We start from the raw sequence: 48,952 nt of genomic DNA, 5'->3' as shown, positions 1-48,952 counted from the left end.
TCGATTTTTCCGTCCATATCCTCCAGCATATCGGCCGCGCTGGTAGGGCTGGGGCGGCCGGAGGTGTTGCCCGAGATCCGTCGGACAGCGGCCCCGTTTGATCTCTTCCATTTACTTCAGGTTGAAGAACGCGTCCATCCCCAGGTACTGCGCCACGTCGCCCAGCTCCTCCTCGATGCGGAGCAGCTGGTTGTACTTGGCTACCCGGTCGGTGCGGCTGGGAGCGCCGGTCTTGATCTGCCCGGCGTTGACGGCCACGGCGATATCGGCGATGGTGGCGTCCTCCGTCTCGCCGGAACGGTGGGAGACGATGGCGGTATAGCCGGCCCGGTTGGCCATCTGGATGGCGTCCATCGTCTCGGTCAGAGTGCCGATCTGGTTGACCTTGATCAGGATGGCGTTGCCCACCTGCTTCTCAATGCCGGTCTTCAGGCGCTCGGTATTGGTGACGAACAGGTCGTCGCCCACCAGCTGGACCCGATCTCCGATAGCGCGGGTCAGCATGCTCCAGCCCTCCCAGTCGGTCTCAGCCATGCCGTCCTCCAGGGAGATAATGGGATAGGTATCGGCAAACTTCTTCCACATGTTGACCAGCTGCTGCTGGGTCATCTTCTTACCGGACTTGGGTTGGATATAGCACTTCTCCTCCTCGTTCCACCACTCGGAGGAGGCGGCGTCGATGGCGATCTTGAAGTCCTCGCCGGGCTTGTAGCCCGCCTTCTCGATGGCCGCCACGATGACCTTCAGGGCGTCCTCATCCTTTTTCAGGTTGGGCGCGTAGCCGCCCTCGTCGCCCACACCGGCGGCGGGGGTGCCGTTCTCCTTGAGGACGCTCTTCAGCGTGTGGAACACCTCGGCGCACATACGCAGCGCCTCGCGGAAGCAGCAGGCGCCCACAGGCATGATCATGAACTCCTGGATCTCCACATTGTTGGTGGCGTGGGCGCCGCCGTTGAGGATATTCATCATGGGAACGGGCAGCACCTTGGCGTTGGCTCCGCCGATATAGTTGTACAGAGAGGTACCCAGGCACTCGGCGGCTGCCTTGGCGCAGGCCAGGGAGGCGCCCAGGATGGCGTTGGCGCCCAGCTTGGTCTTGTTGGGCGTACCGTCCAGCTCGATCAGCGCCTTGTCGATTTCGGTCTGATCCAGTACGTTCATACCCACCAGGCACTCGGCGATCTCGGTATTCACGTTCTGTACGGCGGTGAGCACGCCTTTGCCCAGGTAACGGCTCTTGTCGCCGTCCCGCAGCTCGCAGGCCTCGTAGATCCCGGTGGAAGCCCCGGAGGGCACCGCAGCGCGGCCGACCGTACCATCCTCCAGATAGACCTCCACCTCAACCGTGGGGTTGCCGCGGCTGTCCAGGATCTCGCGGCCCAGTACGTCAACGATTTCGATGATCTGCTTCATGAAAAAAACTCCTTTCGTATTGGCGGCGGGGCACGCCCCGCCCTGCAGGGAGATGGTCTGCGGGGGACGGGCCGGAAGCCCGTCGAAGGCCTTGTGGCAGGGCGGGAGCGCGCTCCCGCCGGATCCCAGCCGCGGCTCAGACGATCAGCGTGCTCCCGTCCATCTCGGCGGGCTTTTCCAGGCCCATCAGGTCCAGCATGGTAGGCGCGATATCGGCCAGGCGGCCGGGGCGCAGCTTCACGTCGGCGCCCACGATGCAGAACGGCACCAGATTGGTGGTATGGGCGGTAAAGGGGGTCACGCCGTCCTCCTCCAGCATCCGTTCCGCATTGCCGTGATCGGCGGTGATCAGGCTCACGCCGCCCATTCTGGCGGTGGCCTCCACCACTTTGCCCACGCCCTCATCCACGGCCTCCACGGCCTTCACGGCAGCCTCATACACGCCGGTATGGCCCACCATATCGCAGTTGGCGAAGTTGAGAATGATCACGTCGTAGCTGCCGCTCTCGATGCGGCGCACCGCCTCGGCGGCTACCTCGGGGGCGCTCATCTGGGGTTGCAGATCGTATGTGGCCACCTTGGGGGAGGGGATCAGGCAGCGGTCCTCCCCGGGGAACACCTGCTCCGCGCCGCCGTTAAAGAAGAAGGTCACATGGGCATATTTCTCGGTCTCGGCGATCCGCAGCTGGGTATAGCCCTGTCGGGCGATATACTCCCCGAAAATATTCTCCAGCCTGTGGTGCGGGAACGCCACGGACACGTTGGGCATCGTGGCGTCATACTCGGTGGTGCACACATAGGTCACCGTCGGCATTCCGTTTTTCCGCTCCACATCGGTAAAGGCGGGGTCCACGAAACAGCGGGTGATCTCCCGGGCCCGATCCGGGCGGAAGTTGAGGAAGATGATCGAGTCCCCCTCCCGCACCCGGCCGGCCTTGTCGCAGACCACCGGCTCCACAAACTCGTCGGTAATCCCGGCGTCATAGGAGGCTTGTACCGCGTCCGCCGGATCGGGGTTCTGTATCCCCTCGCCCAGCGTCATGGCGTCATAAGCCCGCTGTACCCGGTCCCAGCGCTTATCCCGGTCCATGGCGTAATAGCGTCCCATAACGGTGGCGATCTTCCCCACGCCAAGCTCGGCGCACTTGTCCGCCAGTGCTTCTACGAAGCCCTTGCCGGAAGAAGGCGGCACATCCCGTCCATCCAGGAAACAGTGGACGTAGACCTTCTCCAGTCCCCGCTCCCCGGCCATCTTCAGCAGGGCGTACAGGTGGGTGTTATGGCTGTGGACGCCGCCGTCGGACAAAAGGCCCATCAGATGCAGGGCGCTTCCCCGCTCCCGGCAGTCGTCCATGGCCTCCAGGTAGGCCTCGTTCCGGAAGAAGGACCCGTCCTCAATGGCGCGGCTGATCCGGGGCAGGTCCTGAAATACCACCCGGCCCGCGCCGATATTGGTATGGCCCACCTCCGAGTTGCCCATCTGCCCCTCGGGCAGGCCCACATCCAGTCCGGAGGCGGACAGACGGCAGCAGGGGTTCTCTTGAAAGATTTTGTCCAGATGGGGTTTTTTTGCGTTGGCGATGGCGTTGCCCTGCTGCTGCTCACGCAGGCCGTAGCCATCCATGATGATCAGGGTCGTCGGTGTTTTACTCATAAAAAACCTCGAATCTATTGTTCAGAGCGGGGTACGTTTTCCGTCCGCCGCCGTGCGCCCCAACAAAGCTTCGCTTTACCGGGGGCCACGGCACAGCCTTCCCCGGACCAGGCGAATCGGTCCCGCGGCAAGGTTTGCTGCGCAAACGCTTGTGCGCGCCTTCCGGCTATGCGGGCAGGGGGACGGCTCAGGAGAGGCGTTTACTCCTGATTCGCTGCGTTCACGATCTCCACAAAATCAGGCGCCTTCAGCGCCGCGCCGCCAATCAAGCCGCCGTCCACGTCGGGCTGGGCAAGCAGTTCCGCGGCGTTTTTGGGGTTCATGGAGCCGCCGTACTGGATGGTAACGGAACGTGCCACACGGGCTCCGTAGAGCTTGCGGACGATGGTGCGGATGCCCTCGCACACCTCGCCGGCCTGCTCGGCGGTGGCGGTACGGCCGGTCCCGATGGCCCACAGGGGCTCATAGGCGATGACCACATGGCGCATCTTATCGGCGGGCACGCCTGCCAGGGCGGCCTTGACCTGATAGGCGATCAGGTCCATGGTCACGCCCAGCTCCCGCTGCTCCAGGCTCTCGCCCACGCAGACGATGGGGTACAATCCCGCCTCAAGGGCCGCGTGGACCTTCTTATTGACGGTGAAGTCGGTCTCGTTATAGTACTGGCGGCGTTCAGAGTGTCCAATGATGACATACTTGACGCCCACTTCCTTGAGCATCTCGGCGGACACCTCGCCGGTGTAGGCGCCATGGGACTCATAGTGGCAATTCTCCGCGCCGACGGACACGCGGCAATCCTTGAACAGGCGGACCGCGGAGGGGATGTTCACATAGGGCACGCACAGGACGACCTCGCACCACTTGGGCTTGCCCAGCAGATTCTTGAGCTCCTCGGCAAAGGCCTTCGTCTCGGAGAGGGTCTTATTCATCTTCCAGTTGCCGGCGATGATGGTCTTGCGATAGCGGCGGTTCATTTCAATGATTCAGTCCTTTCATTTCGATCCATAATGCGGGCGGCAAGCGGCCGCCGCGGCGTGCTTCTTATTGATCCAGCAGGCACGCCACGCCGGGCAGCTCCTTGCCCTCCAGGAACTCCAGGGAAGCGCCGCCGCCGGTGGAGATGTGGGTCATCTGGTCGGCGTAGCCCAGCTGGGCCACGGCCGCCGCAGAGTCGCCGCCGCCGACGATGGTGATGGCATGGGTGGCGGCCAGCGCCTTGGCGATGGCCCGGGTGCCCTCGGCAAAGGCGGGGAACTCGAACACGCCCATGGGGCCGTTCCAGATCACGGTGCCCGCGTCCTTCACCGCGTCGGAGAACTGCTGGATGGTCTTCGGTCCGATATCCATGCCCATGCGCCCGTCGGGGATCTTCATGGTGTCCACCAGTTCCGGCTTGGCGTCGGCGGAAAACGCGTCGGCACAGACGGTATCCACCGGGAGCAGGAGTTTGACTCCCTTCTCCTTTGCCTTGGCCATCATCTCCTTGCAGTAGTCCAGCCAGTCGTCCTCCAGCAGGGAGGTGCCCACCGTGCCGCCCATGGCCTTGATAAAGGTATAAGTCATGCCGCCGCCCACGATGATGGTGTCGGCAATGTCCAGCAGGTTGTTGATGACGCCGATCTTGGAGGAGACCTTGGCGCCGCCCAGAATGGCCACCAGGGGCCGCTTGGGATCGGCCAATGCGCCGCCCATGATCTCCAGTTCCTTGGCGATCAGGAACCCGGATACGGCGGGCAGATAAGCCGCCACACCGGCGGTGGAAGCGTGGGCGCGGTGCACGGAGCCAAACGCGTCGGAGACGTAGACCTGGGCCATATCGGCCAGTTTCCGGGCCAGCTCGGGGTCGTTTTTGGTCTCGCCCTTCTCAAAACGGGTGTTCTCCAGCAGCATAATCTCGCCGTTTTTCAGGGCGGCGGCCTTGGCGGCGGCGTCTGGGCCCACCACGTCGGCGGCCATGATGACCGGCTTGCCCAGCAGCTCGCTCAGGCGCTTGGCCACCGGGGCCAGGCTGAACTTGGGATCGGGCCCCTCCTTGGGTTTGCCCAGGTGGGAGCAGGCGATGACCGCCGCATTCTGCTCCAGCAGGTATTTTATGGTGGGCAGGGCGGCCACGATGCGCTTATCGTCGGTAATGGCGCCGGTGGTCTTGTCCTGGGGCACGTTAAAATCGCAGCGCAGCAGGACTTTTTTCCCCGCCACGTCGATATCCTTGACCGTTTTCTTGTGGTAATTCATCTCAAGAATCTCCTTTCATCTCCGCCCCGCAGAGCGCCGCCCTGCAGGGGCCCCACTGATTTGATCTGCCTCGGCTGAGTGCAGCTTGCGCCCCGCCGGCGGGGATTCAACGGCCCTCCCCCATCTCGCCGCGGCCCGTCAGCCCGGGGAAGTCCAACTGCCTCAGCGCTTCATACGCCAGAATCGCCGCTGAGTTCGAGAGGTTCAGACACCGGGCCTGCGCCCGGATGGGGATGCGGATACAGCGCTCCCGGTAGCGCTCTCGAAATTCCGGGGGCAGCCCGGCGGTCTCCTTGCCGAAGATCAGGTAGCACCCGTCCCGGAAGGCCGCCTGCGTGTAGGGCCGCGGGGCCTTGCTGCTGGCCAGCCAGATATCCTGGGCGCCGGTCTTTTGAAAAAAGTCCTCCAGGCCGTCGTACACGTGCAGGTCCACCAGATGCCAGTAATCCAGCCCCGCACGCTTGACCGCCTTATCGCTGATATCAAAGCCCAGCGGCCGGATCAGGTGAAGACGGATCCCGGTCACCGCACAGGTTCTTGCAATATTCCCCGTATTTTGTGGGATTTCCGGCTCAAAAAGCACAATATTGAGCATTTTCCCACCTCGCAGCCCTCTTCAAATGATCAGCGGGGCTTATTGTACTCCAAAACGGAGCGGATTTCAACCGTAAAACCGTTAAAATGTACTAAAACGCTCGGTTTTCTTTATGGAATCACTGAAATGACTGTTTTTTTACTTTTACACTTTATCGCGCTTATCATTTGTGATATGATAGGCATCTGGGAGCGTGATGCACGTGGAGCAAGGTCTTTTGCCCCGGCGTATCGTGGTCAAGGTGGGCACTTCCACTCTGACGCGGGACACCGGAAGTCTGAATTTACACAATATGGATCACCTGGCCCGGGTTCTGTCCGACCTGAAGGGCATGGGTCACGAAATCGTCCTGGTCTCCTCCGGCGCCATCGCCATCGGCACCCGGAAGCTGCGTCTGGAGCAGCGCCCGGACGAGCTGCGCGGGAAGCAGGCCGTGGCCGCTGTGGGCCAGTGCATGATGATGCACGTCTACGACAAGCTTTTTTCCGAGTATAACCGCACCGTGGCTCAGATCCTGCTGACCGGCGAGGATGTGGACGCCCCCGTCCGGTCGGCGCACCTGCACAATACGTTCGAAGCGCTGCTGGAGCTGGGCGTGATCCCCGTGGTCAACGAAAACGACTCGGTCTCTTCGGCGGAGATCGAGACCGGCAAGTGCAAGGTGCTGGGCGACAACGACACCCTGTCCGCCATCGTGGCCCGCCTGTGCGGGGCCGATCTGCTTATCCTGCTCTCCGACATCGACGGGCTGTACGACGCCGACCCCCGCACCCATCCGGACGCGCGGCTCATCCACCGGGTGGACGCCATCACACCTCAGCTGCGGGCCATGGCGGGCGGCACCGGCACCTGGCGTGGCACCGGCGGCATGGTCACCAAGCTCAACGCCGCCCAGGTGGCAATGGACGCCGGGATCGACATGGTCATTGCAAATGGGCAGAATATGGAAGCCATTTATGATATCGTATCCGGCAGGGACGTGGGTACGCGTTTTGCGGCCCCCGCCGGTGCAAAAGGAGGGAATTGACATGACCACACTGGAGACCCAGGGCCTGGCCGCCAAGAATGCCGAGCGGGTCCTGGCGGCCGCCGGCACCGCCAAAAAGAACGCGGCCTTGGAAGCCATCGCCCGGAGCCTTGCGGCCCGGCAGGAGGAAATCCTCTCCGCCAACGCGCTGGATCTGGCCGAGGCCCGGAACAGCGGCATGCGTCCGGCCCTTCAGGATCGGCTGGCCCTGGACGAAGGGCGCATCCGCGGCATCGTGGAAGGGGTGCGGCAGGTCTGCGCTCTGCCGGACCCCATCGGCACGGTGACAAAAATGGACCAGCGTCCCAACGGGCTCGTCATCGGCAAGCGCCGGGTGCCTCTGGGCGTCATCGGCATCATCTACGAGGCCCGGCCCAACGTCACGGTGGACGCCGCCGCCCTGTGTCTGAAGTCGGGCAATTCCGTCCTCCTCCGGGGCGGCAGGGAGGCCTTCCACTCCAACAAGGCCCTTATTTCCGTCATGCGGGACGCGCTGGAGCACGTCGGACTGCCCCGGGACTGCATCGCGCTGGTGGAGGACACCAGCCGGGACAGCGCCAACGAGCTGATGCATCTGACGGCGTATCTGGACGTGCTGATCCCCCGGGGCGGCGCGGGGCTCATCCGCAGCGTGGTGGAAAACGCCCGGGTGCCGGTGATCCAGACCGGCGTGGGAGTATGCCATGTATACGTGCACGCCCAGGCGGATCTGGACATGGCCGCCCGCATTCTTTATAACGCCAAGTGCTCCCGCCCCTCGGTGTGCAACGCCGCGGAATGCCTGCTGGTGGACCGGGCGGTGGCCCGGGACTTTCTGCCCATGGCCTGGCAGCTCCTGCAGAGCAGGAACGTGGCGATCCGCGGCTGCCCGCTGACCCGGGATATCCTGGGAGACTTTGTAACGCCCGCTTCCCCTGCGGACTGGGATACGGAATTCGGCGATTATATTCTGGCGGTGAAGGTGGTCTCCGGCTTTGAAGAGGCGGTGGACTTCATCAGCGCCCACGGCACCGGTCACTCCGAAGCCATCGTCACCCGCGACTACTTTGCCGCCCAGCGTTTTCTGGATACGGTGGACGCAGCGGCGGTATACGTCAACGCCTCCACCCGCTTCACCGACGGCTTTGAGTTCGGCCTGGGCGCCGAGATCGGCATTTCCACCCAAAAGATGCACGCGCGGGGCCCCATGGGGCTGGAGGAGCTGACCTCCAGCAAGTATATCATCTACGGCACCGGCCAGACCCGCTGAGCATAGGATGGTATGGCCCCCTCCCCTCGTGTTCCATTATTACATAGGGCAGGCCTTTCGGGGCCTGCCCTATGGACTTTTATGGGGGTGAGGCATATGCTGGAACGCCGGCTGGAGCTCAACGGCGGGCTGATGACCGCCGATTTGGGCGTGCTGCGGCCTGACGGCGGGGGGCAGATCCTGGAGTGCTCCCTCCGCCTGGAGGGTCTGCTTCCCGAGCGCCGGGTGGCGCTGGAGTTGGAGCTGCTGGAAGGGGACGCCTGCCGGGGCGTACGGATGATTACCCTGCCGCCCCACCACAGTCCGTTCCCCCGGGACCTGCTGTTGACAGGCATCCGGTTTTACCTGCCTGACGGACCGGGTCCGCGGGACCTGACGGTCCGGGCGGACGCCCACTATGTCGACCGCAATGAGCGCTGTCTTCTGGCGGACTGAGCGGCATGGCCACTTCTTCGCGTGCGCTGCATCCTACGGGCGCAGCCTCTGCGGAGCTTGTTCGGCAAAGCTGGGCCTCTCCCGTTTGGGAGAGGCCCAGCTTTGTCAAATCTTCTATCCTTTACCCGAACGTTTTAGAAAAGAGTGGCAAAACTGTGCATTGCGCCGCCAGCCTCTCGCCTTTATAATGCAATCAGCCCGCCGCAAGCCGGCGGGAAATCGGATTTTAAAGGAGATCGAGAAATGAAACAAGCAGTCACTCTGGCGCTGACCCTCACACTGGCCGCCGGCCTTTTGGCCGGATGCAGCGGCGAAACCGCCGGTGGAGGGGTCCAGCCGACTGGGGCGGCCCAAGCATCCCCTGTGGATGCCACACCAACTGCGTCGGCAGCGGCCGGCGCCTTTTCCGACGAGATGAAGATCCCCTACGCGGTCGACCTCTCCCCCGAGGACGGCGCCGACTCCGTGGAGCGGCTGGGCGACCACCCGGATTCCCCTTACTTTGCCCATCCGGACTACTACCATATGCAGTCCAGCGATACGCGCACCATCCTCACCGGCTTTGAGACCATGCAGCAGACCAGCGAATGGGCCTGCGGCGTCACCAGCGCCCTGATGGTGCTCAATTGGTACGACCGGCTGGACGGCTGGAACGAGGAGACGCTCTCCGCGCTGCGCCACTCTCTGGACGGCACCGCGCTGGAGGGATATCCCGGCACCACGCTGAAGCAGGCCATGGACCTGTTCGACGGCGTAGGCGGCTTTACATACACTACCACCCTGGATTACGCGGCCCCGGCGGAGGAGGTCTGGATGGATACCATTCAGGGCTGGCTGGCCGAGGGCAAGCCGGTCATGGTCTGCTGGAACGACTGGGGCGGACACTGGCAGGTCATCATCGGCTACGATACCATGGGCACCGAGACCGAGCAGGACGACGTGTTTATCGTGGCCGATCCCTATGACACCACCGACCACTGTCAGGACGGCTACGGCGTGCTCATGGCGGAACGTTTCCTGTACAACTTTTCCATGTACGGCGCCTTCCCCGCGGAAGAGGGCGGCAGCGACTGCCTCTTCCTGGTGGCCAGCCCCGAGACCTAAGCGCGAAAAGAAGGGCCCGGACGACTTGTCCGGGCCCTTCTTTTCGCGCCGTGCGCAGTTACATCTGAAACACGATACCCGCCGCAGCGGACAGGGCGATGAATACAATGGGATGGAGTTTCTTCAGCGGCTTGAGCTGCAGGCAGAGAAACACCGCCGCCGCCAGGAGGATGGCGGGCCAGTAGAACCCCTGAGCGGACGCACCCTGCTCCGGGCCGGTCGCCGGGTGGAACATGAGCGCGATGGAGCACACCTGGATCAGCGCGGCGGCGATGAGGGCGGTGGACGCGGGCCTCAGTCCGTAAAAGACCGCGTCCACTGCGCGGCTTTCCCGGAATTTTTTCAGGAAGCCTGCGATGAGGGCGATGATAGCGATCGCGGGGCAGACCAGTCCCAGCGTAGCGATCACACCGCCGGGCACGCCGCCCACGTGAAAGCCCACATAAGTGGCCATATTCACCCCCAGGGGACCGGGTGTGGACTCGGAAATGGCGATCATGTTGGCCAGATCGCCGGGGGTAAACCAGCCGGTGCGGCTGCCGATATCACTGAGGAAGGGGATGGTGGCCAGACCGCCCCCGACGGAAAAGAGGCCCACCTTGAAAAACTCGTAAAACAGGCGCAGATAGATCATGCGTTCAGCGCCCCCTTCGCCCCCCGGATGCACAGTCCGGCCACACCGGCGGCCACGACCAGGACCACCGGGGAGAGCAGGAAGTTGAGCAGCGCGCCCAAGGGCGTATTCCCGTCGAAGGCGATGAAATTCCCGATGACCGCCAGCACCAGAACCACTGCAAAGATAACGGCGGTAGGCCCGTCCACCAGGGAGCTCTTCCGCAGCTTGAGCACGCTGGAAAGGATCAGCGCACATACGCAGGCCCGTACTCCCGCAAAGGCATGGATCACCACAGGCAGGTCGGCGAAGCTCTGCAAAAAAGCCGCGATCACCAAAATGATCACGATGGAGGGGAACACCAGTCCCAGGGTCGCCACGATACCGCCGGGGATGCTTTTCTGCTTCTGCCCCACAAACGTGGCGGTATTGACGGCGATCACGCCGGGCGTACACTGACCGATGGCAAAGTAGTCGGTAAGCTCCGCCTCGGTGGCCCATTCTTTTTTCTCCACGATCTCCCGCTGGAGTATGGGCAGCATGGCGTAGCCGCCGCCAAACGTACACACGCCCACCCTGGCAAAGGTGAGGAACAAGTCCAGATAGAGATTCATTTTACCTCATCTCCTCTCCCGCTCCCCGGGTGTGTACGGGGGCCCCGCACAGCGGGGCGCGGCGCCGGCCGCGAAGTCAGGCGGAATTCACTTCCGCCTGACGCAAAATCTCCTGTCGGGGTCCCCCGGTGCGCACGGTGCGCACCGGGGATACACACGCCCACCCCGGCAAAGGTGAGGAACAAGTCCGGATGGAGGTTCATCAGGCCAGCTCCTCCAGGGCGTCCAACCACAGCGCGGCCGCCGCATCGCTGGGCATCCGCCAATCGCCCCGGGGGCTCAGCGTTACGGACCCCACCTTGGGGCCGTCGGGCAGGCAGGAACGCTTGAACTGCTGGGCAAAAAAGCGCCGGTAAAAGGTCTTGAGCCACTTGAGGATCGTGGCCCGGTCATAGCAGCGGCCAAAGGCATGCTCCGCCAGGCGCAGCACCTTGCGGGGCGGGAAGGCCCAGCGCACGGCGTAATAGAGGAAGAAATCATGCAGCTCGTAGGGGCCCACCAGGTCCTCAGTCTTCTGGCTGATCCTGCCCTCGATGGCGGGCAGCAGCTCCGGGGAGACGGGGGTGTCCAGGATATCCTCCAGCACATGGGAGAGCGCCTCATCCTCGGCGGCCTTGTCCCCGGCCACGAAAGCCACCAGGTGGCGCACCAGCGTCTTGGGAATGGAGGCGTTTACCCCGTACATGCTCATGTGGTCGCCGTTATAAGTGGCCCAGCCCAGGGCCAGTTCGCTGAGGTCTCCGGTACCCACCACGATGCCGCCGGTCTGGTTGGCGATGTCCATGAGCACCTGGGTGCGCTCCCGGGCCTGGCCGTTCTCAAAGGTCACGTCGTGATCCTCCATGGACTGGCCAATATCCCGGAAGTGGCTCTTCACGGAAGAGCCGATGTCGATGCGCCGCAGGGTAGCCCCCAGGCGCTGAGCCAGCTCCACGGCGTTGTCCCGGGTGCGGTCGGTGGTACCGAAACAGGGCATGGTGACGGCGATGATATCGCTGGCCGGACGCTCCAGCAGCCCCATGGCGATCCCGGTGATCAGGACCGCCAGGGTGCTGTCCAGCCCGCCGGAGAGTCCCACCACGGCGGTCTTGGCCCCGGTGTGCTCCAGCCGCTGCTTCAGCCCCAGTGCGGCGATGCGCAGGATCTCGCCGCAGCGGCCGGCCCGGTCACGGGCGTCCTCCGGGAGAAACGGCGTGGGGGAGATATAACGGGTCAGCGTTGTGGTGGCAGGCTCCAGCGCAAACCCGACGGACACGAACCTCCCCTCCCCCGCGCCGGGGAACGTGGTCATCCGCCGCCGCTCGCAGCAGAGCTTATCCACGTCGATCTCGCTGACCGTCAGGCCGGTGGTAAAGCGCCGCTCGTTCAGCAGCGCGCCGTTTTCCGCGATCAGATCATGCCCGGCGAAGACCAGGTCGGTGGAGGACTCGCCCTCCCCCGCGTCGGCATAGACATAGCCGCACACCAGCCGGGCGGACTGCCCGGTCACCAGGGAACGCCGGTAGGCGTCCTTTCCCACCGTCTCGTCGCTGGCGGACAGGTTCAGCAGCAGGGTGGCGCCCGCCCGCGCCAGTGCCTGGGAGGGCGGCTCAGGCGCCCACAGGTCCTCGCAGATCTCCACCCCCAGGACAAGCCCCGGCATGCTTTCACAGGGGAAGATCACATCGGCGCCGAAAAAGACCTCCTGACCGCAGAGGGAAAACAGCCGGTCCGAGGGCCCGCCGGGCTCAAACCAGCGTCTTTCGTAGAACTCTCCGTAGTTGGGCAGGTGCGTCTTGGGGACGACTGCCAGGATCTCGCCCCGGTGGATCACCGCGGCGCAGTTATAGAGCTTGCCCTGGTGCCGCACCGGCAGGCCCAGGGCTGTGACCATATCCAGGTTTTTGGTGGCCTCCAGAACGGTGGCCAGCCCCTCCTCCGCACCCCGCAGCAGGGTGTCCTGCAGGAACAGATCGGCGCAGGTATACCCCGTCAGGCACAGCTCGGGCAGCGCCAGCACCCGCACCCCCTGCCGGGCGGCCTCCCGCATCAGGGTAAAGACCTGCTCGGCGTTAAAACGGCAGTCGGCTACCCGAATTTTGGGCGTACCTGCCGCCACCTTAATAAATCCATCGCGCATCGTCAGCGCCTCCTTATTGAACGGATCCCAGCTTTTGCAACAGGACTATGATACCCCAAAACGCCGCGGATTGCAACGCCTCCCCCCTTGAAAAACGTTCCCGCCGCACCCGTGCCGCTCCGCAACCCCCGCAGAGGCGCGCCGTCTTCCTCCTGGGACAGGGCAGCCAGCCGCCCGCCCCGCAGGGGCTCCATCATCCAGATGGGGATCTGGCGCTGCCGGAGCAGTTCCCCCTTCGCTTTGGCGTCCTGAAAGGACCATAAGCTGTATCTGTCCGAACTCCATGCGCTGCCCATAGGCGTCCAAAAAACGCTCCATCGCCGCATAACTGCCGTGGGCGGAAAACCCCAGGTGCCCGGATGCGCCCGCGCTGCTTCTGCCGGAGCAGATAGTCCAGGATACCGTAGCGCCCGTCCAGATAGGGGCCGGTATTTTTTTCGGGAACTTCCCCTGACGGCACCGAAAAGCCCCGGCCTTCCGGCCGGGGCTTTTCGGGTGTGTGTTGTGTTTTTGCAAAGGTGTTGGAGAGGGATAAGAGAGGAATTGGTTTGGGAGGATGGTCTTTGTGATTCATTTCTGAATCTGTCTGTATCATACCTTGTAAATAAGGCCAATTCGTGTCTTCTTTGTGAATAAACTGTAAATATCGGGCCTGCGGCGGGGCTTGCCGGCCTCTCCCCTACAGCTCCTGCTCCCGCAGCCAGCAGAGAAAGTTTTTCGCCAGTTCCAGCCGCTTTCCGTCCAGTCCCCGCAGCAGTTCGGATACATCCCTCCAGGTTTCGTTCTCCTCGCTGCGGGCGGTCCCCACTAAAAATTCGTCCGGCGTGGCATCCAGCGCCGCGCAGATGCGCATGAAGACCTCCAGGCTGGGGATGGACCTGGCCCGCTCGATATTGGAAAGGTAATTGCTGTTGATATCGCACCGCTCGCATACCTGTGTCTGCCGCAGCCCCAGCGCCCTGCGCCGGACCGCGATCCGCTGTCCGATCTGCTGATAATCCAAGCCCATCCTTATCACCTCTTTTTTCTTATTTTAGTAGTCTCTTACGGTTCAAAGAATAATCCAAGAGTGTTTTTTACACTTGACATGGTATTTTATGCGCTTTTTAATACGATTATACACTTATATCTCTAAATTCGAGGAGTTTTACTATGCACGCCCCATCCTGCGATCTGTTGGATCATCTGGCCGTGCTGACGGGCGTCGCCTGCCTGTCCGATCTGCGCGACCCGTTGCTGGCTCCGGCGCTCCAAGACGCGCTTGTGCGGACTCCGGCCGGCGACTTCTCCGCGGCCATGTGGCAGGAAGCGCTGACCTATCTGTCCGGCCTGCGTGCGCCGGGGGCGGACGCCTCCGCCTGCCGCCGCTCCTTGCTGGACGCGATTGCCGCCGCCGCGCCCTCCCCCTCTTGACAACCGGCCCGGCGGGTGATATAGTAACTGCGCAAGCAAGGCTGTGATGGGGACAAGACCCTGTTCCGCCCGCCAGAGAGGAAGCGCCAAGGCTGAAAGCGTTTCCGGGACACGGACAGCGTTTAACCACCCCTGAGCCGCCCATGAACGGCCCGGCGCCTGCCCGAACGCAGGCTCTGCGCCAAGTAAATGGGCCGGGTGCGCCCGTTACAGCGGCAACGAAGCGGCGGCTGTCTTCAGCCGCAAGCAGGGTGGAACCGTGGAGTATTGGAATGCTTCACCCCTGAGGTCAGGGGTGAAGCATTTTTATTTGCCTGTGCCCCAATACGAGGAGGAATTATTATGGCAGAAGAAAACAACCAGTATACTTTTGAACATGAAACCTACCGCAAGACCTACTGGCACACCTGCTCTCACATTCTGGCCCAGGCCATGAAGCGCCTGCACCCTGATGTGAAGCTGGCCATCGGCCCGGCCATCGACAATGGTTTCTACTACGATTTTGATACCCCCGAACCCTTTTCCGAGTCCCAGCTGGAGGAGCTGGAGGCTGAAATGCGCAAGATCTGCAAGGAAAAACTGAAGCTGGAGCGCTTCGAGCTGCCCCGGGCGGACGCGCTGGCCTTTATGGAGGAGAAGGACGAGCCCTACAAGGTGGAGCTGATCCGCGACCTGCCTGAGGACGCGGTCATCTCCTTCTACAGGCAGGGCGATTTCACCGACCTGTGCGCCGGGCCCCACCTGGACTCCACCGGCCGCGTAAAGGGCAACGGCATCAAGCTCACCGCCTGCAACGCCGCCTACTGGCGGGGCGACTCCAGCCGCAAACAACTTCAGCGCATCTACGGCATCGCCTTCCCCAAGAAGGACGAGCTGGACGCCTGGGTGGCCAAGCGGGAAGAGGCTTTGAAACGGGACCACAACAAGCTGGGCCGTGAGTTGGAGTACTTCACCACTGTGGACGTGATCGGCCAGGGTCTGCCCGTCATGCTGCCGAAGGGTGCCCGGGTCATCCAGGTCCTGCAGCGCTGGGTGGAGGACGAGGAGCAGAAGCGGGGCTACCTGCTGACCAAGACCCCTTTGATGGCCAAGAGCGATCTCTATAAGATCTCCGGTCACTGGGATCACTATCTGGACGGCATGTTCGTCCTGGGCGACCCCCATGACGAGACCCGCGAGTGCTTTGCCCTGCGCCCCATGACCTGTCCCTTCCAGTACCAGGTCTACCTGAACCGCGCCCGCTCCTACCGCGACCTTCCCATGCGCCTGGGGGAGACCTCTACCCTTTTCCGTAACGAGGACTCGGGCGAGATGCACGGCCTGATCCGTGTGCGTCAGTTCACCATTTCCGAGGGCCATCTGGTCCTCCGCCCTGAGCAGCTGGAAGAGGAGTTCAAGGGCTGTCTGGACCTGGCCAAGTACTGCCTGGGCACCGTGGGCCTGCTGGACAAGTGTACCTTCCGCTTCTCCCAGTGGGACCCTGCTAACCCCAACAACAAGTACGAGGGCACCGCCGAGCAGTGGGAGCTGGCCCAGGCCACCATGGCGAAAATCCTGGACGATCTGGACGTGACGTACACCATCGGTATCGACGAGGCCGCCTTCTACGGTCCCAAGCTGGACATCCAGTACCGGAATGTCTACGGTAAGGAGGACACCCTGGTCACCATCCAGATCGACATGCTTCTGGCCAAGCAGTTCGGCATGGAGTACACCGACGCCGACGGCCAAAAGAAGACCCCTTATATCATTCACCGCACCAGCCTGGGCTGCTACGAACGCACCCTGGCCTATCTGATCGAGGAGTACGCCGGCGCTCTGCCCGCCTGGATGGCCCCCGAGCAGGTCCGTGTCCTGCCGGTCACCGACCGCGCCTGCGATTACGCCGCCGAGGTAGCCCGCCGCTTGGAGGGCGAGGGTCTCCGCGCAACGGCGGACTACCGCAACGAGAAGATCGGCAAAAAGATCCGCGAGGCCACCCTGGAGAAGGTCCCCTATATGCTGGTGGTGGGCGACCGGGACATGGAGCATCAGACCGTCTCGGTCCGGCACCGCTCCGGTGAGGATCTGGGCGCCATGAGCCAATCCGACTTTCTCGCCCTGCTCCAGGACGAAGTGGAGCGCAAGTGCATCAAGTGATGTCCTCCCGCTCGGCTCATGCGCTGCGTCTGCAGGATCTGATGCACAACCGCTTCGCCGGGGTGGACTTTCTCCGTGGAACCTGCTAAAATACAAGAGCCGGGCGGTGGACCCCACCGCCCGGCTCTTCAATTTCAATGGAAAAAGGATGAATGACATGGGCACCACGCTTGGCACCCTTCTGAATCTGGCGATCTATATCGGTCTGGTGGCGGTCGGCGCGGTCATCGGCTCCCGCAGGGCCGTCCGCAGCCGTCCCATGCCCTGGCTGGGCAAGCTGCAATTCCTGGCGCTGATGATCCTGATCGTCTCTCTGGGCGTGAAGCTGGGCGCCAACGACGAGGTCATCTCCTCCCTGGGACAGATCGGTCTGGCCGCCCTGCTCATCACCGTGCTGGCGATGGCAGGCTCCCTTCTGTGCCTGTACCTGCTGCGGCGCTTTGTGTTCCATCTGGACCGTTACGGCCTGCCCCAGGGCAGTGCGCAGGAGGCGGAAGAAACCGAAGGCTCCGGCGGAAAAGCGGACAACTCCCTGACCAAATGGATCGTCCTGGCCGTGGCCTTGGGCATGCTGGCGGGTTACTTCGTGATCCCGGACCGTATGGTGGCCTACTGCGGCAGGGTCATCGACTTCGGCCTGTACCTGCTGCTCTTTCTGGTCGGCATGGATATGGGCCGGCAGGGCACCATGCTGGCCGATATCAAAGCCGCCGGTCTCAAGGTGCTGCTGGTTCCGGTGGCTGTGGCGGCGGGCACGCTGGGCTGCGCCGCCCTGGCCGGGCTCTTCCTTCCCCTTGGGATAAAGGACGCCATGGCGGCCTCCGCCGGGTTCGGGTGGTATTCCCTGGCGCCCACCCTGCTGGCTCCCTATTCCCTGTCGGTCTCCGCCGTGGCCTTCCTGTCCAACGTCATGCGCGAGATCTTCTCCATCATTGCCATCCCCTTTGTGGCCAAGTACTTAGGCTATGTGGAATGCGCCGCGCTCCCCGGCGCGGCGGCCATGGACACGGTGCTGCCCGTGGTCGTGGGCGCCACTCATGAGCGCATCGCCATTTACTCCTTTACCTCCGGCGTTGTGCTCTCCCTGGCGGTACCCCTGCTGGTGCCCGCCATCGTGGCGCTGCCCTTTTAAGGGGGGAGCGCCATGGAGATCGAACGCCGCTGGCGGGTGCGGAGCTGGCCCTCCGGGACGCCCGCCGCTGTTCTGACGATGGAGCAGGGCTATTTTTCCACCCGCCCCGCGATCCGGATCCGCGCGGAGGCCTTCTCAGGGGGCGGTACGCGTTATGTGCTCTGCTTCAAGGGCAGGGGCGGCCTGTGCCGGGAGGAGATCGAGCTGGAGCTGGATGCAGAGCGTTACCGCCGCCTTCAGGGCATGCTGGAGCACCCTATGATCTGCAAGGAGCAGCGGCGCTACCCCCTCCCCGGCGGCCTGACCCTGGAGGTCAATCAGGTCGACCGGGATCGCGAAAGCGGTTTCTTTTATGCGGAAGTGGAGTTTTCCGATGTGCAGGCCGCCCGGGCCTGGATGCCGCCGGAGCCGCTGCGCGCCTACCTCGCCGATGAGGTCACTGGGCAGCCCGGGCAGAGCATGGCAGCCTATTGGGAGCGCACCCGTTCCTCCCTGCTATAACAAAGCGCCCTGCGGCATATGAACCGCCCCAGATTGTGCGGACAGCACAATCTGGGGTGGTTCAGTAGTACTTTCATTTTCCTACATTAGGGGGCGTTTTGTCTATTGTCCGTTTTTACTGGTTCGGTTCAATTGAGCCGGAGGGCGCTTTGTTTCAAGTCAGCGTCTGGAAGAGGGCGCAGGCCTTCTCCAGAAGGGCATCCGGGAAATCGAGCTCCCCGCTGTGGCGGGGCGGGTGGTCCGTCCCGCCCCCCAGCAGGAACAGCGCCCCCTCCGCCTGGCGGAGCGCCTGATCAGTCACGCTTTTTCTCCTGCTCAAAGGCGCCTTCCCCGGGAAGCACCACAACCTTGATTTCCAGCACCCGCCGGTGATCCACTTTGGTGACGGTCACATCCAGACCGTCGGCCACGAAATGGTCGCCCGCCTCGGGCACCCGGCCTACCTGCTCCATGACCCAGCCGGAGACGGTGTTGGCGTCGCACTCGTCCGAGATGGAAAAGAGGTCGAACAGGTCGGTCAGATCCGCGCTGCAGGAGATGAGGTAGCTGCCGTCCGCCTGCTTTTTGAATTCCTCGATCACCTCGTCGTGTTCATCCCAGATCTCTCCCACCAGTTCCTCCACGATGTCCTCCAGGGTCACCAGGCCCTCGGTCCCGCCGTATTCGTCCACCACGATGACCATATGGGCCTTTTCCCGCTGGAGGATACGCAGCAGATGTGAGATCTTGGTGTTCCCCGTGGTATAGAGCACCGGGCTGATGATTCCCTGCACGTCCTCCCGGCCATGGTAGCGCGCGGCATGGAAGTCTTTTTCATGGATGACGCCCACGATGTCGTCGATATCCTCGTGATACACCGGCAGACGGGAATACCCATTCTCCGCGAACGTCCTGGCGATCTCATCCATGGAATCGGTATCCTCCACGGCCACCACGTCCACCCGGGGGGTCAGGATCTCCTCCACCTCCAGGTCGTTGAACTCAATGGCAGCGCGGATGAGCTGGCTCTCATGCTGGTCCAGCCCGCCCTCGTCCTCGGCCTGATCCACCATGGTGATGAGCTCTTCCTCCGTGATGCCGTCTTCCGCCTTTTTGCGCAGCAGCTTCGTCAGCAGACGCTTCCACTGGGTGAAGAGGAAATTCACCGGCCGCAGCAGGGCGATAAACACCCGGAGAATGGGGGCGGAGAACATGGCGAAGTCCTCCGCATTCTCCTTGGCCAGGCTCTTCGGAGAAATTTCGCCGAAGATCAGGATGATCACGGTCAGCACCACGGTGGACACCGTGGGGCCGTATACCGGCAGCAGCTTGGTAAAGAGCACCGTGGAAACCGTGGTAGCAGTGATGTTTACGATGTTGTTGCCGATCAGGATGGTGGAGAGCAGCCGGTCATAATCCTCCTCCAGCTCGAGCGCCAGGGCGGCCCGCTGGTTTCCTCCGTCCGCCTTGCTTTTCATGCGGACGCGGTTGAGCGAGGAAAAGGCGGTCTCTGTGGCGGAGAAATAGGCTGACATCACCACCAAAAATACAAGAGCGGCAATCATAGTGATACTGGCACTGTCCATAGAGGAACTCATCAACTCCGATTTCTATTTCAAATTTTGCGCAGGAAAAGACAGCCCTATCCCTTTTTATGGATATGGCTGTCCATGCAATTGGACGCTATGTAGTTCTGACACGGCGGAGGTTCGTCCACGCGGGCTCACCGTCTCCTTATGATGGATTGTGTAGCAGTATACCACACCCCGCCTGTAAATGCAAGCCATTCCCGGTGCGTTCTCCGGCCCGACGTCTCTCCTGCGTCCCAAGGCGTAAACAAGCGGGGCCCGGCAGCGCCGGACCCCGCTTGTTCCATCCAAAGGGCAAGCGCCCTTGGAACGCTCCTTACACCAGCTGAACGATGGCCATCTCGGCCGCGTCGCCCCGGCGGGGCCCAATGCGGACCACACGGGTATAGCCGCCGTTACGATCGGCATACTTGGGGCCGATCTCATCGAACAGCTTCTTGGCCACGTCCTCCTTGGTCAGGTAGGACAGGGCCTGGCGGTAATTGGCCAGGTTGGCCTTCTTGGCCAGGGTAATCATCTTCTCCGCCATAGGGGCAACTTCCTTGGCACGGGAGACGGTGGTCTTGATCTGACCGTTCTCCAGCAGGTAGGTGGTCATGGCGCGCAGCATGGCGCGGCGCTGATCGCTGGTCTTGCCCAGCTTCCGATATCCGGACATGTGATTCCACTCCTATCGGAGCCTCGCCTCCCCGGCGGACTCCAGCTTAAATTCGTCCTGAGGGGTCTCCCCCCGAAGCGGGAGTACAGTGGATCCGGGAGGGGACGTTACATGCCCCCGGACCGCCCGCCTCTTCTTTAGTTGTTCTCGTCGTCCGCCAGGTGCAGGCCCATCATGGCCAGCTTGTTGATGACCTCTTCCAGGCTCTTGCGGCCCAGGTTGCGCACCTTCATCATCTCGTCCTCGGTCTTGGAGATCAGATCCTCCACCGTGTTGATGTTGGCACGCTTGAGGCAGTTGAAGGAACGGACCGACAGGTCCAGCTCCTCGATGGTCAGCTCCAGCACCTTATCCCGCTGAGCCTCCGCCTTCTCCACCACCGTGGACTTATTGCCCATGGTCTCGGAGAGATCGGTGAAGAGGACAAAGTGGTCGCAGAGGATGCGGGCGCCGAGGCTCACCGCGTCCCGGGCGGTGATGGTACCGTTGGTCCATACCTCCAGGGTCAGCTTGTCGAAGTCCGTCAGGTCCTTGACACGCGTGTTCTCCACCGTGTAATTGACCTTCCGCACCGGCGTGTAGATCGAGTCTACCGGGATGACCCCGATGATGGTCTGGGCGGGCTTGTTCCGGTCGGCGGGCACATAGCCGCGGCCGTGGGACAGGGTCAGTTCCATATTCAGGCTGGCGTCAGGGCCCAGGGTGGCGATGTGCAGCTCCGGATTCAGGATCTCCACTTCGCCGTCGGCCTTGATGTCGCCCGCAGTGACCTCGCCTTCCCCGCTGGCCTCGATATAGACCGTCTTCACGCCCTCGGAGTAAAGCTTGGCGATGATGCTCTTCACGTTGAGCACGATCTCCGTCACGTCCTCCTTCACACCGGGGATGGTGGAAAACTCATGCTGCACGCCGGCGATCTTGATGGACGTAACCGCCGTGCCGGGCAGGGACGAGAGCAGGATGCGGCGCAGGGAGTTGCCCAGGGTGGTGCCGTAGCCACGCTCCAGAGGCTCGACCACGTACTTGCCGTAGGAGCCATCGCCGGGGTTCTCCACACATTCGATGCGGGGCTTCTCGATTTCTACCATGTGTTACCCTCCTTTTCGCGGCGGCGGGCCAAGGCGCCCGCCGTCCTATACAGCTCACCAATAATCGAGGGTACGCTCTTATTTATTTGGAGTACAGCTCGACGATCAGGTGCTCGGCCACGTCGAAGTCAATGTCGTCGCGCACCGGCTTGGCAATGATCTTACCCTCGAAGGTGCCGGCCTTCTCGATCCACTTGGGCGTGGAGTGCACGGCGCTGCCCTCGTTGAGCATCTTAAAGCGGTTGGTGGACCGGCTCTTCTCGCAGACAGCGATGACCTCACCGGGCTTGACCAGGTAGGAGGGAATATCCACACGCTTGCCGTTGATGGTAAAGTGACCGTGGTTGACCAGCTGGCGGGCCTCACGGCGGGTGTTGGCAAAGCCCAGACGGAACACCACGTTATCCAGGCGGCGCTCCAGCATGGACAGCAGCTCCTCACCGGTGTTGCCGCTGGAACGGGCGGCCTTCAGGTAATACGCGTGGAACTGTTTCTCCAGCATGCCATAGACGAACTTGACCTTCTGCTTCTCGGCCAGCTGCATGGCATACTCGCTCTTCTTGCCGCGGCGCTGGGCGCCGGGGTTGCGGATGGATTCCCGCTTGCTGTTTTCGGTGTAACCCAGGACGGCGGGAGAAATGCCCAGAGCGCGGCAGCGCTTCACAATGGGCTGCATATTCTTAGCCATAGTTTGCTCTTCCTCCTTCTCAGATTACACGCGGCGGCGCTTGGGCGGACGGCAGCCGTTGTGGGGGATGGGGGTCACGTCCTTGATGAGGGTGACCTCCAGGCCCACGGCCTGCAGCGCGCGGATGGCGGCCTCGCGGCCGGCGCCGGGCCCCTTCACGTAGACCTCAACGGTCTTCAGGCCGTGCTCCATGGCCGCCTTGGCGGCGGTCTCGGCGGCGGTCTGCGCGGCGAAGGGGGTGGACTTGCGGGAGCCGCGGAAGCCCAGGCCGCCGGAGGAGGCCCAGGACAGGGCGTTGCCGCCCATATCGGTCACAGTGACCATGGTGTTGTTGAAGGAGGAGCGGATATGCACCTGGCCCTTTTCAACGTTCTTGCGCTCACGGCGCTTGCGGATAACCTTCTTACCCTTGGTAGCAGCGGTAGCCATGTGTTTCTCCCTCCCTTACTTCTTCTTATTGGCGACGGTGCGCTTGGGCCCCTTACGGGTGCGCGCGTTGGTCTTGCTGCGCTGTCCGCGCACCGGCAGACCCCTGCGGTGGCGCATACCACGGTAGCAGCCGATCTCGGTCAGGCGCTTGATGTCCATCGCCACGTCGCGGCGGAGGTCGCCCTCCACAGTATAGCTGTGGCCGATGATCTCACGCAGCTTGGCCTCGTCGGCCTCGGTCAGGTCCTTCACGCGGGTGTCGGGGTTGATGCCGGCCTCAGCCAGGATCTTATTGGCGCTGGTGCGCCCAATGCCGTAGATATAGGTCAGGCCGATTTCGACCCGCTTATCCTTCGGCAGGTCAATGCCTGCAATACGTGCCATACTCTTTCAAGCACCTCCTGTTAACCTTGTCTTTGTTTATGCTTGGGGTTTTCGCAAATTACCATGACCTTGCCCTTGCGCTTGATGATCTTGCACTTCTCGCACATGGGCTTCACGGACGGTCTCACTTTCATGTTACAAACCTCCTGTAAGCCTGATGGCCCCGCCGCGGCGGAGGCAAGGCCCCGCGATCCCGCGACGGTCGTTGATGGTCTTTTGGATCCGTTGACCGGTCACTTGCTTCTCCAGGTGATCCGGCCTCTTGTGACATCGTAGGGGGACATCTGGACCGTCACCTTGTCACCGGGCAGGATGCGGATAAAGTTCATCCGCAGCTTGCCGGAGATGTGCGCCAGAATGATATGGCCGTTTCCGATGTCCACATGGAACGTGGTGTTGGGAAGGGACTCGGTCACGACGCCCTCCACTTCGATCATGTCGTCTTTTGCCAAAGCGTCATACCCTCCTAGACTCGGCTCGGAAAGCGGCCAGCGCCCTCCGGATCTCGCTGTCAACTGCTTCCTCTCCTGCCCGGATACGCTCCAGGGCCGGGTGGTGAAATTCTCCCGCGCAAGCCACATGGACGGCCTTTTTGCGCTTGGGAGCGGCTGTTTTCCGCCGTTTCCCGTCGGCCAGGAGCAGATAGGGGCCCTCTGTATCCAAGATACAGAACACATCCCCCTTGTCGTGCCCGGCCAGGGAACGGACGATCTGGGCCTTTTCGTACGCCATGCTCACGCTCCTGTGACGGTAAGCACTTCCGGCTCCCCGTCGGTGATGAGAATGGTGTTCTCATAGTGGGCGGCCAGGCTCCCGTCCGCTGTGACCGTGGTCCAGCCGTCCTTGAGCACCTTGACCCGCCAGTCCCCGGCACACACCATGGGCTCCACCGCCAGGGTCATCCCCGGCTGGAGCCGGGGGCCGTGGCCTGCGGGGCCAAAATTGGGGACCTCGGGGGGTTCATGGAGCTTGGCACCTACGCCGTGACCCACAAAGTCCCGCACCACCGAGCAGCCGTTTTGCTCTACATACTGCTGCACAGCATGCGAGATGTCGAACACCCGGTTTCCGGAGCGGGCCAGCCGGACGCCCTCCCAAAAGCTCTGCTCGGTGACCTGGATGAGACGCAGGGCCTCATCGCTGACCTGCCCGCAGGGGAAGGTGGCCGCGCAGTCGCCATGGAAACCGTCCAGGCAGGCGCCTACGTCCACACTGACGATGTCGCCCTCCTCCAGCTTCCGGTGGTCCGGGATGCCGTGGATGACCACGTCGTTGACGGAAATGCAGGCAGAGCCGGGAAACCCGTTGTAATTGAGGAAAGACGGCCTGGCGCCGTGTCCCTCGATGAACTTTCGCACGGCGGCGTCGATCTCCAGGGTGGATACGCCGGGGCGCACCATGGAGCCGGCCAGGGCCCGGGCCTGGGCGGTCAGCCGCCCGGCCCGGCGCATCCGCTCGATCTCGCGCGGGGATTTCAGGGAGATCATTTCCATCCTCACGCTTCCAACGCCTTCATGACCAGCACGTTGGTCTCCTCGATGGTGGGCTGGTTCTCCACCGGCTTGAGGATGCCCCGCTGGGCATAGAAGTCCTTGAGGGGTTCGGTCTCCGCATGGTAGACCTCCAGGCGGTGCTGGACGGTCTCGGGCTTGTCGTCGTCGCGCAGCAGCAGCTCGCCGCCGCATTTGTCGCACTTGCCCTGCGCCTTGGGCGGCGCGGAGACCACGTGGTACGTGGCGCCGCAGTCGTGGCAGGCCCGGCGGCCGCCCATACGCTTGACGATCTCCCCGTCGGAGATCTCAATGGAGAGCACGACGTCGAACTTGACTCCGTCCTTCTCCAGGAATTCGGCCTGAGCGATCGTGCGGGGCACTCCATCCAGGATATAGCCGTTCTGGCAGTCGCTCTGGGCCAGGCGCTCTTCCACAATGCCCAGGATCACGTCGTCAGGAACCAGTTTGCCCGCATCCATGAAGGCCTTGGCCTTCCTGCCCACGGGGGTGCCGTTCTTCACGGCGGCACGCAGGATGTTACCGGTCGAGATGGTGGGGATGCCCAATTTCCGGCTGATGATCTCAGCCTGGGTACCCTTGCCGGCGCCAGGGGCGCCCAACAGGATGATCTTCATACCCTTCCCCTTCTTCCATTACTCCAGGAAACCCTTGTAGTGCCGCATGAGCATCTGGGCCTCCATGGCCTTGGTGGTCTCCAGCGCGACGCCCACCACGATGATGATGGAGGTGCCGCCGATGGCCAGGCTGCTGACGCCGATGATATTGCCGGTGATGATGGGCGCGATGGCGATGATGGCCAGATAGATGGCGCCGAACAGGGTGATCTTATTGAGCACCTTGTGGATGAAGTCGGCGGTAGGCTTGCCGGGACGGAAGCCGGGGATGAAGCCGCCGTTCTTCTTCAGATTATTGGCCACCTCCACGGGATTGAACTGCATGGTCGCGTAGAAGTAGCTGAAGCCCAGAATCAGCAGGAAGTACACCACGATATAGAAGATGCTGCCGGTATCAAAGATCTTCAGGAAGGTGTTCCAGCCGGAGCCCTCCACCTGGGCCGACGGCACGAACGCGCCGATGGTGGCCGGCAGGGAGGCGATGGCCTGGGCAAAGATGATGGGCATGACGCCGGACATGTTCACCTTCATGGGGATGTGGCTGGACTGACCGCCGTACATCTTCCGGCCCACCACACGCTTGGCGTACTGGACGGGGATGCGGCGCTCGGCGTTGGTGATGAACACGATGAGCACCACAATGGCCAGCATGCCGATGACGATCAGGATGGCGCCCCACCAGGGCAGGTTGAACACGTTATCCCCAGTGACACCATTGATATTGTTGCTGATTCCGGTGTACAGGGTGAGGATCATGCTGGGCACCCGGGAGAGGATACCGGCGAACAGGATGATGGAGATGCCGTTGCCGATGCCGAACTCGGTGATCTGCTCGCCCAGCCACATGACAAAGGCGGAACCTGCGGTGAAGCAGAGCACGATGACGATGGCGGCCCAAACGCCGGGGATGGACCCGGTATCCAGCAGAGCACCGGAGTTGGTGGTGCGGATGAGGGTGTAGTAGCCGAAGCCCTGGATCAGCGCGATGGCCACGGTGGTATAGCGGGTGATGGCCGCGATCTTCTTCCGGCCCTCCTCGCCGCCGTCCTTCTGGAGACGCTCCAGAGCAGGGATGGCGACGGTGAGCAGCTGGATGATGATGGAGCTGTTGATATAGGGCTGCACGCCCAGGGCGAAGACGGCCGCCATGGAGAAAGCGGTGCCGTTCATGGCGCCCAGCAGCGCGAAGATACCGCCCATACTATTCAGGGTGGAGCCCAGCAGGTCGCTGTTGATAAACGGCACGGGCACCACGGAGCCCAGCCGGAAGATGAGCAGCGCGAAGACGGTGAACAGGATCTTCTTGCGCAACTCAGGGATCTTCCATGCGTTGCGGATGGTCTCGATCACTTAGACCACCTCGTACTTTCCACCTGCCGCAACAATCTTCTCCTTGGCGGAGGCGGAGAACGCGGAGGCACGGACCGTCAGCTTCTTGGTCAGGTTGCCGTTGCCCAGCACCTTGTAGCCGTACTCGCACTTGGAGAGGATTCCCTTTTCCAGCAGGTCGCAGACGTTGACCGTAGCGCCGTCCTCGAACTTCTCGAGGGCGGAGACGTTGATTGCCTCCAGAGGCTTTGCAAAGATATTGTTGAAGCCGCGCTTCGGGATGCGGCGGACCAGAGGCATCTGGCCGCCCTCAAACCCGGTGCGGACGCCGCCGCCGGAACGGGCCCACTGGCCCTTGTGTCCGCGGCCGGCCGTTTTGCCGTTTCCGGAACCGTGGCCCCGGCCCTTGCGGTAGGCCTTGGGGTTGGAACCGGGCGCGGGAGAAAGTTCATGCAGATTCATTTCGCGCACCTCCTCACTTTTCCTCGGTGACCTGGAGCAGATAGCCGATGTGGCTGATCTTGCCGCGGGTCGCCTCGTTGTCGGGCTGGACGGTGGTGTCGCCGATCTTGCGCAGCCCCAGGGCCTCGGCGGTCGCCTTATGCTTGGCGATGCGGCCGTTCAGGCTCTTGACCAGCTTGATGTTCAAATTAGCCATTTTGACGGCCCTCCTTAACCTGTGATCTCTTCCACGCTCTTGCCGCGGGTACGGGCGATCTCCTCGGGGCCACGCAGGGACTTGAGTCCCTCGAAGGTGGCGGAGACCACGTTCTGCGGATTGTTGGAGCGCAGGCACTTGGCGCGGATATCACGGATGCCGGCGGCCTCCATGACGGCGCGCACCGGGCCGCCGGCGATGATGCCGGTACCGGGGGCGGCGGGCTTGAGCAGCACGCGGCCGGCGCCGAACTCACCGATGACCTCGTGGGGGATGGTGGTGCCGGAACGGGTAATGGTGCACATGTTCTTCTTGGCGTCCTCGATGCCCTTGCGGATGGCCTCGGGCACCTCGGCGGCCTTGCCGGTGCCGAAGCCCACGCGGCCCTTCTCGTCGCCCACCACCATCAGAGCGGCGAACTTCATCACGCGGCCGCCCTTGACGGTCTTGGAAACGCGGTTCAGAGAGACGAGCTTCTCGGTGAACTCGCTGGGTTCTCTTTCAAATCGAGCCATTTCTCTTTTCCTCCTCCCTTAGAACTGCAGGCCGCCCTCACGGGCGCCCTCGGCCAGGGCCTGTACGCGGCCGTGGTACACGTAGCCGCCGCGGTCGAACACGACGGTCTCGATGCCGGCGGCCTTAGCGCGCTCGGCGACCGCCTGGCCCACCTTCTTGGCGGCCTCGCAGTCGGAGCCCTTGCCCTCGAAGCCCTTCTCCAGGGAGGAAGCAGACGCCAGCGTCTTGCCGGTCACATCGTCGATGATCTGGGCATAGATGTTGGTGTTGCTGCGGAACACGTTCAGACGGGGTCTCTCGGGCGTGCCGGAGATCTTCCCGCGGACTCTCTTGTGACGGTGCAGACGCTGTGCGTTGGTATCGGGTCTCTTAATCATAGTGGCACACCTCCTTACTTCTTCTTGACGCCGGTCTTGCCTTCCTTGCGGCGGATGACCTCGTCAGTGTATTTGATCCCCTTGCCCTTGTAAGGCTCGGGCGGACGTTTCTCTCTCACTTCAGCGGCGAACTGGCCGACCTTCTGCTTGTCGAGGCCGCTGATGACGATCTTGTTGGCGCTGGGCACTTCGATGGTGATGCCGTCGGCCTCCTCCATGAACACCTGATGGGAGAAGCCCAGGTTCATGACCAGCTTGCTGCCCTCCTTGGCCACACGATAGCCGACGCCGTTCACGTCCAGCTCCTTCTTGAAGCCCTCGGTGACGCCCACCACCATGTTGTGCAGCAGGCTGCGGGTCAGGCCGTGCAGGCTGCGGTTCTCCTTCGCGTCGTTGGGACGGGTGACATGGAGCTCCGCGCCCTCCTGCTTGATGGTCATGGCCGGGCAGAGCTGCTGGGTCAGGGTACCCTTTGGCCCCTTCACGGTGACCAGGTTGCCCTCTTCGATCTTCACGTCCACACCGGCGGGGATGGAGATCGGCATTCTTCCGATACGAGACATATTCTACTCTCCCTCCTTACCAGACAAACGCAAGGACCTCGCCGCCGACGTGGTTGGCGCGAGCGGCCTTGTCGGTCATGACGCCCTTGGACGTGGACACGATAGCGATACCCAGGCCGCGCAGGACGCGGGGCAGCTCATCGGCGCCCGCATAGACGCGCAGGCCGGGCTTGGACACGCGGCGCAGGCCGGTGATGACCTTTTCCTTGCCGGGGTTGTACTTCAGGGTGATGCGGATCACGCCCTGAGTGCCGTCGTCGATCAGCTGGAAGTTCTTGATATAGCCTTCATCCAGCAGGATCTGCGCGATGGACTTCTTCATGTTGGACGCGGGGACGTCCACGGTGTCATGCTTGGCGTTGTTCGCGTTGCGGATGCGGGTGAGCATATCCGCAATGGGATCGGTGATATGCATGATGTTTCCCTCCTTATTAGAGTTACGGGCTTATGCCCGTATCAGCGGCAAGGTATCGGAGCTAGGTAACTCCGACCTGTTGTCCGCCGGCATCGTCGGAGCAAGGTCCGCTTCCTTCCGCCCGGTAAGAGCCGGACATCCGTTGCATCCCTGCTCCTTCTCTCCTTGCCGAACCCGCTGCGCAGCGGCCGGCGGCTTCGCCAAGGGGAATGGAGACTCTTTCAAAACCTCGGGGAGGCGGGCTGGTGCTTACCAGCTCGCCTTTTTCACCCCAGGGATCTGCCCTTTATACGCCAGCTCGCGGAAGCAGATACGGCAGATGCCGTAATCCCGCAGATAGGCGTGGGGACGGCCGCAGATCTTGCAGCGATTGTAGCGGCGGGTGGAGAACTTGGGCTCCGCCTGCTGCTTGAGGATCATAGATTTTTTCGCCATTTTGTTCTCCTCCTTTAGCGGGCGAAGGGAGCGCCGATCAAATTCAGCAGCTCCTTGGCCTCTTCGTCGGTCTTAGCGGTGGTGCAGATGACCACGTCCAGCCCGCGGATCTTGTCGATCTTGTCGTACTCGATCTCCGGGAAGATCAGCTGCTCCCTGATGCCCAGGGCGTAGTTGCCGCGGCCGTCAAAGGCATTGGGGTTGATGCCGCGGAAATCGCGCACACGGGGCAGGGCCACGTTGAACAGCCGGTCCAAAAACTCCCACATGCGGTCAGCGCGCAGCGTGACCTTCGCGCCGATGGGCATGCCCTCGCGCAGCTTGAAGTTGGCCACGGACTTCTTGGCCTTGGTGATGATGGCCTTCTGGCCGGTGATCTTGGTCAGGTCGCCCACGACGGCCTCCAGGACCTTGGCGTTGTCCCGGGCTTCGCCGCAGCCGCAGTTGACCACGATCTTTTCGATGCGGGGGATCTCCATGGAACTTTTGTAGCCGAACTTCTGCATCAGAGCAGGAGCGACCTCGGCCTGGTACTTCGCCTTCAGGTTGGGCATTTTCTTATCAGCCATTGTTATCGTTCCTCCTCTCTATCAGATTTCAGCGCCGCACTTTTTGCAGATGCGGACCTTCTTGCCGTCGGCCAGCACCTTGTGGGCGGGACGGGTGGGCTTGCTGCACTTGGGGCAGACGCGCTGCACCTTGCAGGTGTAGATGGGGGCTTCCTTCTTGATGATGCCGCCCTGCTCGCCCTGCTTGCGGGGCTTGGTGTGGCGGGAGACCACATTGATCTTCTCAACGACGACCTTGCCGTCCTTGGGCATCACTTCCAGAACCTTGCCCTGCTTGCCCTTGTCCTTGCCGGACAGGACGATGACGGTGTCGTCCTTACGAATGCTCATCTTCTTCATGTCTTCTCCTACCCCCTTACAGCACTTCGGGAGCCAAGGACAGGATCTTCATGTAATCCTTGTCGCGCAGCTCGCGGGCCACTGGCCCAAAGATACGGGTGCCGCGGGGATTCTTGTCGTCCTTGATGAGGACGGCGGCGTTGTCGTCAAAGCGGACGTAGCTGCCGTCGGCACGGCGGATGCCCTTGGCGGACCGGACGATGACGGCCTTGACCACCTCGCCCTTCTTTACGGTGCCGCCGGGCTGCGCCTTGCGCACGGAGGCGACGACCACATCGCCGATGTTGCCGAACTTGCGGCTGGAGCCGCCCAGCACGCGGATGGTCTTGATCTCTTTGGCGCCGGTGTTGTCGGCCACCTTCAAATAAGTTTCCTGCTGAATCATGACCGCACCTCCTTACTTCGCCTTCTCGATGATCTCGACGACGCGCCACCGCTTGTCCTTGGACAGGGGCCGGGTCTCCATGACCCGCACGCGGTCGCCGACACCACACTCGTTGTTCTCGTCATGCGCTTTGAGCTTATAGGTGCTCTTGACGATCTTCTTGTACAGGGGGTGGGCCACACGGTCGGCAATGGCAACCACCACGGTCTTATCCATCTTGTCGGAGACCACCAGGCCGACTCTGGTTTTCCGGGAAGAGGTTCTGTTTTCCATTGTTCGTTCCCTCCTTATCGGCCTGCGAGCTGCTGCTCACGGATGATGGTCTTCACGCGGGCGATGTCCCGCTTGACCTCGGCGATCTTGATGGGATTGTCCAGCTGATTGGTGGCGTGCTGAAGACGGAGCTGGAAGAGATCCTTCTTCAAATCGCCCAGCTTGCTCTCAAGCTCCGCGGCGCTCATCTTACGGATTTCAGTAGCCTTCATCTTCATTCACCACCATTCTCGGTCTCAGCGGCGTCTTCCTTCTTCACGATCTTGCTCTTGATGGGCAGCTTGTGAGAGGCCAGACGCAGGGCCTCACGGGCGACCTCTTCGGAGACGCCCGCAATCTCGAACATCACGCGGCCGGGCTTGACCACGGCCACCCAGTACTCGGGGGAGCCCTTACCGGAGCCCATGCGGGTCTCGGCAGGCTTCTCGGTGATGGGCTTGTCGGGGAAGATCTTGATCCAGACCTTACCGCCGCGCTTGGTGTAGCGGGTCATGGCGATACGGGCGGCCTCGATCTGATTGCTGGTGATCCAGGCGGGCTCGGTGGCCTGCAGGCCCCACTCACCATAGGTGACGGTGTTGCCCTTCAGGGCCTTGCCCTTCAGGCGGCCGCGGTGGACGCGGCGGTATTTCACTCTCTTCGGCAGCAGCATTAGTTGGAGCCTCCTTCCTTGGGAGCGGCAGGCGCGGCGGGACGTGCGCCGCCCTGGGGACGATTGAAGCCGCCCTGGGGACGGTTGTTATTGAAGCCGCCCTGACGGTTGTTATTGAAACCGCCCTGGCCGGCGGGACGGCCGCCGAAGCCGCCCTGACGGTTGTTGAAGCCACCCTGACGGTTGCGGTCGCCGCCCGGACGGCGGTCGTCGCGGCGGCGGGGCCGGTCGGAGCGCTCCTTGAAGTTCTTGGTGTCCAGGGTACGGGGGGTGGTGCGCAGGGCCTGAGACAGGATCTCGCCCTTGTAGATCCACACCTTCACGCCGATACGGCCGTAGGTGGTAGCGGCCTCCGCGAAGCCGTAGTCGATGTCGGCACGCAGGGTCTGCAGGGGAATCGTGCCGTCGTGATAATGCTCGGTGCGGGCGATCTCAGCGCCGCCGAGGCGGCCGGAGACCTGGGTCTTGATGCCCAGCGCGCCCATGCGCATGGCCCGGCCCATGGCGTTCTTCATGGCACGGCGGAACCCGATGCGCTTCTCCAGCTGCTGGGCGATGTTCTCGGCCACCAGCTGGGCGTTCATGTCGGGGCTCTTGACCTCAACAATGTTGAGGGCGACGCTCTTGCCCAGCATCTTCTCCAGCTTCAGACGCAGGGCCTCGATGGCCTCGCCGCCCTTGCCGATGACCACGCCGGGACGGGCGCAGTGCAGGTAGATGCGCACCTTGGCGTTGTCGCGCTCGATCTCGATCTTGGGGATCCCGGCGGAATACAGGGTCTTCTTCAGGTAATCCCGGATCTTCTTGTCCTCCACCAGCAGGTCGCCCACCTTCTCGTTGCGGGCGTACCAGCGGGAGTCCCAATCCTTAATGACACCCACGCGCAGGCCGTGGGGATTGACTTTCTGTCCCATATTCTTCCTCCTCCCTTAGCGCTCAGCCACGGCGATGGTGATGTGAGAAGTGCGCTTGTTGATCCGGTAGGCACGGCCCTGGGCCCGGGGCATCATCCGCTTGATGATGGGGCCGGGGCAGGCGAACACCTGGGAGACGTACAGCTTCTCGGGATCCATCTGGTGGTTGTTCTCCGCGTTGGCGGCGGCGCTCTTGAGGAGCTTGAGCAGCAGCTCGGAGGCCGCCTTGGGGGTGCCCATCAGGATGGCGTTGGCCTGGGCGACGCTCTTGCCGCGGATCAGGTCGCAGACGATCTGGACCTTACGGGGAGAGATACGGGCATATCTCAGATGTGCTTTGGCTTCCATGTTCTCTCCTCCTCCTTACTTACCAGTCTTGCTGCCGGCGTGGCCGCGGAAGGTGCGGGTGGGGGCGAATTCGCCCAGCTTGTGGCCCACCATGTCCTCGGTCACGTACACGGGCACGTGCTTGCGCCCGTCGTGCACGGCAAAGGTGTGTCCGACGAAGGAGGGGAAGATGGTGGAGGCACGGCTCCAGGTCTTCAGGACCTTCTTCTCGCCGGTCTGGTTCATTTCATCGACCCGCTTGAGCAGCTCGGGGGCGCAAAACGGGCCTTTCTTGATGCTTCTGGACATGTTTTACTACCTCCCTTACTTGCTGTTGCGGTGCTTGACGATGAACTGCTCCGTCTGGCTCTTCTTCTTACGGGTCTTGTAACCCATGGCCGGCTTGCCCCAGGGGGTGACCGGGCCGGGACGGCCCACAGGGCTCTTGCCCTCGCCGCCGCCGTGTGGGTGGTCGCAGGGGTTCATGACGGAGCCGCGGACGGTGGGCCGCCAGCCCATGTGGCGCTTGCGGCCGGCCTTGCCGATCTGGATGTTGCCGTGGTCGGTGTTGCCCACCTGGCCGATGGTGGCCTTGCACTCCTCGCGGACGTAGCGCACCTCGCCGGAGGGAAGGCGGACCTGGGCCATGCCGTTCTCCTTGGCCATCAGCTGCGCGGCCACACCGGCGGCGCGGACCAGCTGGGCCCCCTTGCCGGGGTAGAGCTCGATGCAGTGCAGCAGCTCGCCCACAGGGATCTTGCTGATGGGCAGACAGTTGCCGGGCAGGATGTCGGCGTCGGGGCCGGTCATGATGATGTGGCCGGCCTTCAGGCCAACGGGCGCCAGGATATAGCGGCGCTCGCCGTCCTCATACTCGATCAGGGCGATGTTGGCGGAGCGGTTGGGGTCGTACTGGAGGTTGATGACCGTGGCCTTGCCCTCTTTATCGCGCTTGAAGTCGATAATGCGGTATTTCTTCTTATTGCCGCCGCCGCGGTGACGCACGGTAATGCGGCCGTAGCTGTTGCGCCCGGCGTTCTTCTTCAGATTCTCAGTCAGGCTGCGCTCGGGCTTGGCCTTCTTGTCGATGCCCTCGAAGGCGCTCACCGTCATGTGGCGGCGGGAGGGCGTCGTGGGCTTATAAGTTTTAATAGCCATTGTTCGTTATCCTCCTTACACCATGCCTTCGAAGAACTCGATGGTCTTGGAATCCTCGGTGAGGGTGACCATGGCCTTCTTCCAGGAGGGCCGGCGGCCGGCGGGGTAACGGCCGGTGCGTTTCTCCTTGCCCTGCATGTTCAGGGTGTTGACCTTGGCGACCTTAACGCCGAAGATCTCCTCGACGGCCTTGGCGATCTCGATCTTGTTCGCGGACTTGGCCACCTCGAAGGTGTACTTCTTGCCCTCGGTCTCGGCCATGGACTGTTCGGTGATGATGGGGCGCTTAATGATATCATAAGCGGTGGTAGCCATTACGCAAACACCTCCTCGATGACGGCCAGAGCCGCCTTGTCAACGATGAACTGGTTGGCGTTGACGATGTCGTAAACGCTCAGGATCTTGGCGCTGGTGGTCACCACGCCGGGGATGTTCCGGGCGGACTTGACGACCTTGGGGCACTCGGTGACCACGACGGCCTTCTTGGACTGCACCGCGTTCAGGAAGCCCTGGAAGGTCTTGGTCTTGATCTCGTCCATACCCAGGCCGTCCACCACGATCACGTTGCCCTCCTGGGCCTTGGCGGACAGGGCGGACTTAAGCGCCAGGCGCTTGACCTTTTTGTTCAGGGTATAGCTGTAATCCCGGGGCTTGGGGGCGAAGACGATACCGCCGTGGGTCCACTGGGGCGCGCGGGTGCTGCCCTGGCGGGCGTGGCCGGTACCCTTCTGGCGCCAGGGCTTGCGGCCGCCGCCGGACACCTCGGCGCGGGTCAGGGCGGACTGAGTGCCCTGACGGCAGTTTGCCAGGTGGTTCTTGACCACGTCATGAACGACGGTCTGGTTGGGCTCGATCCCGAAGACGGCCTCGGAGAGCTCCACCTCGCCGACCTTCTTGCCGGTCATATCAACGACAGTTGCTTTAGGCATTTGGTTTCTCTCCTCTCTTACTTGTTACGGGCCGAAGCCTTCTGGGGATTGACGCGGGCGGAAGCCTTCTGCGGGTTGACGCTGGCAGCGGCCGCGGCGCCCTTCTCCTTCACGTTGATCACGCTGTTGCGCAGGTACACCAGGCCGCCCTTGGGGCCGGGAATGGCGCCCCGCACCGCGATGACGCCCAGCTCGGGGTCGACCTTGACCACGTCCAGGTTCAGAACGGTGACCTGTTCGTTGCCCATCTGACCGGCGCCGATCTTGCCCTTGAAGATGCGGGAGGGGTCGGTGCTGGAGCCCATGGAACCGGCGTGACGGTGCACGGGGCCGGTACCGTGGCTCTCCTTCAGGCGGTGAGCGCCCCAGCGCTTGATGACGCCCTGGTAGCCCTTACCCTTGCTGATGCCGGTCACGTCCACGCGGTCGCCCTCGGCGAATACGTCGGCCTTGACCTCGTCGCCCACGTTGAGCGCGTCGCAGTTGTTCAGCTTGAACTCTTTCAGCGTCTTCTTGCGCGCCTCGCCCGCTTTTTTCAAATGGCCCAGCTCAGGCTTGGTGAGCTTCTTCTCGGCCACGTCCTCGTAGCCCAGCTGCACGGCGTTGTAGCCGTCCTTTTCCGCGGTCTTCTTCTGCACCACGGTGCAGGGGCCCGCCTCGATGACGGTGACCGGGATGACCTTGCCGGCGTCGTCGAAGATCTGCGTCATGCCGACCTTCTTGCCGATAATGGCCTTTTCCATGTGTTTTCCTCCTTATAGTAAAGGTTATTGGTTGAAAAACGTGGGCATTGGCTCCCATTGGTTTTTCAACTTGACCCGTCCGCCTCAAAACGCGGCGGACTGCGGTACTCACTTCGTCACAAAGCCCGCTTCCTTCCGGTTTCCCCAGGCGCGGGGAAACCCTCACTGCGCTGCCTTGCTTCTCGTGTCCAAATCAAACCCGCTTCGCCGGGCTTTGATTCTGGTCGAGAAGATCCGTCAGGAAATCAGAGCTTGATCTCGATCTCCACGCCGGCGGGAAGGTCCAGGCTCATCAGGGCCTCCACGGTCTTGGGGGAGGGCTTGAGAATGTCGATCAGGCGCTTGTGGGTGCGGCGCTCGAACTGCTCGCGGGAGTCCTTATACTTATGGACGGCGCGCAGGATGGTCACGACCTCTTTCTTGGTGGGCAGGGGGATGGGGCCGGACACGGACGCGCCGGTGCGCTTGGCGGTCTCCACGATCTTCTCGGCGGACTGGTCGATCAGCTGATGATCATAGGCCTTCAGGCGGATACGGATCATTTCTTTTTGAGCTGCCATGGTTTGTTCCTCCTTAAAACATACGAAGTGGTGTGCGCTTTGCCGGGTCCACGCGGCGCGGCGCGGGGTGTCTTTCCTCGCTTCGTACGGTGAGAACTTCTGTACACGTTTCCGTGCGTATCACTCCGTGACATGAAGAAAACCGGCGCAAGCAGGCCGGTTTTATCCACGCGCGGCGATATACGCCGTGCACAGACTCTCAGCCGCCCGATTCTAGCTCGGACATACTCCGCGGAAGTTACCTCATTTCTGAGCAATCTCCCGCATCATCGCAGACTGCGCCCAAACAGGCGCTTGATTATGATATAGCAAAAAGCCCTTGGTGTCAAGGGCTTTTTGCTATTTATTCATGTTTTTTCGGACAAAACAGGAATCAGGCGTGCCCTCATGGCCGCCGCGTCGATCGGGACGCCGGTGAAGCGCTCCAGTGCGAGCACCGCCTGATGCACCAGCAGGCCCATGCCGTTCATGGTCCGGTGGCCCCGCTCCCGGGCCTGGCGGAGCAGTTCGGTCTCCGCCGGAGCGTAGATCAGGTCGCACACGGGCGTCTCCGGGGCCAGGGCGTCCAGGAAGGAGAGATCCTCAAACCTTCCTCCGGCGCCCGCCATGCCCAGGCTGGTGCAGTTGACCAGCAGAGCGCACTCCGCCGCCGCCCGATGCAGGGTATCCCGGTCAAAGCCCGCCGGGTGCAGCCGCTCCGGCATCCGGGCGCAGAGGGCGGCCGCCTTGTCCACCGTCCGGTTGCAGACCGTCACGTCCGCCCCCGCCTGGGCCAGCTTGAGGCACACCGCCCTGGCGGCGCCGCCGGCCCCCAGCACCAGAACCCTCCGTCCCTCCACGGTGATGTTCTCGTCCGCCAGCGCCCGCAGAAAGCCCGCGCCGTCCGTGTTGTAGCCATACGCCTTCCCATCCCGCAGGCAGACTGTGTTGACCGCCCCGATGAGGCGGGCGTCTTCATCCAGCTCGTCCATCAGCGGCAGAAGCTCCTCCTTGTGCGGCATGGTGGCATTGAAGCCGGCATATCCGGCAAACTTGGCGCACTCCAGCCACCGCCCGCACGTCCCCCGCGGTACCGGCTGGCACAGGTACACGTAATCCAGTCCCAGCGCGGCAAGCATGGCGTTCTGGATCCGGGGCGACTTGGAGTGTTCCACCGGATCGCCGATGACGCACAGTTTTTTTGTGGTGTTTTCCAGCTTCACTTCCATTGCTTCCGGTCCCTCCTCAGCGCTTTCCCGCCTGTGGTCGGGCAGCGCGGCGTTGACCAGGAAGGCCACGCCCACTCCCGCCACGGTCTCAAGGATACGGGCGGCGGCATAATAGTAGCGATCGGCGCCGGTGACCCCGGTCAAGAGGATGACACAGGGCACGATACAGGCCATCGGGCAGGCGGCGGGCCGTTTGATCAGCAGGCAGAACCACAGTCCCGCCAGGCAGATCACCGCCAGCACCGGCGCCAGGACCCAGGGCGACTCCAGCGCGCCGCCCAGCAGCAGCGTGGCCGCGCCCAGCACGCCGCCCACCGCCACGCCGATAAAGCGGGAGACCCCCTGCCGGAAGGTCTGCCCCAAGCTGCTCTGGGTGCAGACGATGCAGGCGATACAGGCATACAGGGGCCCCATGTGCCCCAGCATTCCGCCCAATTCCTCCCGGTATTCCAGTCCAAACAGGGCGAATACCCCGTAGGACAGCATGACGGCCACGGCGGTCTTGATCATACGCATGCCGATCCGGGGCAGCGCTGCTTTTTTCATGGCTTCCTCCCGTTCCAGACGTCTTACAAGGCAGGTCCGCTGTCCGGCGTTTCCCTGGAAAGGAAGTAGGACATGGCGCACTCGTAACCGAAAAGCCCCAGACCGCAGATCTGTCCCACACAGGCCGGGGCCGTGACTGAGGTATGCCGGAACGCCTCCCGCTGGTGGACGTTGGAGATATGCACCTCCATACAGGGCACGTTTACCGCCTTGAGGGCGTCCAGAATGGCATAGCTGTAATGGGTATAGGCCCCCGGGTTCATGACGATGGCGTCGTAGACCCCGTCGGCGGCATGGATGGCGTCGATCAGCGCCCCTTCATGGTTGGACTGGACGCAGTCGGCCGTGGACGCGTGGGCGGCGGCAAAGTCCCGCAGCCGCGCGCACAGGGCCTCATAGCTGTTCTGGCCGTAGATCCCCGGCTCCCGCCTGCCCAGCAGGTTCAGGTTGGGTCCGTTGAGGATGAGGAATTTCATAACTGCAACGCCTCCAGTACCGCCTGCGCCGTCTCCTGGGCGGTGGCGCGGCTTGGTATGATATGCTCCGCCCACTGCCGGTAGACCGGCTCCCGCTGGCGGCAGCGCTCCAAAAAGGCTTCCCGCCCCGCCTGTCCCAGGGGGCGGTGGTCCATGCTCACATGGTCGTAGATGTCTTCCCCGTCCCGGTCCAGGAAGATCACGGTACCGCTGTATTTGAGGGATGCGATGGCGTCCGGCCGGGTCGGCAGCCCGCCGCCGCAGGCGATCACCAGATTTTCCTTCCGGGCCAGCTCCTCGGCCACCCCCAGCTCCCAATCCCGGAAAAAGGCCTCCCCTTCCGTGGCGAAGATCTCTGGGATGGACCGGCCCAGGGCCGCCTCAATGCACTGGTCGGTGTCCGCAAAGCCCATACCCAGCCGCTGGGCCAGCACGCGGCCCACGGAGGATTTTCCGCAGCCCATCATACCGATCAAAACCACGTTTTTCATGGCCGGTACCCCCTGAAGTTGCCCAGCACCCGGAACTGGGAGGACAGCTGTCCCAGCTCCTGGAGCACCCCGTCCATGCCGGGGGCGGCCAGGTCGCCGGAGAATTCCAGAAAGAACAGGTACTCCCAGCCGCGGCCTGGGATGGGCCGGGATTCCAGCTTCTCCAGATTGAGCCCCTGAACGGAGAAGACCGTCAGGATTTCATGGAGGGAGCCGCTTTGGTGGGGCAGGCGGAACAGGGCGCTGATCGTATCCCGCCCCGCCCGCAGCTCCATCACCGGGGAGACCAGCACAAAGCGGGTATAGTTCTCGCGGTTGTAGTTGATCCCCTCGGCCAGGATCTCCAGCCCGTAGCGCCGCGCGGCCCGGCGGGAGCAAATGGCGGCGGCGGTGCGGTCTCCGGTCTCGGCCACCTGTTTGGCGGAACCGGCGGTGTCCAGGGCGGGCACTCGCTTCCAGTCCCGGTGGGTGTCCAAAAACGCCTCGCACTGCATCAGCCCCTGCTCGTGGGAATAGACCGTGCAAAGCTCCTCCAGCTTCACGCCGGGCAGGGCCGTCAGGCAGTGCTCCACCTTTACCTGCCACTCCCCCACAATGTAGTACTCATATTGGGCAAGCAGGTCGTACACCTGCCGGATGGAGCCGGTGGAGCTGTTTTCGATGGGCAGCACCGCATAATCCGCCCTGCCGTCCCGCAGGGCGAGGAACACCTCTTCAAACCAGGGCAGACCCATGCTGTCCACCTCCGGCCCGAACAGGCCTGCGGCGGCCTCCTCGCTGTAGCAGCCCGGCTCTCCCTGATAGGCTACCCGCGGGTGCTCCACCGGCTGCCGGGCACAGGCCATGGCTGCGGCGCAGGCCGTCACGCCCGGCGCCGCAGCCTCCCGCACCAGCTGGCGCTGCTGGCGGCGGGAACGGCCCATGATGGTCTCGTACAGGGCCGCCACATCCGCCCGGCGGGCCGTGTCGCCGATCTGCTCCGTCTTGCCTGCGATCACCCGCCTCTCCCGCTCCGCGTCCAGTACCGGCAGGCCCCGCTCCTGCTTATACCGTCCCACCGCGCCGGTCACCTCCATCCGGCGCAGGAACAGCTCTACCAGCTGGGCGTCGATCGCGTCGATCTGCCTGCGGTATCCTTCCAATTCGGTCATGTGCCTCTCTCCTCGTTCCCGTTTCAAAAACGCCCTTATAGCCCCAGCACCGCACAGGCCGCCAGGGCCGCCGCCGCCTCGATCACCGGCACCGCCCGCGGCACGATACAGGGGTCGTGACGCGCCCACGAAACGCAGGCGTTTCGCGGGTCCCCGATCCTTTTGCATCCTCGGCGGGAGTGAATCCCGCCTGCGGCAAGGTTTTGGCCCTGCCAAAACGCTTGTACGCCGCTTACGCGGCGGCTCGCTTGCGCATGCAGGCCGTCACGACCCGATCCCCAGCACCGCACAGGCCGCCAGGGCCGCCGCCGCCTCGATCACCGGCACCGCCCGCGGCACGATACAGGGGTCGTGACGGCCTTTGATCTTGAGTTCCACTTCCTCGCCGGTGCGCAGGTCCACGCTCTCCTGGGGCAGGGCGATGGACGGCGTAGGCCGCAGGGTGGCTTCAAAGACCACCGGCATGCCGTTTGTGATGCCGCCGTTGATCCCCCCGGCGTGGTTGGTTTTGGTGATCACCTTCCCGTCCTCCACGGCAAAGGGGTCGTTGGCCTGGCTGCCCCGCATCAGGGAAAAGGCCACCCCGGCGCCAAAGGCCACGCTCTTCACCGCGGGAACGGCAAAGAGGTATTGCGAAAAGATCCCCTCCACGTTGCAGCCGAAGTCCGGTCCCCCCAGCCCCGCGCTCAGGCCGGTCACGGCGCACTCGACGGCTCCGCCCACGGAGTCCTGCGCCTGCTTTGCCTCCAGAATGGCCTGCTGCATCTGCCTCCCCGCTGCGTCGTCCAGCACGGGGAAGTCTTTTTCCGCCACGCCCCGCAGCTGGCCGGCTTCCTCCAGCGCCGCGTCGCAGATTCCGTAAATGGAGCTGATATGGGCGCCCACCCATACGCCCTGCCGGGCCAGAAGCTGCTTGGCCACCGCCCCCGCCGCCACCAGCGGCGCGGTCAGGCGCCCGGAAAAGTGGCCGCCGCCCCGGTAATCCTGGCAGCCGCGGCTTTTCAAAAAGCCGGCGTAATCCCCATGGCCGGGCCGGGGGGTGTAGCGGATGGAGTCGTAATCCGACGAGTGCTGGTCGGCATTCCCGATGACCATCGCCAGCGGCGCGCCGGTGGTCTTGCCCTCGAACATGCCGGAGAGCACCCGGACCTGGTCGGCCTCCTTCCGGGCGGTGGACAGGGCGCTCCGGCCCGGCCTGCGCCGGTCCAGCTCCCGCTGCACCGCCTCCAGGTCCAGCGCCAGCCCGGCGGGCACGCCCTCCAGCACCACGCCGATGGCCTCGCCGTGGGATTCCCCGAAGATGGTGTGCTTCATGTGATGTCTCCTCCCAGGCTTTTGTAGTCCTTCCAGAAGTCGGGGTAGGACTTGGCCACACACTCCGCCCCGGCAATGGTCACGCTCCGCCGGCAGCGGGTGGCGGCGATGGCCGCCATCATGGCGATGCGGTGGTCGTTGTGGCTGTCCACCGTCACGCCGCCGCTCAGTTCCTCCCGGCCGAAGATGGTCAGGCTGTCCGCCGTCTCCGTCACCCGGGCGCCCAGGGCGGTGAGCACCTCCGTCACGGCGGAGAGCCGGTCGCTCTCCTTCATGCGCAGACGGGCGGCGTTTTTCAGGCACAGGTCGGTATTCCCCGCCAGCGCTCCCCAGGCCGCCATCGGCGGAACCAGATCAGGCGCGCAGGATACGTCGATCTCCACCCGGCTCCGTCCCCCCGCCTGTTCCGTCCGGACAGGCGTTTCCGGGGCCGTCCGCCCCAGGATCGGCACACACTCACCGCCGTTCAGCGGCTCGCCGCGGAGCATCCGCCCCCAGTCCAGAACCATCTTGTCCCCCTGGGCGGAGTCCAGATCCATGCCGGTTACTTCCACATCGCTGCCGATGCCCGAGGCGGCATACCAGAAGGCGGCCTGGGACCAGTCGGCCTCCACCGTCCTCTCGCAGGCCCGGTAGGCCTGCCCGCCCGGGACGCGCCAGCCCCGGGCCGAGGGCGTTGCTTCGATGCCAAAGCGCTTGAGCACGTCCACCGTCAGAGCGACATAGTCCCGGCTCTCCAGCGCGGTCGTAATGACGATCTCCGAATCCCCGTCCAGCAGGGGCAGGGCATAGAGCAGCCCGGTGATAAACTGGGAGGATACGTCCCCCCGCAGACGGCAGACGCCCGGGGCCAGCCGCCCGGAGAGGACCAGCGCGCCGTCCTGATATTCACAGGAGATCCCTTTCTCCCGGAACAGCTCGAAATAGGGCTCCTGGGGCCGCTCCATCAGCCGTCCCCGGCCGGTGAAGCGTCCGCCGCCCCGTACCGCCAGAGCCACGGGCATGAGAAAGCGCAGGGTGGAGCCGCTCTCTCCGCAGTCCAGCCGCGGCGCGGCCAGCCGCCGCAGGGGCGACCTGGGCCCGGCCCGCATCCCGGTGATGCGCAGCGTATCCCCCTGCCGTTCCAAGCCCGCCCCCAGCTCCGCCATACAGCGGATGGTTGCCGCAATGTCCTGGGAGCAGGCCACGTTGTGCAGAAGGCTCTCCCCCTCCCCCAGGGCGGCGGCGATGATCAGCCGGTGGGCCTGGGATTTGGACGGGGGCGGGGTAATTCTCCCCGCCAGACGCCGGGGGGTGATGGTCACGTTCATAGCGTCTCCTCCAAAAGGGCGGTCAATTCCGCCTTGGGCATCCGGCGGGGCACGGCCCGCCCGACGGCTTCCAGCAGGATCACCGAGATGTCGTCTCCAGCTCCCTTTTTATCCAGCCCCACGGCGGCGGCATAGTCCGCCGCCGTGCAGGGGATGTCCACCGGCAGAGCAAAGCAGCCCAGCAGCGCGGCAATGCGCGCCCCGGTTCCGGCGGGCGTGACCCCCAGCCGCTCCCCCAGCTCCGCCGCCTTCACCATGCCCGCCGCCACCGCCTGACCGTGGGTCCAGATCTCGTACCCTCCCGCCAGCTCATAGGCGTGACCCAGGGTATGGCCGAAGTTCAGGAGCATCCGCTTCCCGGTATCCCGCTCGTCTTCAATCACTACTTTTCGTTTTAAATCGCAGCAGGTATGCAATACGGATTCAATATCCCCCATGACCTGCCTCCTGGAAGGCCGCTGTTCCAGGAAGGAGTAAAAGTCCGCGTCAAAAATGCACCCGTACTTGATGACCTCCGCCATACCGTCGGCAAAGGTCCTCTCGTCCAGGGTGCCCAGCGTCTGGGGGTCCATCAGCACCAGCCGCGGCTGCCAGAACGCGCCCGCCAGGTTCTTGCCGTGCGTCAGGTCCACGGCCACCTTCCCCCCCACGGAGGAATCCACCTGAGCGAGCAGGGTGGTGGGGATCTGGACAAAGTCCACCCCCCGCAGGATGGTGGCGGCGGCAAAGCCCGCCAGATCCCCCACCACGCCGCCGCCCAGGGCGACCACCGCGTCCGTGCGGGTAAGTCCGAAGTCCATCATGCTCTCCCACAGCTCAGACAGCCGGGACGCACATTTGGAGCTCTCCCCGGCGGCGACGGTATGAAAGGCCGTCCGAAACCCGGCGGACGTCAGGCTTTTTTCCACCCGCCCCCGGTACAGGGGGCCTACGGTGGAGTCGGTGACCACAAAGAGACGGGCGGCCTGGGGGCAGGCCCCCCGGAGGTGCTCTCCGGCGGCATCCAGGAGCCCGGGGGCGATACGGATCTCATAGGCGCGGGCATCCAGGTCCACACGCAGCGTTTTCATTGGGAACACTTCCTTTTCCGCAGCAGCGGCGATCAATCAGTTTATTTTACCAAAGTCTTCCCCATCAGGTCAACCATCGCGCCCACTTTACCCATGAGCCGGCCGAAGTTTTCCGGCGTGAGGGACTGCTGGCCGTCGCATTTGGCGTGGGGGGGATCGTTATGGACCTCGATGATCAGGCCGTCCGCCCCGGCGGCGATGGCTGCCATGGCCAGCGGCTCCACCATCCAGTACATGCCCGCGGAGTGAGAGGGGTCTACGATAACGGGCAGGTGGCTCATTTTCTTGATGGCGGGGATGGCGGATACGTCCAGGGTGTTGCGGGTATAGGTCTCGAAGGTGCGGATGCCCCGCTCACAGAGGATGACGTTCTCGTTGCCGCCCGCCATGATGTATTCGGCGGACATGATCCACTCCTCGTAGCTGCTGGACAGGCCCCGCTTGAGCAGGACGGGCTTGGACATCTTGCCCACCTCTTTGAGCAGGTCGAAGTTCTGCATGTTCCGGGCGCCGATCTGCACCAGATCCACCTTTTCCTCGAACACCTCCACATAGCGTGGAGACATGATCTCGGTGACGATGGGCAGGCCGGTGGCCGCCTTGGCCTCCAGCAGAAGCTCCAGCCCCTCCAGTCCCATGCCCTGGAAGGAATAGGGCGAGGTGCGCGGCTTGAACGCCCCGCCCCGCAGCAGCGCCGCGCCGGAGCGTTTCACATCTTCGGCCACCGCGATGATCTGCGCCTGGCTCTCCACCGAGCAGGGCCCGGCGACGACCGAGAAGCTGCCGCCGCCGATCTTGGCCTTGCCTACGGCGACCACCGTATCCTCCGGGTGGAACTTGCGGTTGGCCTTCTTGTAGGGCTCCTGCACCCGCATGACCCGCTCCACATGGGGGTTGATGGAGATCTTGTCCATATCCACCGCAGTGGTATCCCCTACCAGGCCCAGAATCGTACAGCCCACGCCATTGGTGACCCCGACGTCCAGGTCCATCTCCTTGAATTTGGCCACCAGCGCCTCGATATCCCGCTGCTGGGTGCCCGGCTTCATAACGACTACCATACTGCAACATCCTTTCCAAAATAAAAAGGAGCCCATTGATGAAATCAATGAGCTCCCCCAAAAAATACGGAGATCCTATGGGCCCGCCTTGGCCCACCCATTCATTCCATCCTTCTCTTTTCCCCCATGCCAAAAAAGCCGGCGCCCGTAAATCGAGCCCAGCCAAAGAAGAAGCAGAAGGATGCAGTTGTGAGGGCGCAGCGCTTCATATATGAGACCTCACAAATTTGGGTTAGTGGCATTATACGCCTCTCCCGCGCAAAACGCAAGGAGAATTTTTCGCTTTACCTCCCTTTTACGCACTCTTTACCCCCCTCTGGTGGCGGCGCAGGCGGCGGGCGGGCTATTCTCTTTTTATCCGAATGAACGAGGAGGAGCATTACCATGAAACAGATCCCCAAGCGCGTTCTGGCCATAGGGCTGAGCGCCGCTCTGCTGGTCCCCGGCGGGGCCCTGGCCGCCGCCGGCGGCGACCCCGCTCTGTCCCGCAGCGCCTTTGCCCGGGTCCTCTGGGAGGAAGCGGGCCGCCCGTCCGCACCCGCGGGCGAGTTCTTTTCCGACGTGGCCCCCGGTGACGCCAACTACACCGCGATCCTCTGGTGCGCCCAGTCGGGCATCGCCGCAGGCAACGACAAGGGCCTGTTCCTGCCCCAGACGCCGGTCACCCGGGAACAGGCCGCCGTCATGCTGAACCATCTGGCCGTCCACAACGGGGACGGCATCATCGCCGCGGCCGACCTGAGCGGCTGTTCCGACGCCGGAACGGTCTCCGCCTGGGCGGAGGAGGATGTGCAATGGGCCGTGGCCAAAACCATCCTCCCCCTGGAAAACGGCCTGCTGGACCCCCAGGGCACCCTGACCGCCGCCGAGGCCCAGGCCATGGCGCAGCGCTACGCCGCCACCGCGCAGCACGCCCACACGCTGGGCCTCTCCGGCGTGGAAAACGCCCGTCAGCTGGGCGGATATGTCACCCGGGACGGCCGGGTGGTAAAAGACAACGTGCTGCTGCGCACCGGCAAACTCTCCGGCGCTACCGAGGCGGATCTCGCCCTTCTGGCCGGCCTGAACCTGACACAGATCGTTGATCTGCGTACCACCGCCGAGATCCGCGAGGGCCCAGACCCGGTGCTGGACGGCGTCGTCAACACGCAGATCAATATTCTCGGCGACGATTCTTCCGCCACTTCCGCCGTCACCGGCATTTATGGTTCCGACCCGGTCCAGGCCATCATCGCGATCGTCCAGAGCGGTCAATTCGGGAACGATATGTACCTCTCCTTCCTGGAAAGCGAAAACGGTCTGGCCGGATACCGCGCCTTTTTCCAGAAGCTGCTGGGCCAGAAGGAGGGAGAGGCGCTCCTCTGGCACTGCACCGGGGGCAAGGACCGCGCGGGCACCGCAGCGGTGCTGCTGCTCTCCGCCCTGGGCGTGGATCGTGAAACGGTGCTCCAGGACTTCATGCTTACCAACGACTTCAACGCCCAAAAGATCGCCTACATGGCTCAGGCCGCCCAGGCCAAGGGCGCCGACGCGGCCACCGTGGCGGGCGTCAAGAACCTGACCGGCGTAAATTATGACGCCATGGCCGCCATGCTGGACGCCATCGACTCCAAGTACGGCTCCATGCACGCCTTCCTCACGGCCGAGGACGGCATGGCCCTCACCGAAGCTCAGCTCGCCCAGCTCCAGGCGCTCTATCTGCAGTAAGGGCCGGGGAACCGATCTCCTCGCCCGGGTCAAAAAAGCACGGCATATGCGCGCAAAAGCGCGCATATGCCGTGCTTTTATCGTTTCCCCGCGGGCCGGACCGCTCGGATCCAGCGCCCGCTTAGTAGGCCACGCCCCAGTAGACCATATGCTTGGCCGGTTTCCCGCAGATGGCGCAGGTATCGCCCAGATGCTCCTGCTCAAAGGGGATACAGCGGGAGGACACTCCGGCCTCCTCCTTCATCCGCACCTCGCAGGCCTCGTCGCCGCACCACATGGTCTTGGCGAAGCCGCCCTGGGCGGCCATCTTCTCCTTGACCTCCTCCAGCGTGGCACAGGCGTAGGTGTTGTCCTCCAGGTTCTTCTTGGCCTTGGCGTACAGGCCGTCGTGAATGGCGTCCAGCATCTGCGCCACGGTCTGCTCGATGTTGTCCAGGGAGACAAAGCTCTTCTCGCCGCTGTCCCGGCGCACCAGGACGCACTGGTTTTTCTCCATGTCCTTGGGCCCCAGCTCCAGGCGCAGGGGCACGCCCTTCATCTCATACTCGGCAAATTTCCAGCCCGCAGACTGGTCGGAGTCGTCCAGCTTCACCCGGAAACCGGCGGACTTCAGCCGGTCCATAACGGCCCGGTTGGCCTCCAGTACGCCCTGCTTATGCTGGGCCACGGGGATGACGACCACCTGAATGGGGGCTACCCGGGGGGGCAGCACCAGGCCCCGGTTGTCGCCGTGGGTCATGATGACGCCGCCGATGGTGCGGGTGGTGAAGCCCCAGGAAGTCTCATAGGGATGGCACTGCTTGTTTTCCTTGTCGGTGAAGGTGATGTCGAAGGCGGTGGGGAAGCCGTTTCCGAAGTAGTGGCTGGTGCCGTTCTGCAGGGCCTTCTTGTCGTGCATCATGCACTCGATGGTGTACGTGCGCTCCGCCCCGGCGAACTTCTCCTTGTCGGTCTTCATGCCCATGACCACCGGCATGGCCAGCACGTTCTCGCAGATGTCGGCGTAGATGCGGTGCATCTGCTCGGTCTCGGCGATGGCCTCCTCGGCGGTGGCGTGGAGGGTGTGGCCCTCCTGCCACAGGAATTCCCGGTGGCGCAGGAAGGGGCGGGTGGTCTTCTCCCAGCGCAGCACGGAGCACCACTGGTTATACAGCAGCGGCAGGTCCCGCCAGGAGTGGACGATATGGCTCCAGTGTTCGCAAAACAGCGTCTCAGACGTGGGGCGCACGCACAGGCGCTCGTCCAGCTTCTCACTCCCGCCGTGGGTCACCCAGGCACACTCGGGGGCAAAGCCTTCCACGTGGTCCTTCTCCTTCTGGAGCAGGGATTCGGGGATGAGCAGGGGCATGGACACGTTTACGTGCCCGGTCTCCTTAAAGCGCCGGTCCATTTCCGCCTGGATATTCTCCCAGATGGCGTAGCCGTAGGGACGGAGGATAAACATGCCCTTTACGCTGGTATAGTCGATCAGGTCGGCCTTTCGGCACACATCGGTATACCACTGGGCAAAATCCACCTCCATATCGGTGATCTGCTCCACCTGCTTCTTGTCCTGTGCCATATCTATCTCAATCCTTTGCAGTTAGTTTGGTTCGTATTATTTTATGCATTCCTGCTGCAAAAGTCAAGCACGTTCCAGCGCCGGACGTCCCCGCTGTATAAAATTCCAGATTTTCCATACACTCTCGTCTATAAAGGTGGTGTGCGATGTGATCGAAGTGGGAATTTGGGAGCGGGACGAAGGGATTCTGGATGCGGTGGCCCGGCGCCTCCCGCCATCGGCGGCCCGGCTGCGGAGCGGCCGTCATCCGGCGGAGCTGGCGGAAGGCGTGCTGGATCTGCTGGTGGTCTCCCCCGGCGCGCTGGGCTGGGCGGGCGCGGGCGCCGTGGACTGCCGGACGGTGCTGCTGCCTGGTGGTGCAGGCCCGCTGGCCCGCGCATTGCGCACCGGCCAGGCGGTCAGCTACGGCACCTCCCCTCGGGACACCCTGACCTTTTCCAGTTTGGAAGGGGATCGGATCTGCCTGGCACTGCAGCGGGAGCTGGTGACGCTGCAGGGAACGGTGGTGGAGCAGCAGGAGATGGTGCTCCCCTTCCCGCCGGAAGCCTCCCCTCTGCCCTTCCTGGCCACAGCCGGAACCCTGCTGCTGTTGGGCATGCCCCCGGGTCAGGTAGAATAAGTTTCGCAAAAAGACAAAGAGACATGGTTTGCAGATGTCTGGTAGAATGAAGTTGCGACACCACCATTCGAAAGGAGACAGCAAACCATGTCCGAAAAGATTGTACAGCT

General features: G+C 63.2%; 62 protein-coding genes. 10 read left to right on the top strand and 52 right to left on the bottom strand.

Annotation, left to right across the window (positions count from 1 at the left end):
• Positions 1 to 111 precede the first annotated feature (111 nt).
• The 5 genes from eno to NE547_RS13810 form a co-directional block, all read right to left on the bottom strand.
• Positions 112 to 1,413, bottom strand: coding sequence for a phosphopyruvate hydratase (gene eno / locus NE547_RS13830; RefSeq protein WP_256176192.1), 1,302 nt, complete (start codon positions 1,411 to 1,413; stop codon positions 112 to 114).
• Between the two features lie 136 nt (positions 1,414 to 1,549).
• On the bottom strand, positions 1,550 to 3,067 hold the full coding sequence (gene gpmI / locus NE547_RS13825; RefSeq protein WP_186907569.1) for a 2,3-bisphosphoglycerate-independent phosphoglycerate mutase: 1,518 nt from the start codon (positions 3,065 to 3,067) through the stop codon (positions 1,550 to 1,552).
• A gap of 200 nt (positions 3,068 to 3,267) precedes the next feature.
• Entirely contained in the window at positions 3,268 to 4,041 is a 774-nt protein-coding gene (tpiA, locus tag NE547_RS13820; RefSeq protein ID WP_256176191.1) for a triose-phosphate isomerase, read from the bottom strand.
• Between the two features lie 67 nt (positions 4,042 to 4,108).
• Entirely contained in the window at positions 4,109 to 5,302 is a 1,194-nt protein-coding gene (gene pgk / locus NE547_RS13815) for a phosphoglycerate kinase (protein WP_186907567.1), read from the bottom strand.
• A 106-nt stretch (positions 5,303 to 5,408) separates the two neighbouring features.
• On the bottom strand, positions 5,409 to 5,897 hold the full coding sequence (locus NE547_RS13810) for a tRNA (cytidine(34)-2'-O)-methyltransferase (RefSeq protein WP_186907566.1): 489 nt from the start codon (positions 5,895 to 5,897) through the stop codon (positions 5,409 to 5,411).
• Between the two features lie 196 nt (positions 5,898 to 6,093).
• Between NE547_RS13810 and proB the strand changes: the two genes are divergently transcribed.
• The 4 genes from proB (at position 6,094) to NE547_RS13790 (ending at position 9,712) form a co-directional block, all read left to right on the top strand.
• Positions 6,094 to 6,924 (top strand): glutamate 5-kinase, encoded by an 831-nt coding sequence (gene proB, locus NE547_RS13805; RefSeq protein ID WP_186907565.1) that lies wholly within the window; start codon positions 6,094 to 6,096, stop codon positions 6,922 to 6,924.
• Position 6,925: 1 nt separating this feature from the next.
• The gene (locus tag NE547_RS13800; RefSeq protein ID WP_256176190.1) at positions 6,926 to 8,173 is read left to right on the top strand and encodes a glutamate-5-semialdehyde dehydrogenase; all 1,248 of its coding nucleotides are present in this window, start codon (positions 6,926 to 6,928) and stop codon (positions 8,171 to 8,173) included.
• Between the two features lie 96 nt (positions 8,174 to 8,269).
• On the top strand, positions 8,270 to 8,608 hold the full coding sequence (locus tag NE547_RS13795; RefSeq protein ID WP_186907563.1) for a hypothetical protein: 339 nt from the start codon (positions 8,270 to 8,272) through the stop codon (positions 8,606 to 8,608).
• A 243-nt stretch (positions 8,609 to 8,851) separates the two neighbouring features.
• On the top strand, positions 8,852 to 9,712 hold the full coding sequence (locus NE547_RS13790) for a papain-like cysteine protease family protein (protein WP_186907562.1): 861 nt from the start codon (positions 8,852 to 8,854) through the stop codon (positions 9,710 to 9,712).
• A 58-nt stretch (positions 9,713 to 9,770) separates the two neighbouring features.
• On the opposite strand, the gene NE547_RS13785 is transcribed toward NE547_RS13790, so the two are convergent.
• The 4 genes from NE547_RS13785 to NE547_RS13765 all read right to left on the bottom strand — a co-directional run bounded on the left by NE547_RS13785 (position 9,771) and on the right by NE547_RS13765 (position 14,067).
• Positions 9,771 to 10,346 carry a chromate transporter gene (locus NE547_RS13785; RefSeq protein ID WP_186907561.1) on the bottom strand — a complete coding sequence of 192 codons (576 nt, stop codon included), beginning with the start codon at positions 10,344 to 10,346 and terminating at the stop codon, positions 9,771 to 9,773.
• Positions 10,343 to 10,939: a chromate transporter gene (locus NE547_RS13780; RefSeq protein WP_256176189.1), complete on the bottom strand. Its 597-nt coding sequence runs from the start codon at positions 10,937 to 10,939 to the stop codon at positions 10,343 to 10,345. Before NE547_RS13780 ends, NE547_RS13785 begins: the two co-directional genes overlap by 4 nt.
• A gap of 202 nt (positions 10,940 to 11,141) precedes the next feature.
• Positions 11,142 to 13,058, bottom strand: a complete 1,917-nt coding sequence (locus NE547_RS13775; RefSeq protein WP_186907559.1) for an NAD(+) synthase — start codon at positions 13,056 to 13,058, stop codon at positions 11,142 to 11,144.
• Between the two features lie 679 nt (positions 13,059 to 13,737).
• On the bottom strand, positions 13,738 to 14,067 hold the full coding sequence (locus NE547_RS13765) for a helix-turn-helix domain-containing protein (RefSeq protein ID WP_186907558.1): 330 nt from the start codon (positions 14,065 to 14,067) through the stop codon (positions 13,738 to 13,740).
• 143 nt (positions 14,068 to 14,210) lie between these two features.
• Here NE547_RS13765 and NE547_RS13760 point away from each other — a divergent pair, with 143 nt between their 5' ends.
• The 4 genes from NE547_RS13760 to NE547_RS13745 all read left to right on the top strand — a co-directional run bounded on the left by NE547_RS13760 (position 14,211) and on the right by NE547_RS13745 (position 18,243).
• The gene (locus NE547_RS13760; protein ID WP_186907557.1) at positions 14,211 to 14,471 is read left to right on the top strand and encodes a hypothetical protein; all 261 of its coding nucleotides are present in this window, start codon (positions 14,211 to 14,213) and stop codon (positions 14,469 to 14,471) included.
• 342 nt (positions 14,472 to 14,813) lie between these two features.
• Positions 14,814 to 16,610: a threonine--tRNA ligase gene (thrS, locus tag NE547_RS13755; protein ID WP_186907556.1), complete on the top strand. Its 1,797-nt coding sequence runs from the start codon at positions 14,814 to 14,816 to the stop codon at positions 16,608 to 16,610.
• A 157-nt stretch (positions 16,611 to 16,767) separates the two neighbouring features.
• Entirely contained in the window at positions 16,768 to 17,742 is a 975-nt protein-coding gene (locus NE547_RS13750; RefSeq protein WP_256176188.1) for a lysine exporter LysO family protein, read from the top strand.
• A gap of 12 nt (positions 17,743 to 17,754) precedes the next feature.
• A complete protein-coding gene (locus NE547_RS13745; protein ID WP_256176187.1) occupies positions 17,755 to 18,243 on the top strand; it encodes a hypothetical protein in 489 nt (162 codons plus the stop codon).
• 154 nt (positions 18,244 to 18,397) lie between these two features.
• Here NE547_RS13745 and NE547_RS13740 read toward each other — a convergent pair whose 3' ends face one another.
• The 42 genes from NE547_RS13740 to aroF form a co-directional block, all read right to left on the bottom strand.
• Complete coding sequence (locus tag NE547_RS13740) at positions 18,398 to 18,544, bottom strand: hypothetical protein (RefSeq protein WP_186907553.1); 147 nt, start codon at positions 18,542 to 18,544, stop codon at positions 18,398 to 18,400.
• Positions 18,537 to 19,808 (bottom strand): HlyC/CorC family transporter, encoded by a 1,272-nt coding sequence (locus NE547_RS13735; RefSeq protein ID WP_186907552.1) that lies wholly within the window; start codon positions 19,806 to 19,808, stop codon positions 18,537 to 18,539. Before NE547_RS13735 ends, NE547_RS13740 begins: the two co-directional genes overlap by 8 nt.
• A gap of 319 nt (positions 19,809 to 20,127) precedes the next feature.
• On the bottom strand, positions 20,128 to 20,469 hold the full coding sequence (gene rplQ, locus NE547_RS13730) for a 50S ribosomal protein L17 (RefSeq protein WP_186907551.1): 342 nt from the start codon (positions 20,467 to 20,469) through the stop codon (positions 20,128 to 20,130).
• 137 nt (positions 20,470 to 20,606) lie between these two features.
• On the bottom strand, positions 20,607 to 21,557 hold the full coding sequence (locus NE547_RS13725) for a DNA-directed RNA polymerase subunit alpha (protein WP_186907550.1): 951 nt from the start codon (positions 21,555 to 21,557) through the stop codon (positions 20,607 to 20,609).
• Between the two features lie 82 nt (positions 21,558 to 21,639).
• Positions 21,640 to 22,245, bottom strand: a complete 606-nt coding sequence (gene rpsD / locus NE547_RS13720; protein WP_186907549.1) for a 30S ribosomal protein S4 — start codon at positions 22,243 to 22,245, stop codon at positions 21,640 to 21,642.
• Between the two features lie 24 nt (positions 22,246 to 22,269).
• Positions 22,270 to 22,674 (bottom strand): 30S ribosomal protein S11, encoded by a 405-nt coding sequence (rpsK, locus tag NE547_RS13715; protein ID WP_130869677.1) that lies wholly within the window; start codon positions 22,672 to 22,674, stop codon positions 22,270 to 22,272.
• 15 nt (positions 22,675 to 22,689) lie between these two features.
• The gene (gene rpsM / locus NE547_RS13710; RefSeq protein ID WP_186907548.1) at positions 22,690 to 23,058 is read right to left on the bottom strand and encodes a 30S ribosomal protein S13; all 369 of its coding nucleotides are present in this window, start codon (positions 23,056 to 23,058) and stop codon (positions 22,690 to 22,692) included.
• 20 nt (positions 23,059 to 23,078) lie between these two features.
• The gene (gene rpmJ, locus NE547_RS13705) at positions 23,079 to 23,192 is read right to left on the bottom strand and encodes a 50S ribosomal protein L36 (protein WP_006573428.1); all 114 of its coding nucleotides are present in this window, start codon (positions 23,190 to 23,192) and stop codon (positions 23,079 to 23,081) included.
• A gap of 99 nt (positions 23,193 to 23,291) precedes the next feature.
• Complete coding sequence (gene infA / locus NE547_RS13700; RefSeq protein ID WP_009258089.1) at positions 23,292 to 23,510, bottom strand: translation initiation factor IF-1; 219 nt, start codon at positions 23,508 to 23,510, stop codon at positions 23,292 to 23,294.
• 4 nt (positions 23,511 to 23,514) lie between these two features.
• Positions 23,515 to 23,790: a KOW domain-containing RNA-binding protein gene (locus NE547_RS13695; protein WP_186907547.1), complete on the bottom strand. Its 276-nt coding sequence runs from the start codon at positions 23,788 to 23,790 to the stop codon at positions 23,515 to 23,517.
• A gap of 2 nt (positions 23,791 to 23,792) precedes the next feature.
• On the bottom strand, positions 23,793 to 24,545 hold the full coding sequence (map, locus tag NE547_RS13690; protein ID WP_186907579.1) for a type I methionyl aminopeptidase: 753 nt from the start codon (positions 24,543 to 24,545) through the stop codon (positions 23,793 to 23,795).
• Positions 24,546 to 24,553: 8 nt separating this feature from the next.
• Positions 24,554 to 25,186, bottom strand: coding sequence for an adenylate kinase (locus NE547_RS13685; RefSeq protein ID WP_186907546.1), 633 nt, complete (start codon positions 25,184 to 25,186; stop codon positions 24,554 to 24,556).
• An 18-nt stretch (positions 25,187 to 25,204) separates the two neighbouring features.
• Positions 25,205 to 26,536: a preprotein translocase subunit SecY gene (gene secY / locus NE547_RS13680; protein ID WP_186907545.1), complete on the bottom strand. Its 1,332-nt coding sequence runs from the start codon at positions 26,534 to 26,536 to the stop codon at positions 25,205 to 25,207.
• Positions 26,537 to 26,977 carry a 50S ribosomal protein L15 gene (rplO, locus tag NE547_RS13675; protein ID WP_186907544.1) on the bottom strand — a complete coding sequence of 147 codons (441 nt, stop codon included), beginning with the start codon at positions 26,975 to 26,977 and terminating at the stop codon, positions 26,537 to 26,539.
• Positions 26,978 to 26,990: 13 nt separating this feature from the next.
• Entirely contained in the window at positions 26,991 to 27,173 is a 183-nt protein-coding gene (rpmD, locus tag NE547_RS13670) for a 50S ribosomal protein L30 (protein ID WP_186907543.1), read from the bottom strand.
• Between the two features lie 14 nt (positions 27,174 to 27,187).
• Positions 27,188 to 27,688 carry a 30S ribosomal protein S5 gene (gene rpsE, locus NE547_RS13665; RefSeq protein WP_186907542.1) on the bottom strand — a complete coding sequence of 167 codons (501 nt, stop codon included), beginning with the start codon at positions 27,686 to 27,688 and terminating at the stop codon, positions 27,188 to 27,190.
• Positions 27,689 to 27,706: 18 nt separating this feature from the next.
• On the bottom strand, positions 27,707 to 28,066 hold the full coding sequence (gene rplR / locus NE547_RS13660; RefSeq protein WP_186907541.1) for a 50S ribosomal protein L18: 360 nt from the start codon (positions 28,064 to 28,066) through the stop codon (positions 27,707 to 27,709).
• A 14-nt stretch (positions 28,067 to 28,080) separates the two neighbouring features.
• Entirely contained in the window at positions 28,081 to 28,629 is a 549-nt protein-coding gene (rplF, locus tag NE547_RS13655) for a 50S ribosomal protein L6 (RefSeq protein ID WP_186907540.1), read from the bottom strand.
• A gap of 16 nt (positions 28,630 to 28,645) precedes the next feature.
• Positions 28,646 to 29,044 carry a 30S ribosomal protein S8 gene (gene rpsH / locus NE547_RS13650; RefSeq protein ID WP_186907539.1) on the bottom strand — a complete coding sequence of 133 codons (399 nt, stop codon included), beginning with the start codon at positions 29,042 to 29,044 and terminating at the stop codon, positions 28,646 to 28,648.
• A gap of 249 nt (positions 29,045 to 29,293) precedes the next feature.
• Positions 29,294 to 29,479, bottom strand: coding sequence for a type Z 30S ribosomal protein S14 (locus NE547_RS13645; RefSeq protein WP_006573415.1), 186 nt, complete (start codon positions 29,477 to 29,479; stop codon positions 29,294 to 29,296).
• Positions 29,480 to 29,493: 14 nt separating this feature from the next.
• A complete protein-coding gene (rplE, locus tag NE547_RS13640) occupies positions 29,494 to 30,048 on the bottom strand; it encodes a 50S ribosomal protein L5 (RefSeq protein WP_305148526.1) in 555 nt (184 codons plus the stop codon).
• 21 nt (positions 30,049 to 30,069) lie between these two features.
• Complete coding sequence (gene rplX / locus NE547_RS13635) at positions 30,070 to 30,387, bottom strand: 50S ribosomal protein L24 (protein ID WP_243204742.1); 318 nt, start codon at positions 30,385 to 30,387, stop codon at positions 30,070 to 30,072.
• Positions 30,388 to 30,403: 16 nt separating this feature from the next.
• Positions 30,404 to 30,772 carry a 50S ribosomal protein L14 gene (gene rplN / locus NE547_RS13630; protein ID WP_186907538.1) on the bottom strand — a complete coding sequence of 123 codons (369 nt, stop codon included), beginning with the start codon at positions 30,770 to 30,772 and terminating at the stop codon, positions 30,404 to 30,406.
• 12 nt (positions 30,773 to 30,784) lie between these two features.
• The gene (rpsQ, locus tag NE547_RS13625; RefSeq protein WP_186907537.1) at positions 30,785 to 31,045 is read right to left on the bottom strand and encodes a 30S ribosomal protein S17; all 261 of its coding nucleotides are present in this window, start codon (positions 31,043 to 31,045) and stop codon (positions 30,785 to 30,787) included.
• Positions 31,046 to 31,059: 14 nt separating this feature from the next.
• Complete coding sequence (rpmC, locus tag NE547_RS13620; RefSeq protein WP_305148525.1) at positions 31,060 to 31,263, bottom strand: 50S ribosomal protein L29; 204 nt, start codon at positions 31,261 to 31,263, stop codon at positions 31,060 to 31,062.
• Positions 31,260 to 31,697 carry a 50S ribosomal protein L16 gene (gene rplP, locus NE547_RS13615; RefSeq protein WP_186907535.1) on the bottom strand — a complete coding sequence of 146 codons (438 nt, stop codon included), beginning with the start codon at positions 31,695 to 31,697 and terminating at the stop codon, positions 31,260 to 31,262. The genes rpmC and rplP overlap by 4 nt, the downstream gene beginning before the upstream one ends.
• Positions 31,697 to 32,611 carry a 30S ribosomal protein S3 gene (rpsC, locus tag NE547_RS13610; RefSeq protein WP_186907534.1) on the bottom strand — a complete coding sequence of 305 codons (915 nt, stop codon included), beginning with the start codon at positions 32,609 to 32,611 and terminating at the stop codon, positions 31,697 to 31,699. Before rpsC ends, rplP begins: the two co-directional genes overlap by 1 nt.
• 15 nt (positions 32,612 to 32,626) lie before the next feature.
• On the bottom strand, positions 32,627 to 32,959 hold the full coding sequence (gene rplV, locus NE547_RS13605) for a 50S ribosomal protein L22 (RefSeq protein ID WP_186907533.1): 333 nt from the start codon (positions 32,957 to 32,959) through the stop codon (positions 32,627 to 32,629).
• A 15-nt stretch (positions 32,960 to 32,974) separates the two neighbouring features.
• The gene (gene rpsS, locus NE547_RS13600; RefSeq protein WP_007494656.1) at positions 32,975 to 33,247 is read right to left on the bottom strand and encodes a 30S ribosomal protein S19; all 273 of its coding nucleotides are present in this window, start codon (positions 33,245 to 33,247) and stop codon (positions 32,975 to 32,977) included.
• Between the two features lie 15 nt (positions 33,248 to 33,262).
• The gene (rplB, locus tag NE547_RS13595; protein WP_186907532.1) at positions 33,263 to 34,096 is read right to left on the bottom strand and encodes a 50S ribosomal protein L2; all 834 of its coding nucleotides are present in this window, start codon (positions 34,094 to 34,096) and stop codon (positions 33,263 to 33,265) included.
• 15 nt (positions 34,097 to 34,111) lie between these two features.
• Positions 34,112 to 34,411: a 50S ribosomal protein L23 gene (gene rplW / locus NE547_RS13590; RefSeq protein WP_186907531.1), complete on the bottom strand. Its 300-nt coding sequence runs from the start codon at positions 34,409 to 34,411 to the stop codon at positions 34,112 to 34,114.
• On the bottom strand, positions 34,411 to 35,025 hold the full coding sequence (rplD, locus tag NE547_RS13585) for a 50S ribosomal protein L4 (protein WP_186907530.1): 615 nt from the start codon (positions 35,023 to 35,025) through the stop codon (positions 34,411 to 34,413). Before rplD ends, rplW begins: the two co-directional genes overlap by 1 nt.
• Positions 35,026 to 35,042: 17 nt before the next feature.
• Entirely contained in the window at positions 35,043 to 35,768 is a 726-nt protein-coding gene (rplC, locus tag NE547_RS13580) for a 50S ribosomal protein L3 (protein WP_256176186.1), read from the bottom strand.
• Between the two features lie 245 nt (positions 35,769 to 36,013).
• Positions 36,014 to 36,328 carry a 30S ribosomal protein S10 gene (gene rpsJ / locus NE547_RS13575; protein ID WP_186907528.1) on the bottom strand — a complete coding sequence of 105 codons (315 nt, stop codon included), beginning with the start codon at positions 36,326 to 36,328 and terminating at the stop codon, positions 36,014 to 36,016.
• Positions 36,329 to 36,675: 347 nt separating this feature from the next.
• The gene (gene aroE, locus NE547_RS13570) at positions 36,676 to 38,082 is read right to left on the bottom strand and encodes a shikimate dehydrogenase (RefSeq protein ID WP_256176185.1); all 1,407 of its coding nucleotides are present in this window, start codon (positions 38,080 to 38,082) and stop codon (positions 36,676 to 36,678) included.
• A 23-nt stretch (positions 38,083 to 38,105) separates the two neighbouring features.
• Complete coding sequence (gene aroQ, locus NE547_RS13565) at positions 38,106 to 38,558, bottom strand: type II 3-dehydroquinate dehydratase (RefSeq protein ID WP_256176184.1); 453 nt, start codon at positions 38,556 to 38,558, stop codon at positions 38,106 to 38,108.
• Positions 38,555 to 39,049 carry a shikimate kinase gene (locus NE547_RS13560; RefSeq protein ID WP_186907525.1) on the bottom strand — a complete coding sequence of 165 codons (495 nt, stop codon included), beginning with the start codon at positions 39,047 to 39,049 and terminating at the stop codon, positions 38,555 to 38,557. Before NE547_RS13560 ends, aroQ begins: the two co-directional genes overlap by 4 nt.
• The gene (locus NE547_RS13555) at positions 39,046 to 40,200 is read right to left on the bottom strand and encodes a bifunctional chorismate mutase/prephenate dehydratase (protein WP_186907524.1); all 1,155 of its coding nucleotides are present in this window, start codon (positions 40,198 to 40,200) and stop codon (positions 39,046 to 39,048) included. Before NE547_RS13555 ends, NE547_RS13560 begins: the two co-directional genes overlap by 4 nt.
• Before the next feature lie 264 nt (positions 40,201 to 40,464).
• On the bottom strand, positions 40,465 to 41,514 hold the full coding sequence (gene aroC, locus NE547_RS13550) for a chorismate synthase (RefSeq protein WP_186907522.1): 1,050 nt from the start codon (positions 41,512 to 41,514) through the stop codon (positions 40,465 to 40,467).
• Complete coding sequence (gene aroA, locus NE547_RS13545) at positions 41,511 to 42,824, bottom strand: 3-phosphoshikimate 1-carboxyvinyltransferase (RefSeq protein ID WP_256176183.1); 1,314 nt, start codon at positions 42,822 to 42,824, stop codon at positions 41,511 to 41,513. Before aroA ends, aroC begins: the two co-directional genes overlap by 4 nt.
• Positions 42,821 to 43,894 carry a 3-dehydroquinate synthase gene (gene aroB / locus NE547_RS13540; RefSeq protein ID WP_256176182.1) on the bottom strand — a complete coding sequence of 358 codons (1,074 nt, stop codon included), beginning with the start codon at positions 43,892 to 43,894 and terminating at the stop codon, positions 42,821 to 42,823. The genes aroA and aroB overlap by 4 nt, the downstream gene beginning before the upstream one ends.
• Before the next feature lie 41 nt (positions 43,895 to 43,935).
• The gene (aroF, locus tag NE547_RS13535) at positions 43,936 to 44,955 is read right to left on the bottom strand and encodes a 3-deoxy-7-phosphoheptulonate synthase (RefSeq protein ID WP_186907519.1); all 1,020 of its coding nucleotides are present in this window, start codon (positions 44,953 to 44,955) and stop codon (positions 43,936 to 43,938) included.
• Positions 44,956 to 45,339: 384 nt separating this feature from the next.
• On the opposite strand from aroF, the gene NE547_RS13530 reads away from it, so the two are divergent.
• Positions 45,340 to 46,662 (top strand): tyrosine-protein phosphatase, encoded by a 1,323-nt coding sequence (locus NE547_RS13530; protein WP_186907518.1) that lies wholly within the window; start codon positions 45,340 to 45,342, stop codon positions 46,660 to 46,662.
• 121 nt (positions 46,663 to 46,783) lie between these two features.
• On the opposite strand, the gene proS is transcribed toward NE547_RS13530, so the two are convergent.
• Positions 46,784 to 48,223 (bottom strand): proline--tRNA ligase, encoded by a 1,440-nt coding sequence (gene proS / locus NE547_RS13525; protein WP_186907517.1) that lies wholly within the window; start codon positions 48,221 to 48,223, stop codon positions 46,784 to 46,786.
• 148 nt (positions 48,224 to 48,371) lie between these two features.
• Between proS and NE547_RS13520 the strand changes: the two genes are divergently transcribed.
• The gene (locus NE547_RS13520) at positions 48,372 to 48,842 is read left to right on the top strand and encodes a hypothetical protein (protein WP_256176181.1); all 471 of its coding nucleotides are present in this window, start codon (positions 48,372 to 48,374) and stop codon (positions 48,840 to 48,842) included.
• Positions 48,843 to 48,952 lie beyond the last annotated feature (110 nt).

Origin of the sequence: Flavonifractor sp. DFI.6.63 (assembly GCF_024462255.1) — a bacterium.
Classification (GTDB): Bacteria; Bacillota; Clostridia; order Oscillospirales; family Oscillospiraceae; genus Lawsonibacter_A; species Lawsonibacter_A hominis.
The sequence above is the reverse complement of the archived record's forward strand: the minus strand, read 5'-3'. Positions and strand labels throughout refer to the sequence as shown.

Bases quoted from the DNA above. Each gene is read 5' to 3' on its own strand.
- rpsD (WP_186907549.1), bottom strand. From the start codon at position 22,245: ATGGCTAAGAATATGCAGCCCATTGTGAAGCGCTGCCGCGCTCTGGGC.
- proB (WP_186907565.1), top strand. From the start codon at position 6,094: ATGCACGTGGAGCAAGGTCTTTTGCCCCGGCGTATCGTGGTCAAGGTG.
- aroE (WP_256176185.1), bottom strand. From the start codon at position 38,082: ATGAAAAAAGCAGCGCTGCCCCGGATCGGCATGCGTATGATCAAGACC.
- rplO (WP_186907544.1), bottom strand. From the start codon at position 26,977: ATGAATCTGCATGAACTTTCTCCCGCGCCCGGTTCCAACCCCAAGGCC.
- gpmI (WP_186907569.1), bottom strand. From the start codon at position 3,067: ATGAGTAAAACACCGACGACCCTGATCATCATGGATGGCTACGGCCTG.
- rpsS (WP_007494656.1), bottom strand. From the start codon at position 33,247: ATGTCCAGAAGCATCAAGAAAGGCCCGTTTTGCGCCCCCGAGCTGCTC.
- rpsC (WP_186907534.1), bottom strand. From the start codon at position 32,611: ATGGGACAGAAAGTCAATCCCCACGGCCTGCGCGTGGGTGTCATTAAG.
- NE547_RS13800 (WP_256176190.1), top strand. From the start codon at position 6,926: ATGACCACACTGGAGACCCAGGGCCTGGCCGCCAAGAATGCCGAGCGG.
- rpsH (WP_186907539.1), bottom strand. From the start codon at position 29,044: ATGCATATCACCGATCCCATTGCGGATATGCTCACCCGCATCCGCAAC.
- NE547_RS13725 (WP_186907550.1), bottom strand. From the start codon at position 21,557: ATGGTAGAAATCGAGAAGCCCCGCATCGAATGTGTGGAGAACCCCGGC.
- NE547_RS13760 (WP_186907557.1), top strand. From the start codon at position 14,211: ATGCACGCCCCATCCTGCGATCTGTTGGATCATCTGGCCGTGCTGACG.
- rplV (WP_186907533.1), bottom strand. From the start codon at position 32,959: ATGGAAGCCAAAGCACATCTGAGATATGCCCGTATCTCTCCCCGTAAG.
- map (WP_186907579.1), bottom strand. From the start codon at position 24,545: ATGATCTCCCTGAAATCCCCGCGCGAGATCGAGCGGATGCGCCGGGCC.
- thrS (WP_186907556.1), top strand. From the start codon at position 14,814: ATGGCAGAAGAAAACAACCAGTATACTTTTGAACATGAAACCTACCGC.
- NE547_RS13795 (WP_186907563.1), top strand. From the start codon at position 8,270: ATGCTGGAACGCCGGCTGGAGCTCAACGGCGGGCTGATGACCGCCGAT.
- NE547_RS13790 (WP_186907562.1), top strand. From the start codon at position 8,852: ATGAAACAAGCAGTCACTCTGGCGCTGACCCTCACACTGGCCGCCGGC.
- rpsE (WP_186907542.1), bottom strand. From the start codon at position 27,688: ATGGCTCGATTTGAAAGAGAACCCAGCGAGTTCACCGAGAAGCTCGTC.
- tpiA (WP_256176191.1), bottom strand. From the start codon at position 4,041: ATGAACCGCCGCTATCGCAAGACCATCATCGCCGGCAACTGGAAGATG.
- rpsM (WP_186907548.1), bottom strand. From the start codon at position 23,058: ATGGCACGTATTGCAGGCATTGACCTGCCGAAGGATAAGCGGGTCGAA.
- NE547_RS13745 (WP_256176187.1), top strand. From the start codon at position 17,755: ATGGAGATCGAACGCCGCTGGCGGGTGCGGAGCTGGCCCTCCGGGACG.
- NE547_RS13750 (WP_256176188.1), top strand. From the start codon at position 16,768: ATGGGCACCACGCTTGGCACCCTTCTGAATCTGGCGATCTATATCGGT.
- rplD (WP_186907530.1), bottom strand. From the start codon at position 35,025: ATGCCTAAAGCAACTGTCGTTGATATGACCGGCAAGAAGGTCGGCGAG.
- rpmC (WP_305148525.1), bottom strand. From the start codon at position 31,263: ATGAAGATGAAGGCTACTGAAATCCGTAAGATGAGCGCCGCGGAGCTT.
- NE547_RS13735 (WP_186907552.1), bottom strand. From the start codon at position 19,808: ATGGACAGTGCCAGTATCACTATGATTGCCGCTCTTGTATTTTTGGTG.
- NE547_RS13780 (WP_256176189.1), bottom strand. From the start codon at position 10,939: ATGAATCTCTATCTGGACTTGTTCCTCACCTTTGCCAGGGTGGGCGTG.
- rpmJ (WP_006573428.1), bottom strand. From the start codon at position 23,192: ATGAAAGTGAGACCGTCCGTGAAGCCCATGTGCGAGAAGTGCAAGATC.
- rplC (WP_256176186.1), bottom strand. From the start codon at position 35,768: ATGGAAAAGGCCATTATCGGCAAGAAGGTCGGCATGACGCAGATCTTC.
- NE547_RS13560 (WP_186907525.1), bottom strand. From the start codon at position 39,049: ATGAAAAACGTGGTTTTGATCGGTATGATGGGCTGCGGAAAATCCTCC.
- rplX (WP_243204742.1), bottom strand. From the start codon at position 30,387: ATGAAGAAGATGAGCATTCGTAAGGACGACACCGTCATCGTCCTGTCC.
- NE547_RS13785 (WP_186907561.1), bottom strand. From the start codon at position 10,346: ATGATCTATCTGCGCCTGTTTTACGAGTTTTTCAAGGTGGGCCTCTTT.
- aroB (WP_256176182.1), bottom strand. From the start codon at position 43,894: ATGAAAACGCTGCGTGTGGACCTGGATGCCCGCGCCTATGAGATCCGT.
- rpsK (WP_130869677.1), bottom strand. From the start codon at position 22,674: ATGGCTACCGCTGCTACCAAGGGTAAGAAGGTTATCCGCAAGCGCCGT.
- NE547_RS13695 (WP_186907547.1), bottom strand. From the start codon at position 23,790: ATGGCGTACGAAAAGGCCCAGATCGTCCGTTCCCTGGCCGGGCACGAC.
- rplB (WP_186907532.1), bottom strand. From the start codon at position 34,096: ATGGCTATTAAAACTTATAAGCCCACGACGCCCTCCCGCCGCCACATG.
- aroC (WP_186907522.1), bottom strand. From the start codon at position 41,514: ATGAAGCACACCATCTTCGGGGAATCCCACGGCGAGGCCATCGGCGTG.
- rpmD (WP_186907543.1), bottom strand. From the start codon at position 27,173: ATGGCTAATTTGAACATCAAGCTGGTCAAGAGCCTGAACGGCCGCATC.
- aroF (WP_186907519.1), bottom strand. From the start codon at position 44,955: ATGGTAGTCGTTATGAAGCCGGGCACCCAGCAGCGGGATATCGAGGCG.
- proS (WP_186907517.1), bottom strand. From the start codon at position 48,223: ATGGCACAGGACAAGAAGCAGGTGGAGCAGATCACCGATATGGAGGTG.
- pgk (WP_186907567.1), bottom strand. From the start codon at position 5,302: ATGAATTACCACAAGAAAACGGTCAAGGATATCGACGTGGCGGGGAAA.
- NE547_RS13555 (WP_186907524.1), bottom strand. From the start codon at position 40,200: ATGACCGAATTGGAAGGATACCGCAGGCAGATCGACGCGATCGACGCC.
- NE547_RS13685 (WP_186907546.1), bottom strand. From the start codon at position 25,186: ATGAAGATCATCCTGTTGGGCGCCCCTGGCGCCGGCAAGGGTACCCAG.
- rplR (WP_186907541.1), bottom strand. From the start codon at position 28,066: ATGATTAAGAGACCCGATACCAACGCACAGCGTCTGCACCGTCACAAG.
- rplF (WP_186907540.1), bottom strand. From the start codon at position 28,629: ATGTCTCGTATCGGAAGAATGCCGATCTCCATCCCCGCCGGTGTGGAC.
- rpsJ (WP_186907528.1), bottom strand. From the start codon at position 36,328: ATGGCAGCTCAAAAAGAAATGATCCGTATCCGCCTGAAGGCCTATGAT.
- rplP (WP_186907535.1), bottom strand. From the start codon at position 31,697: ATGCTGCTGCCGAAGAGAGTGAAATACCGCCGCGTCCACCGCGGCCGC.
- NE547_RS13645 (WP_006573415.1), bottom strand. From the start codon at position 29,479: ATGGCGAAAAAATCTATGATCCTCAAGCAGCAGGCGGAGCCCAAGTTC.
- aroA (WP_256176183.1), bottom strand. From the start codon at position 42,824: ATGAACGTGACCATCACCCCCCGGCGTCTGGCGGGGAGAATTACCCCG.
- NE547_RS13810 (WP_186907566.1), bottom strand. From the start codon at position 5,897: ATGCTCAATATTGTGCTTTTTGAGCCGGAAATCCCACAAAATACGGGG.
- rpsQ (WP_186907537.1), bottom strand. From the start codon at position 31,045: ATGGAAAACAGAACCTCTTCCCGGAAAACCAGAGTCGGCCTGGTGGTC.
- NE547_RS13765 (WP_186907558.1), bottom strand. From the start codon at position 14,067: ATGGGCTTGGATTATCAGCAGATCGGACAGCGGATCGCGGTCCGGCGC.
- rplQ (WP_186907551.1), bottom strand. From the start codon at position 20,469: ATGTCCGGATATCGGAAGCTGGGCAAGACCAGCGATCAGCGCCGCGCC.
- NE547_RS13775 (WP_186907559.1), bottom strand. From the start codon at position 13,058: ATGCGCGATGGATTTATTAAGGTGGCGGCAGGTACGCCCAAAATTCGG.
- rplW (WP_186907531.1), bottom strand. From the start codon at position 34,411: ATGGCTACCACCGCTTATGATATCATTAAGCGCCCCATCATCACCGAA.
- aroQ (WP_256176184.1), bottom strand. From the start codon at position 38,558: ATGAAATTCCTCATCCTCAACGGACCCAACCTGAACCTGCTGGGCAGG.
- NE547_RS13530 (WP_186907518.1), top strand. From the start codon at position 45,340: ATGAAACAGATCCCCAAGCGCGTTCTGGCCATAGGGCTGAGCGCCGCT.
- eno (WP_256176192.1), bottom strand. From the start codon at position 1,413: ATGAAGCAGATCATCGAAATCGTTGACGTACTGGGCCGCGAGATCCTG.
- rplN (WP_186907538.1), bottom strand. From the start codon at position 30,772: ATGATTCAGCAGGAAACTTATTTGAAGGTGGCCGACAACACCGGCGCC.
- rplE (WP_305148526.1), bottom strand. From the start codon at position 30,048: ATGGCTGATAAGAAAATGCCCAACCTGAAGGCGAAGTACCAGGCCGAG.